This is a genomic window from Geminicoccaceae bacterium (genome assembly GCA_020638465.1).
In the GTDB taxonomy this organism is placed as follows: Bacteria; Pseudomonadota; Alphaproteobacteria; order Geminicoccales; family Geminicoccaceae; genus JAGREO01.
In genome coordinates, this window is sequence record JACKIM010000001.1 from 1,913,187 (window position 1) to 1,970,857 (window position 57,671).

Here is a 57,671-nt window from a genome sequence, read left to right on the forward strand (position 1 = left end):
CAGCAGAAGCTGCTGGCGGAACGCGCGGTCGATCTCGAACGGGCCCTGCGCGATCGCAATTTCGGTGTCACCGACACGCAAAACAGCGTTCAGTCGATGTTTGACGCCTTGCCGATGGCACTTGACATCGTGGACCGGCACGGTCGGCTGGTGGCGGTCAACTCGGCTCACGAGAAGCTGTTCGAAATCAGCCGTGATGCAGCCGTCGGGCGCCATATCTCCAGGATCTACGGCGAAAGCCATGCGACCCGCCATTCGGTTCACAATGAAAAGGTGTTCGAAAGTGGCCGTGCCCTCGCGGCACCTGTTCGCGATATTGTCGATAATGGCGATAGCCACCGTGACCTGATTGCGGTCAAGGGGCCGTTCATTCACGGTAATGGTCATGAGGAAGGTGTGATGACACTTTCCGTGGATGTCACCGATCTGGTTGCGGAGACTTTCGTCAACAAGACATCGCCGAGTGTCGATCTCCTGACTCAATTGCCGAGCTTCGAATCGTTCAACGATCGTGCGGAAATGGAGCTGGCGCGGGCGCGCCGCCAGCATGAGATGCTCGCCATCCTGATCATCGACATCGATCGTTTCAAGGGCATCAATGATGCCTTTGGCCGCGATTTTGCAGACGAATTGCTCCGGTCGGTGGCCGGCCGTCTGTCCAAGCGGCTGCGCGAGACCGACTATCTGGCGAGGCTGCGCAGCGACGAGTTCGTCGTCATGCAGATGGGGCTCAAGCGGCCGGATGATGCGGCTGAACTGGCGCGCAGGCTGAGCGAGGCTTTTGCCGAACCATTTTTGATCGACCACCACGAGGTTCACATCAGCGCGTCGACGGGTATCACGCTGTTCCCGGCAGACGGTCGCAACATCGAGACGTTACTGAAGAACGCGGATCTGGCGGTCTATCGTGCCAAGGCATCCGGCCGGGATGGTTACCGCTTCTTTGCGGCCGAGATGAATATCGCCGCAAGGCGTGCTGTCACGCTGGAACGGGAGCTGCGGCAGGCAATCGCCGGTGAACAGTTTCTTGTCTACTATCAGCCTCAGGTGGAGCTTACGACTGGCAGGATCATCGGTATGGAGGCGCTGGTCCGCTGGAATCACCCGCATCGGGGAATTGTACGCCCCGGAGAGTTCATCGGCCTTGCCGAGGACATCGGCATCATCGCTCCCCTGACCGCATGGGTCTTGCGTACGGCCTGTGCCCAGCACCGGGTATGGCGTGACAAGGGCATGCTGGGCATGCAGCTTTCGGTGAACCTGTCGCCCGTGCAGTTCCGCGAGCGGGGCGTAGAACTGATGGTGGAGCGGATACTCAAGGATACGCAACTGGATGCGTCATCGCTCGATATCGAGCTTACCGAGAACGCGGTCATCGAGAACAGCCAGACGGCTTCGGCCAGTCTGCGCTATCTCAACCAACTGGGCGTCAGCCTGTCGATCGACGACTTTGGCACGGGCTACTCCTCGTTGGCCTATGTCAAGCGGTTGCCGGTACAGCGGCTGAAGATCGATCAGAGTTTCGTCCAGAACATCGACCAGTCCACCAATGACGAGGTTATCGTCCGCGCGATCATCAATCTCGGCCACAGTCTCGGACTACGGGTCATTGCCGAGGGGGTCGAGACGGCAGCGCAGCTCGAGAGCCTGAAGGAACTGGGCTGTGATGAGGTGCAGGGCGATTACATGTCACCGCCGGTCGATGCCGTGACATTCGAGCGACAGATGTGCCGAGATGGAGACATTCTCACTCTCGCGAAACCCGAACGCGCCATCTAACGAAATTGTCGCACCTTATCCTGAAGGTTTAACGGTGAGGGTGATAATCGCGGGTTGATGGCGGAAATGGACTGGACTTGGCGAGACGCCCCGAACTGACGCCTGCACTTGATCACACCATATCCGGGACGGTGATGGCCAGGCTCGGTCAGTTGATGAAATTCGCAAGCAGGCGCCTGCGCGGTCGCGAGGACAGCGAGCACGAGCAGGCGATCATTCGCATCGTCATGATCGTCGGGATGTTCGTCTACATGATATTGTTCCCGCACGATGATGAGAGTGCGGTTGAAATCATCCGCTGGTCGACGATCGTGTTCCTGACCGGGATCATGGTGGCGGCAGGCATTCTGGTGCATATCATCCTCTATCCTGCCAAAAATGTGCTCCGCCGCCTGTTCGGGATGCTGGTTGATCTGATGGGGACCACGGCAGCCATGATCATTGGCGGCAAGGCCGGAATGATCTTCTATACGGTCATGCTGTGGTTCATTTTCGGTCACGGTTTCCGCTTCGGTATTCCCTATCTCTTTGCGGCCGCGTTTTCATCGGTCATCCTTTTTTCGGTCGTCACCATTGTCAGTCCGGAATGGCAGATTCATCCGGCCCTCAACATTGTTCTCGTGCTGGCCCTCATCATTCTTCCGACCTATGTCTCATTCCTGCTTGCCAAGCTGCAGTCCGCCATTGAACGGGCCGAAGAGGCCAACATGGCCAAGAGCCGCTTCCTCGCGACCATGAGTCACGAATTCCGAACGCCGCTCAACGTTGTCATCGGCCTGTCGGATCTTCTGCGCACGACACAACTTGACAGCGACCAGAGAGACATGACGGCGACCATTCGCAGTGCCGCCGACAGTTTGCTCGTCCTGGTCAACGATGTGCTGGATCTGGCCAAGGCCGAAGCGCATCAGCTCGAGATCGAACGGGTTTCCTTCCGCCTCGATCAGCGGCTGGCCAAGCTGCGCGGGATGCTGATGCAGCAGGCCCGGACAAGGAGTATCTATCTGCGGTTGCGGGTCGATCCCGAATTGCCGCTCGGTGTCATGGGCAGCGAACGCTCGCTGCATCAGGTACTCACCAATCTCGTTGCCAATGCCATCAAGTTTACCGACGAGGGGGGGGTGGTCATTGATGTTCGCCGGATCGCTGGTGGCGACGACGACACGTTCAAGGTGCGGTTCGACGTCCATGACAGCGGCATCGGCATTTCGCTGGTGGAACAGGATCTCATCTTCGAGAGGTTCAGCCAGAGTGAATCGACCCGGCGATTGCAGCGTGGCGGCACCGGCCTCGGCCTCAGCATCGCACGCGAACTGGTCGAGCTCATGGGCGGACATATCGGCGTCGTCTCAAGTCCCGGACGCGGTTCGAGCTTCTGGTTCGAGTTGCCACTCGAACCGGCCGAGGTTCCAGCGATGCTCGCACCTCAATTGCCGAGGACGGCGACGCTTCTCGTCCTTGGCGATGAGCATGCGGCACCGCCGGCACTGCGCTCGCTTTCCGGACATGTGCGATCGATCATCTATCACGACACCATCGAAGGTGTGCGCAGGAGCCTTGGCAGCAGGGTACTGCCGTGCGTCGTGATCGCGCTCGGTGCGGATGCGGTGCTGCATGTCGAGCGACTGGTGGACGAGATTGAACTGATGGGTCTGTCGGAAACGGTCGACGTGATCTCCCTGTCGCATCCCCGCGCCCATCGGGTGAACCAGACGCTGGCTGATCTGGACATCGATTGTCCGGCAGATCTACTGGAAAAATGCCTTAGTCATGCCTTGGCTGCGGGGATGGTCGATGCCCAGGCCTCGGAGCTGGTCGATGATGCGCAGTTCACGGGGCGGGCCGCCGCGGTGCTGCTGGTCGAGGATAATGTCACCAATCAGAAAGTCCTGGGCAGGATTCTCGAACATGCGGGGCATCACGTGACTATTGCCGGTTCGGGGGATGATGCGCTTGCCCTCTACGAAACCGGCCGTTTCGATATCATTCTCATGGATCTCAACATGCCGGGACTGAACGGTTTCGACACGATCAAGCTGCTTCGCTTTTCCGATTCTGTCGAAAGCCTGCCGCCCGTGGTGGCACTCACTGCCGATGCCACATCCGAAACCCGTTCGCGGGCGATGGAACTGGGGTTCAGCGAATATGTCACCAAGCCCGTCGACAGCCCGACCCTGATGGCCGTCATCGATCGTTTGGCGGGTGACAAGGCACGGTTGCGGGACTGGACGGCGATTCAGCCCGCGTCCGAATCAAGCGGGGGTGCTGTCGTCGAACCGTCGGAACCGTTGCCTTCCGGCAACTCTTTGCAGGTGATACCACAGCTGCCCGTTACGGAAGGCGCAACTCTCGATGGGGCGAAGATCCGGAGCCTTATTGCACTTGACGCTGGCGACGGCTTTTTCGCGCAGGTGGTTGACGATTATCTTGCCGATGCTGCCTCGTTGATCGAGGAACTGGAGATGGATGCCGACGAAGGCCGGGCTTCAGATTTCCGCGATCACGCCCATGCGCTCAAAAGCAGTTCGGCTCATCTGGGAGCAACGGTCCTGTTCGAGCGTTGCCTGGGCTGGCGCGATCTTGACGATCATGCGTTGCTCATGAGGGCGAAGGCTGAATTGTCCGGTCTGCGACGGGATTTTACCCGGGTCCGCGAGGACCTGATCCGGCACAAGCATCTGCAGCAGGCAGCGTCGCCCATGGCCAGGCAGACCCGTTTTTCCTGAAGGGAAAGTATCGCCAGTGACGAGGCCGGTGGTGAGGGGTGCCAGCCATCCCTGCAGTGCCGGTCCGGGGCAGGGGCCGGAACCAGGCACCATCGCTTCACTGTGTTGCTGCGGTCCCGTCATGCGAGGGTTGCCTGGATGGCGAAAGGGGGAGATGATCATTGTCTCTCATGCCTTCAGGCGACGGTGGCCCGCTTCTTTTGCTGATGCCGGGCAAGGCAGTCCATGCGGCGCAGGTCGTCGGTGCTCAGTTGCAGCGCCAGTTCGACCCACATGTCGACGATGTCCTTGAGCTCCTGATAGCTCACGGGATCGACGCGCTTCATTGCCTTCTTGAGCGTGCGGGCGGTATGGAAGCGTGCGCCGTTTTCCTCGATGTAGCGCGCCAGCGCCTGTTCGGACTCACCCGTTTCGCAGACGATATCGACCAGTCCGAGTTCCTTCATTTCCTCGGCCGAGCGGGTCTTGCCGTCTTCGATCAGCATGCGGGCGGTAACCTTGCCGACCTTGCGGGCGAGGAATGCGTGCGCGCCCATGCCAGGGAACAGGTTGAAGAGAATTTCCGGCAGACCGAACTTGGCGTGCCGTTCGGCGATGACGATGTCGCTTGTCAGCATCGCCTCGAAGCCGCCACCGATGGCGTCGCCATTGATCAGGGCAACGGTCATCACCGGCAGCCCGAGATTCGTGTAGTTCTCGTAGAGGACGTCGATCGAGCGATAGGCATAGTCACGCAGGCCGGCTTCATCCTGTTCGCGGATCAGCGAGGTGAATGTGGAGAGGTCTCCACCGAGGCTCCACGCTCCCTTGGACTGCGATGACCAGACGAGATAGCGGAAGGGGATGTCTTCGGCACTGGCACCGGCATACGCTTCCTTGAGCATGTGGAGCAGGTCCTGGCCATCATGCATGAGCTCGGGCGTGAAGCAGGCGCGGTCGCGGTGCTTCATGTGGGCCCAGAGGACGCCGCTGGCGGATTCGAGCCGGGTTTCGAGGTTCGGCATGTCGATATCGAGGCTGCGGGGCCTGCTGCGCAGCGGGAAGACCGGCGCGCTGGCCCGGCGCAACTCCGAGGGAAGGGGGAGATTGTCGTTGTCCACGCGGCCGAGCAGGTGAACCAGCTCCAGAGTCGAAACAGCCATGATACCCTCCTGAATTTTTTGCCGGGGATGGGCCCCGGACGGCGACTACAATCACTAGTGTATTAATCAAAACTTTCACGGCAACATTTATCGTTTCGTATTTCTTCAAGTTTACTTTAGAATTCATGGCGTCTTTGCATTGAATTTTCTGACGATTTCCAAAAAATTTTAGCTAAACTAAAATAGGAGATCCCCCGGCTATGCCGGGGCGGCAGCCCGAGTTTGACGTTTCCGGCAGTCCATCGCCGGGTTTCTTTCGTTTGCCACCACGCATACGGAAGGAACGTCAGCGATGGACACGTATCAGAGCCTAAGTCACAGCGTTTGGGACTGCAAATATCATGTCGTCTTTATCCCGAAATGCCGACGCAAGACGCTGTATACAGGCCTGCGCCCACATCTCGGCGCGGTTTTTCGACAGCTAGCCAAACAAAAGGAGAGCAAGGTCATAGAAGGTCATCTGCTACCGGATCACGTCCACATGATGCTCGCCATTCCCCCCAAATATGCTGTCTCCAATGTCGTCGGCTTCATCAAAGGGAAGAGCGCCATTCACTTAGCCCGTGTTTATGGCGAACGCCGACGCAATTTCGTTGGCCAACATTTCTGGGCAAGAGGATATTTTGTCAGCACGGTCGGGCGAGACGAAACGGTCATCCGCGACTACATTCGCAATCAGGAGAAGGAAGATCGCCGGCTCGATCAACTCGCGCTGTTACCCTGAACATGCCGCCTTCAGGCGGCGAACAGATTGCGGCCGCGCAGCGCCGCAAACCGCCGCTTTGAGCGGCTCTCAACCAAAGCCCCCGGCTCTGCCGGGGGATATTTACTCACATGGAGAACCCCACGAAAATAGGATCATGATAGCATCCCGATCGGCCAACAGTGCCTCCTGGTCCATCGTGCATGACAAATTTCTGCTCTTTTTCACGATGTTGCCCGTAAGGTTCTTGCACGGATGGACCTCCTCCCGAGGATTGAAGGATGCGGGATGACTTGTTAAGTAATTCTGCTGTCTATTCATGTTTGATTTGCAAATGAATGGGCATAATAAATGTAGTGGTGATTTTATCTCAATGTAGATTGCCGCCGACCGGCGGCAACGTGTCATTCGAGGCTTTGCCGGCATGGCAAAAGAATGAGTGATGGCTGTGGATATCGATGTGTCATCTCGCGAGATGCATCCTCGGCGTTCATGTGGATGGACAAGGTGCAGCCGATTTGCGGAACAGCCCTCAGTGCGTGTCTGCGGCGGTGATCCGGTCGAAGGTCAGTTCGAAGCGGGCCAGATATTTGCGCAGCCGGTCGGCGTCATTGGGGGTCGAGCGGCGGGTGCGGGATACGGCGAACAGCTGGCGGCCGGCTTCCGAGAGTGAGCGGCTGTTGCGGCAGGTGGCGACGACATGGGCGAGCTGGACCCGGTCGAAGGGATCCAGGCCGGAGATGGCCTTTTCATCCAGAACCGTTTCGAGGCCATCTCCGGCCGAACGACCGGCGGACCACAGATGCCGCATCCGGGTGATTTCCGTCTCGACATGTTCGACCCCGATCCGGCCCTGCGGCGCGAATGTCGCCATGCGGGTCACGCTGGCGGCGAGATCGCGAAAGTTTCCGGACCAGACGGCAGGCGGCGAGACAGCGAAAGCGAGATAGCGCTCGCGGGCTTCCCTGTTGAAGGTGATCCTTTGTCCCTCGCGCTCGGCGTGGCGTTCGAGTTCATAGTCGAGATTCGGCTCGATATCCTCGCGACGCCCGACAAGGCCCGGCAGGGTGAAGGTCCAGAGATTGAGCCGCGCGAACAGATCCTCACGAAACCGGCGTTCGGCGACGGCTCTCGCCAGATCGAGATTGGTACCGGCAATCAACTGGAAGTCGCTCGACACCTCCTGATCGGAGCCCACCGGCATGAACCGTTTTTCCTCGATGGCCCTGAGCATCACGGCCTGCTCGTCCAGCCCCAGCTCGCCGATCTCGTCGAGAAACAGCAGACCGCCATCGGCGCGGCGCAGCAGGCCCGGACGATCACTGACAGCACCGGTGAATGCTCCCTTCGTGTGGCCGAACAGCGCCGACATCGCCGCATCACCACGCAGGGTCGCGCAATTCACTTCGACGAAAGGGCCGGCGAGCTGGCGCCGCAGGCGCTTGAGCTCATAGATCCGGCTGGCCAGCTGGCTCTTGCCGGCGCCTGTCGGGCCCATCAGGAGGACAGGCAGACGGCTACGCACCGCGACCTGCTCGATTTCATCGATCATCCGGTTGAATCCGGTGTTGCGGGTGGCGATGCCGGATTTGAGAAAGCTCGTGTCCTGTTCGCGCGACACGGCGAAACGGGTGGCGATACTGTCATAGCGTGACAGGTCGAGATCGATGCTCGTCCAGCCGCCGGCCGCATCGGACTTGCCGCGCGTGGGCCGGGTCTGCAGCAACCGTCCCGGCAGATAGTTGGCCTCGGTCAGAAGGAACAGGCAGATCTGCGCCACATGGGTGCCGGTCGAGATATGGATCAGATAGTCCTCGGTTTCGGGATCGAAGACTGACGCACGGGAGAAATCCAGAAGCTTGCCATAGACCTCCTCGAAATCCCAGGGATCGTCGAGTTCGATCAGCCGGGGTTCGACCGTGGTTTCCGGCGAGACAGACCGGATGTCGTTCGTCACCTGATCGGCGAGACGCTGGTGCAGCGAGCCGTGCAGGAGCACGAAGCGGTCGACCCGCAAATCCTCCTGCATGCAGATGCTGACCGATGGCCGCCACCTCATCCAGCGGCCCGGACCGGAGCTGGAGGCGTCCAGCGTCGATCCGAGAAATCCGATAACGATCGTAGGCTTCATGCGCCGATTATATAAATTTCTAGATATTATTCTATATTTTTTACTCCATCTCATTCGCACCGATTCTGTTTCAAGAAAAATTAATTCATTTTTTGCAATGGTTTGAAAAGATTTTCGGCGCATGGTCGGACATCTGGCACGCTCGCTGCAATGAACAGGGCGTCAGGACATCGCCTGACTGCAGTGTGGAAGGGGCAGCCGGAATGGGCCGGCTGCCCCGGGAAGCGCAAGGATGGTTCGAGGGTTTTCGATCATGGCCAACAAGACGCTCTTCGCTTCGCCGTCGGCCCCGGCCCTGCCGCGTGCTGACAGCGTCAATCGCGCCGGTGGCGTGGCCTATGACCATGACGCCGAGGCCCGGCTCGCCCAGATCGCGGCGACCGGTTCGCTCGCCGACAATTTCTACACCGGTGCCAGCGCCCAGCTGGGCGATGTGCTCGATGCCGCCCGCGCCTGCACGCCGCACTTCGTGGCACAGGCAGCGATCCATGCGCGCAGGTCGGGAGCGATGAAGGACATGCCGGCATTGCTGGCGGCCTGGCTGACGATCGCGGGACCCGAACTGGCCGTTCCGGTCTTCGAGCGGGTGGTCGACAATGGCCGGATGCTCAGGAGCTATGTGCAGATCCTGCGCTCGGGTCAGGTCGGACGCAAATCGCTCGGCACGCGCCCCAAGCGTTTGGTGAAGGAGTGGCTGGAGCATGCCTCCATGCGCGATCTGATGCAGACCGCCACCGGCAGGGATCCGAGCCTCGCCGATATCGTCCGCATGGTGCACCCCGCACCGAAGACGGCCGAACGCCGCGCCTTTTATGGCTGGCTGATCGGCAAGCCCTACGATGTGGCGGCATTGCCTGCGGAAATCACTGCCTTCGAGGCCTGGAAACGGGATCGCGAGGGAGATCTGCCGCCGGTACCGTTCGAGTGGCTGACGACCTTCCCGCTTTCGCCCTCGCAATGGGCCGAACTGGGCTCGCGCATGGGCTGGCAGGCGCTGCGGATGAACCTGAACACGCTCGCCCGGCACGGTGCGTTCACGGTTGCGGGTTGCACCGAACGGGTTGCCGAAAGGCTTGGCGATGTCACGGTCATGGAGAAGGTCAGGGTCATGCCCTACCAGCTCATGATCGCCCTGAGCCGGGCCGGTGACGCGGTGCCGTTGAAGGTGCAGGCAGCGCTCGAGACGGCACTCGAGGCGTCGCTCGCGCGGATCCCCGCCCTGCCCGGCAGGATCGTGGTCTGCCCGGACGTTTCCGGTTCCATGCACTGGCCGGTCACGGGCCATCGCAAGGGTGCGAGCTCGAGCGGGCGCTGCGTGGATGTGGCGGCCCTCGTCTCTGCAGCCATGTTGCGGACCAATCGCCGGACACGGGTGCTGCCGTTCGAGAACGACGTCGTCGATGTCGAACTCGATCCCAACGCCCGGATCGCCGTCAATACGGCGGCACTGGCGGCGGTCTGCGGTGGCGGGACGAATGTTTCCGCTCCCCTGCGACGGCTCAACGACGAGGCTGCGCGTGTCGATCTCGTGGTGATCGTCTCGGACAACCAGTCCTGGATCGATCCCGCCCGCTACGGTGCCACGGCGACGATGGCCGAGTGGTCCGGACTCAAGGCCCGCAATCCGGGTGCGAAGCTGGTCTGCATCGACATCCAGTCCTATGGCACCACTCAGGCGCGGAACGGGCCGGAGGTCATGAATGTCGGTGGTTTCACCGACGCGGTATTCGACGCGATGGCACGCTTTGTCAGCGGCGAGACGCGCGATTGGGTCGAAATCGTCAAGGAAGTGGAGGTATAGGAAACAAGGTCACGGCGAATGCCGGAAGGACTACATTCGTAATCCGGAGGTCGCAGGTTCGAATCCTGCCCGTTCTTCTGGACGGTAGCTCAACCCAGGTGAAGAGCGTCGGCGCCGCAAGGCGGTTGTCTTTCCAACACTCGTCGCCGTGACCGCAAATACAGATTCGAAGGCCGTGGCGAATGCCGGCGGGACTACATGTCTCCTGCCTGAGGTCCAAAGAGCAAAGCGCCTTGCGTGCAGCAATGCTCGACAAGGAGATGCGGGTTCGAATCCCGCCGCAGACACGTAGCTTAAGGACCGCCGTCTCGCCGATCCTCGTCGCCACGGCCCATTCGATTCGACTGCTCGATGTGCACGGCGAATGCCGGTCCGGACTACATGGTCGCGGGTTCGAATCCCGCACCGGCCACTTCTCGTGGCCTGATAGCTCAATGGCAGAGCAGGTCGTCCGGCCAACCGACTCGTCGCCAGTGTTTTCAACGATCGGCCGGCGAATGCCGATGGGACTACGTTGCTTTAAACTGCGTATAGACCTTTGGGTCAGGTGGTTCGACGCCGCCGGTTGTCTCATCGAACCTCGTCGCCGGCACCTTGATAACGGAGGTCGAACATGACCGGAAATTTCGATGTCGAGACCGTTGCGGGTGGCGTGCCCATCAAGATGTGGACGCGCGGCGTGCCCGTCGACGACAAGGCCCGCGCGCAACTCGCCGAGGCCGCGAAGATGCCGTTCATCTTCCGTCATATCGCCGTGATGCCGGATGTCCATGTCGGCATCGGTGCGACCGTGGGTTCGGTGATCCCGACCAAGGGCGCGATCATCCCGGCCGCTGTCGGCGTCGATATCGGTTGCGGCATGATGGCGGCGCGCACCTCGCTCATGGCGCATGATCTGCCGGACAATCTCGAGGGCGTGCGCAGTTCCATCGAGCAGGCCGTGCCGCATGGCCGCAGTGTCGGCCGCAACAAGCGCGACAAGGGCTCGTGGGGTGATCCACCCGAGCCCATCGTCACCGCCTGGACATCGTTGGCCGAGCGCTTTACACGCATCGTGGAAAAGCACAAAAAGCTGGCCAGGGCCAACAGCCTCGTCCATCTGGGCACGCTCGGCACCGGCAACCACTTCATCGAGATCTGCCTCGACGGCGAGCAGCGGGTCTGGGTGATGCTGCATTCCGGCAGCCGTGGCATCGGCAATGCGATCGGCAACTATTTCATCGAGCTGGCGCGCGAGGACATGCGCAGGTGGTATATCAACCTGCCGGAGCGCGACCTCGCCTACTTTCCCGAGGGAACCCAGCATTTCAACGACTATGTCCAGGCCGTCAGCTGGGCGCAGGACTTCGCCGCGGTCAACCGCCGGATGATGATGACCAACGTCATCGCCGCCATGCGCGACAGCATCGCCAAACCGTTCGAGGCCGAACTCGAGGCCGTCAACTGCCACCACAACTATGTCACGCACGAGCAGCATTTCGGCGAGAACATCCTCGTCACCCGCAAGGGAGCGGTGCGCGCGGCCAAAGGTGTCATGGGCATCATTCCGGGTTCGATGGGAGCGAAAAGCTTCATCGTGCGCGGGCTCGGCAACAGCATGTCGTTCGACAGCTGCAGCCACGGTGCCGGGCGGGTGATGTCGCGCACCGAGGCGAAGCGGACGGTGACGCTCGAGGAGCATATCCGCGACACCACCGGCGTCGAATGCCGCAAGGATGCGGATGTGATCGACGAGACCCCGAGGGCCTACAAGCCGATCGAGGCCGTCATGGCCGCCCAGTCCGATCTGGTCGAGATCGTCCACACGCTCAAGCAGGTGGTCTGCGTCAAGGGTTGATCGTGTCATGATCGAGATCGACGGTGCTGCCGGCGAAGGGGGCGGGCAGGTGCTGCGCAACGCACTCGCCCTCTCGCTGATCACGGGCGAAGCGTTCCATATCACCGACATACGCGGGCGGCGTCCGAAGCCGGGGATGATGCGCCAGCATGTCACGGCGCTCGAAGCCGCCTGCGAAATCGGCTCGGCAACGGCCAATGGCACCGCCATCGGTGGCCGCGAACTGACCTTCAGGCCGGGACGCGTACGCGCCGGCGACTATCATTTCGCCGTCGGTTCGGCCGGAAGCGCCACACTGATCCTGCAAACCGTGCTCCTGCCCCTGGCCCTCGTCACCGGCTCGTCGCGTCTGGTCCTCGAAGGCGGTACCCATAACACCATGGCACCGCCGTTCGAGTTCCTCAGGGACACCTTCCTGCCGCTCATCAACCGGATGGGGCCGCAGGTCACCGCCCGGCTCGTTCGCCATGGCTTCTACCCGCGCGGCGGAGGCCGGATCGAGGTCATGATCGAACCGGCACCGTTGCGTCCGTTCACCGGCATGGAGCGTGGCGAGCTTCGCACGCGCGCCGCACGCATTCTTTTCACCGGCATCCCTTTCTCCATTGCCGAGCGCATGCGCGTGCAGGCACGGCAATGCCTGCCGGAATGGCCGCAAAACGGCTTTGCCATCCATCGGTTACCGGACGAGCAAGGCCCCGGCATCATCCTGCTCCTGACCGTCGAGCATGCCCATGTCGCCGAAGTCGTCAGCGCCTGTGGCCGGCTTGGCGTATCCGCGGAAAAGCTGGCGTCGAATGCGGCAACGCACATGCTCGGCTATCTGCGCAAGGACGTGTTCGCCGGCCCTCATCTCGCGGACCAGCTGGTCATGCCGCTGGCCCTCGCCGGCGGCTGCTTCACCACGGTCAAACCCGGCAGCCACAGCCTGACGGCCGCCAGGATCGCAAGAATGTTCACCGGCCGCCGCCTCGCCTTCCGGCAAACCGATGGTCACCTGCATCAATTCGTCGCTGATTGAAATCACCAGCCAGAGGAACACATTGCCGGCAACCGGCCCCTCGATGCGGGTTGGAATACTCATGTTTCTTTCGTGCAACCAACCTGCTCTCATGATAGGATATGTCTACCGGTGGAGTAGCGTTGCGTCATGATAAGTTGTTAAGGTAAATGAATTTTCTGGTTCGACTTGCAATCGGTGTCGGCATTGTCGCAAGCGTTCTGCCATCACTGCGGGAAGCCGTCGGAGGCGAGGTTGATTGCCTTGCGGCCATTGCCGTGCTCGAAGCGGGGAGTGAAGGTAGTGCTGGTATGGACGCCGTCATTCAGGTCGTGCGGAACCGCGTTCGTGACGGTCGCTTTCCCGCTGATGCCTGCGCCGTGATCGCCCAGCCTCGCCAGTTTCAGCCCGTAAGCGAATGGCCGGCGCTGGCCAAAGCATTGCGCAAGCCGGCAAGCTTCGATCCTGACCGGATGCTTGGGAAATCTTCCAGTCTGGAGCATGCGCGTCAGCTTGCGCGATCAACCGGGGCGCCGGATCTTACGGGCGGTGCACTGTATTTCGTCAACCCGGCTTTCATGGATCCATCCTATTGTCCGTGGTTCGCGCGGTTGAAACGCACCCGCACCATCGGGAACCACGAGTTCATGACGCACTATCGCAGGGGCGAGAAGCGCGGAGAACCGGCACTCGATTGTTCAAGTCCGACTATCGGCAGCAGACGCGGCGGCAGCCTTGCCAGCAAGTATGCCAACGGGCTGTTCCATCCCAGGGGTGCGCGAGTCGCTTCCAGGACACCGACGCGCAAGCAGCTCGATGCATGGCGGCGCACAGGTCGTCTCGAACAGCGGCAACGGGAATTGAAGAAGCTGTTCAGGCCGGGCTGGATCAAGCTCGACTGACATGTTGCATCCTGTCATCCTTGCCATGTGGTATTCCTGCCTGCATTGATGGTATATGCCCTTCCCGTCGGCATTCGAGGCAGTCCGGGCGGTGGTGCAAGGCCATGTCAGGACAAGAACTGTGTCGACATGGGAAAGGGGATCGTCCTTGCGAACGATCCCCCCAGGGTCCCATCTCATCAGTCAAGCACGTGGAGCAATTGCTCGCTCAACGCGAAAGTGAATGTGCCCGTGAAGCGATTGCGTGTCAATCGATAAGCGTTATGGTTGATTTAAATATTCCGTAGATGAGGAGTTAGAGTGCGGCGCGCGGGGAACGATCAACGAGCTCTTGTTGCCAGCGCCCGCGGCCGTCCCTGGCCGGAACTGGTGCGGATTTGCCTGTCCCGGCTGGATGGTCTGGCCGGACATGCCAATGCGGGCATCGTTTTCATGGCCGATCCCGCAGGCGAAATGGCCGATGACCTGCTCCATTACCTCAAGGCGGAAACAGGCATTTGCGCATGGTTCGGTGCAGCCGGGGAAGGGGTGATCGCCGGCGGCACCGAGATCAGCGGCGAGTCGGGCCTTGCCCTGATGTTGCTGGACTGGCCGCAGGCCCATGTCCGTTTGATCCATGATTCGAGCGATTTCGCTTCGATTGATGGCGGGCTGGCGCTGCTCAATCTGGCCGGTGACGCCCCCTTCGATGCAAGGGCTCTGGGGCCGGCGGTACGGACCCTGGGAGGACGCAGTTCGAGCGCTTTTGACGGATGTGAGATCGCGGGAGTGACATCCGCGGGCGGTTGCAGCGGATTATGGCTGGGCGCGGAGATTCCCGTAGCGCTCGATATCCTGCACGGACTGCGTGATCCGGGGCCATGGCGACGTATCACTTCCGCTGTCGGTCGCACCGTGCTCGAACTCGACGGAAGGGCGGCGACCGATGCCATCGCCGAAGATGCCGGTGAATTGCTGGTTCGGGCACCGGATCGGTTGGTCCGGTGCCTGATGGTGGAAACCCGTGCCGATGAAGACCCGTTCATCGCTCCGGGCCAGGTGGCGATGATCGAGTGCTTTGACCGCCAGCGCCGGACATTGCGGATCAGCAACGATCGGCCCGGCGGCTGGCTGCGGGTTACTTATCGCAACGCTTCGGCCGCACTGGCCGAGATCGACAGGCTGACGTCGGGTCTGCGCAGGGATTTCCCGACGGAATGCTGGCCACGTGCGGCCATACTCTACAGTTCGGTAGATCGCGGCCATGCGCTGTTCGGGCCTGCCGAGAGCGAAGCCGCGCGGTTTCAGGCGGCCCTCGGACCGATACCGCTCATCGGCATGCGCAGCCGCGAGGAACTGTTCGATGGTGCCTTGACCTGCGGGGCGGCCGTGTTGGCCCTTCTCGGCTGATCAGGCAGTAGCTCTTGATCGCCAATGACCATATAGTCGTCATCGTTTCGTTCAGGTGAATTCATCCGAACGGGGAAAATTCCGGGCAAGGGTACACATTGAGCCGCAGTTATCCTCAAAGACCGATTGTCGGAGTCGGTGTCGTTGTTGTCCATGACAACAAGGTACTTCTCATTCGTCGCGGGAAGCCGCCGCGGCAGGGGCAGTGGTCATTGCCCGGCGGGGCACAGAAGCTTGGTGAAACGGTATTCGACGCCGGACAACGCGAGGTATTCGAGGAGACCGGTCTGCTGGTTGACACGATCGAACATCTGGCGGTTGTCGACCTTATCGAACGTGATGCCGACGGTGCAATCCGCTACCACTATACATTGGTTGACCTTCTCGCAACCAGTCCGACAGGCGAGGCGGTAGCCGACAGTGACGCCACTGAAGTCGCATGGTTCACTGTCGGGGAAATCGACACCATGCCGTTGTGGAATGAAACGCGCCGTATCATCATGCTGGCGCTCAAGCCCCCGAAATAAGCCCACGGACCCGGGTTCAAGGGGGCAGGACCCGGATCCGGCCGAATGGGACAGTCAAAAACGTGACAGTCAGGTCATCCCATGCACGCGGATCCCGGAGCGTGGCGGCGAGGGTGCTTGTCGAACAATCCGCTCATTCGGCGTCACGTTCGGCGGACGCCAGTACCTTGGCCAGATGGCAGATCGCATCCTGATGCTTGCGATGCTGGATGGCCGCGAAGTTGCGGGCCAGTTCAAGCAGCATACGCTGCTGAGGCATCATTTCGGACTGCTTGGTCTTCTGTTCGCGCTCGGGATCGACGTCCTCGAAAAAATAACCGATGTCGACTCCGAGGGTCTGGGCAATCTGATAGAGACGGCCGGCAGAAATGCGATTGATACCGGTCTCGTACTTATGCGCCTGCTGATAGGTGACGCCGATGAGTTCCGCCATCTGTTGCTGGGTATAGCCAAGCATGATGCGGCGCTGGCGGATGCGCAGGCTGACGAAATGATCGACGTCAAGCGCCCGGCTGCGTCCTCCATTGTTCCTGGTGGCAACCTTGTTGGCGAATTGGGTCATGGATCGCGATCCCCTTGAGTTCTGCTCATACCCGAAGACTCGAGGTATAACTAAACCGTATTTCGTTAAAATACGCGGGATTTTCTAAACTACCAGATAAAAGAGAATTTATCATCAATCGCAAGAATGAAACTATTATGACATTCCCGGTCCGGAGAATGCCTCCATGGCGAGGACGCCAAGAACGGGGCGTACGGAAATGATGGTTGCGGCCGCTATGGTCGATCCATCCAAAGCCGCGAGATCGAAGTGTTCGCGATCCCGTGACGGTAGCAATTTTCGCAGGAAAGTCCGGCCATCCTGCAGGGTTGCAAGGACAATCCGGCCGAGATGCAGTTCCGTCTGATCGTCGCTCAATGTCGAGACGACGGCCATCGATCCGCGCGGAAATGCTGGAGCCATTCCATCGTCGTCGATGTGAAAAAGGACGATCTGTCCTTCCTTCAGGTTGAGAAGACGTGTTTTTTGACCCTGAGTTTCTTCGTTGACCACGATTCCGGAGCGAATTGCCCCGACAACCGGCAGTTCTGTACGGTGCGGCGATCGTCCGAAAATCAGATATTCGGGTGTGGTATCGAGAATGCCCGCAAGTCGTGCGATGATATCCCGGGCAGGCATGTATTCATCGCGTTCATAGGGCCCGATGGCGGTCTGATGGCGCCCGATGAGCCGTGCCAGTTCCGCTTGGCTCAAATCCTTTGCGCGGCGCAATGCCCGCAGCCGATTGCCGAAGGAATTGAGTGTGAATTGAGGCATCCGATTTATCCCGCGTGACGTAAACTTGGTGATAAACTCGTATACTGGAAGAGTTGTTCAGGGTAGTTTTTCGTGAATGATGTTCATCTTCCAGCCTCCTCTTTCTTAACCTAGCGCGAGATCGCCAACTGTAGATGTCTACCCTTCGAAGACGGGGTATGGGGGAAATCGAGGGTCACAAGGCGACCGTTCCGCCAGAAATCCGTCATGTCGTGATGGTGCCCTGAAAGCGGATGCCCTGACTGGCCGGTGGCGCTGATCATCCGCATTTGTGCGGGTTTCGACCAGTCGACCAACATGCGCATGGAAGCTGCTGCGGTGATGGTGAACGGCTCGTTCACGCGGTAGTGGGCGACATCCGGAGAGCTACTGTCACCGCTTTTCGTGGTCTCGATGGAAAACAACCTGCGGATGAGTGCTATTTGGCTGAATGGGATGTGTTCCATGACCACGGGTTGTGCGGCGCCCCAGCTCCAGCTGTCGACATTCCCTCCGAAGCGCAGGGTGAGGGAATGGTATGCCCGCTCAAGTGCGACTGTTGCGCTGTCGGCACAGGTTTCCACTCGCTCGGTCGTTCCGATGTCATCGCACCATTGCGGAGACAGATGGACGATGCGGTACATCGTATTCGGGCGAATTCCGTCAAAGGCAGGAAAGTCGCCCGCAAGCTCGTCGGCGAGGATGGCCCTGACCAGTTCATGGTACCAGGCGGCAAAGATGAGCCCCTCGGGGCGCAAGCGGTCCATGTCGCGGTCCCACTGGCGCAGGCGCTCGACGAGATCAACAAGTTCCGGCGATTGCAGCTCGATGTTGAAGAGTAGCGGCAGGAAGTCATCGGCCAGTGTGGAATGAATGTCGTCCTGCGCTGCCACCAGGTCGCTGGCGCTGAGGGGGTGTCGGTTGAGCAGGTCCTCCAGTCGGCGCGCCCGCAGGGCCGGATCCCAGTCGGAGGTCAGGTGGTAGGGATAGCGGGGTGTGGTAAAGCGATTGTTGGCGTTCATGACCCACGCTGAAGGTGGATCGAAAATCCGGGGTAATTCACTGTACGGTATGTAACTTGTCCACGCCCCGTCGGCCTTCGTGCCGCTTGTGGGAAATTTGCCATCGCCAGAGCTGCGTATGGGAATGCGTCCGGCAAGGGTAATGCCGACATGTCCCCACCTGTCGGCAAATGCGGCATTCTGCGGCGGTGACTGGAAATCTTCGAGTGCCGCCAGAAACTCCCGCCAGTTTCGGGCGGTTGCGAGGCGGGCGCCTGCCTCGATGGTCGCGTCGTCGTCGCTCAGGCCGGTCCAGCGCAAGGCGATGGCAGCCCCCTTCGGCCGATCTGCAAACGATGTCACATCCGAAATGATCGGGCCGTTACGGCTCTCGCGAACGTCGAGGGAAACCGTTTCTCCACCCCGGACACGGATATTCTCATGGATGACCCTGAATGGTTCGCTGCCCTCCGCGGTGAGATAACGTTCCGGATCGCCAGGATCGACAGTCTCGATGACGAGATCTTCCACATCTGCGCCGGAGTTGGTGAAACCCCAGGCGATATCGGCATTGCGACCGATGACGACGAACGGCATCGATGGCATGGTTGCTCCGGCGACGGTCAACCCCGGAGCCGTGATGCTGACCAGGTACCAGATGGATGGTGTCTGCAGTCGCAGGTGCGGGTCGCTGGCGAGCATGGCTGCCCCGCTGGCACTGCCCGCCGAACCGACCGCGAAGACGTTCGAGCCGAGACCGGTCGTGCTGTAGCCGGCGGAGAGTGCAAGGACCCGGTCCAGTGCCGACCCCGCATCTTTCATGACGGTACGAACGCTGACCGGGTCATCGATTCCGCCACCCGGCATCAGATCGGCAAGAGCCGCATCATCGAACCTGCGGGCCAGCCGCGAGCGCATCGCCTCGTCCCGCCAGTTCTTCGACAGATCCAGCGCCATGAGGCGCGGCCACACCAGGCTGTCGGCCAGCGTCCATGGCTCCGGTTCGTGCCAAAGCAGCTGGAACTCGGGCGGGAGGGGCCATCGACGCCATTCGAGAAAGGCGTTGATGCCTGCAGCGTAGGCTTCGAGTTGGCGGCGAATACCGGGATCGAGGCGGTCGATGGATGCCTGCGCGTGCCGATAGAGCCCCAGCGTTCGCATGAAGCGGTCCATGCCGAGACCCTCTTTGCCGAGGATTTCCGACAGGCGCCCCGCACCGATACGCCGGTTCATCTCCATCTGCCACAGCCGGTCCTGCGCATGGACGAAGCCGACGGCAAACCAGGCATCATGCACCGATTGCGCAGCGACATGCGGAATACCGTTTTCGTCACGGTCGATGGTAACGGAAGCCTCAAGGCCAGTGAGGCGGATGGTGCCCGTAGTCTGTGGCAGCGAGGCATAGAACAGCCCTGCGAGGCTGGCGGCGATGCCAGCCACCGCAACCAGCACGAGCAGGACGATGCGCGCCAGCCAACGCATCAATCAATCGAGCAGTCCACGCCTGCGCAGATCGTCTTCAAGGCGATCGGCTGACGTGAAATGATGAGTCTGGAAGCCGAGACGGTCGGCGGTATCGATGTTGGCGGCTGAATCGTCAATGAAGAAGCAGTCGCCCGCAGCGCGATCGCATTCTTCGAGCAGATGAAGGAAAATATCGTCGTTCGGCTTGACCATGCGTAACTCTCCCGAAACGAAGATTTTCTCGAATCGGTCGAGGAAGCTGTAGGCCCGGGCATGGCGGACCAGAGGAAACGTCTCGGCGGACCAGTTGGTCAGGGCAACGAGGTGGCGACCATCGTCGTGCAGACGTTCGAGAAGATCGACTGTCGGCGTTATCGGACCGCCGATCGTCTCGATCCAGCGATCATGCCATGCGCGCACCAGATGGGCCTTGTCCGGCTGCGCTGCCGAGAGTTCGGCAACGGCTTCGGCGAATGGCTTGCCCCTGTCCATCTGGGCGTTCCAGGGGCCGGTGCAGACCGTGTCGAGGAAATGCTCGATATCGGCTTCGTTATCGAACAGCTTGCGATAGAGATAGCGCGGATTCCAGTCGATCAGGACGTTACCCAGATCGAAGACAATGGTGCGGATCATGGTTCCTCCCGGTTAACAGCGTGTTGACGAAATGCCGACAGCCGCGACGACCGTCGATTTTTGCCGCTGGGAAGGAGCCTGGCGTGCAGCGATGCCGGGGCATCGTCAGCGCCGGGCGACGCACGCAGCGGCAAAAAGCGCGCCGTCCCAAAGGGATGCGAGGCAAAAGGACCGGCGGGCTTCGTCGGTGTTCGGGCGCGCAGCGCCACTGCGCTGGTCCTCTCACCTCCTCGCCTCCGGCCCTTTTGCCTCGCATCGCGGCTATCGGCATTTCGTCAACACGCTGGTAAGGCCGGGCGAGCTTAGCGCCGCAGAAGTGTTCTGGCGATGCCGCCGTGATCGTTCACCCGGTCATGCCAGCCTGGCTTCCGCTTTCATCGCCAGCGTTCCATCGCGTTTGGCGATCCACAGATCGAGATGGTCAGAACTGTTTCCTGCCGCATTGGCGGAAAAACCGTCGCCCACGAACACGGGCTGCACGGCCCTGAAACTGAAGCTGCAAACCCGATGTTGCCGGTATCGGCTGCGAAGGAGTTCGAAAAGGTAGGTGGCGAGCAGCGGTCCGTGGACGATGAGGCCGGGATAGCCCTCGACGTTGCGAACGTAGTCCTTGTCATAATGGATACGGTGACCATTGTAGGTCAGTGCCGAATAGCGGAACAGCAACACCTCGTCGGGATCGGCATCGATGCTTTCATCCGCAGCAGACGGTGCCGTGGGCCATGCGGGGGTCTCTTCGCCGCCGGCCTCTTCGCGATAGACGATGTCGTGTTCCTCGGTGACGCGACCATGGGCGCCTTCGAGACGATGTTCCACGAGCACGAACACGAGATTGCCGGTGCGTCCGGCCTTGGAAGTGATCCCGCGGACAGCCGAACGGCGGGTGACCTCCTCGCCGACGAGAAGATCTCCCTCGAACTGCAATCGCCCACCCGCCCACATGCGTCTCGGCAACGGAACCGGCGGCAGGAAACTGCCGCGCTTGCGGTGACCATCGCGATTGGTGTCGCGGGCATGGACGGCTTCCAGGCCGTAGAGGTGATGCCAGAACAACGGCAGCGGAGCGCCTTCGAGCGGCGGTTCGTCCTGCCCCAGTGCAGCGGCCATGGCGGCAGCGGGCCACGGATCCAGCCGGTAGCGGTCGACGCGCTCCTTGTTCAGCCAGTCGGAGAAATCTTCCATCATGCACCCAGTGCCCGATCGATGTCCTTCATGAGATCTTCCACATTTTCGAGACCGACCGACAATCGCAGGAAATCGTCGCGAATGCGCAGTTCGGCGCGCTCCCCGTCCGACAGCTTGGAATGGGTGGTGGTGGCCGGGTGGGTGACCAGACTCTTGGAGTCCCCGAGATTGTTGGAAATTTCGATGATTTCGAGCGAGTTCATGAAGCGGAAGGTTCGCTCCTTGGGGCCGCCCAGATAAAAGCCCAGCAGCGAACTTCCCCCTTTCATCTGTCTGCGCGCCAGTTCGTATTGCGGAAAACTTTCCAGTCCCGGATAGATCACCTGTTCGATGGCGGGATGATCCTCAAGGAACCTTGCCAGCTTGCCGGCATTCTCGACATGCTGGCGGACTCGCAGGTCGAGTGTCTCCAGTCCTTTGAGCAATACCCATGCGTTGAATGGCGACAGGCTGGGGCCGGTATGCTTGAGATAGGGATGCAGTAGCTTGTCGTGGAATTCCTGCGAACCCAGGACAATGCCGCCGAGGCAACGGCCCTGGCCGTCGATGTGCTTGGTTGCCGAATAGGCGACGATATCGGCCCCCAACTCCAGCGGCCGCTGGAGCATCGGCGTGGCGAAGACATTGTCGACGATGACCTTCGCTCCCGCTGCGTGGGCCATCGTGCACACAGCCTCGATGTCGACCAGTTCGAGCGTCGGATTGCCCGGGGTTTCGAAGAAGACGAGGTCGGTGGGTTTGTCCAGCGCGCGTTCCCAGGCATCGAGATCGGTGCCATCCACCAGTTCGACCTCGACCCCGAAGCGGGTGAGAATGTCCGTGAGGATGTAGCGGCAGGAGCCGAACAGCAGCCTCGCGCCGACAACCCGCATTCCCGAACGCGCCTGGCACATGATCGCGGCGTGGACGGCGGCCATTCCCGAGCTGGTGGCGCAGGCGTCCTCCGCGCCCTCAAGGGCGATCATTCGTTCCTCGAAGGTCCGCACGGTGGGGTTGCCGTAACGGCTGTACATGAAACCGTGGTCGCGGTCCTTGAATCGGTCCTCGGCCTGTTCGGCATGTTCGTAGATGAACCCGGATGTGAGAAAGATCGCCTCGGCGGTCTCGCCATGCTGGGAGCGCTGGATGCCCCCGTGGATCATTGTCGTCTGCAGACCCCGACCGTCGCTCATGTCACTGCTCCCAATGCGAAACGCCCCGACCGAAGGGTCAGGGCGCCTCACACAGTCCCCGACCTTTTAGCGTGTTTTTTAACGTGGCACGCAAGCCGGCCGGCCCAAATCACCACGATAAAGCTGCATAGAGGCGGTGTCCGCGAGCGTCAAGTCAAAGGTCGATACCCACAGCCTCGCGGATCGACGACAGCCCGTCACGTTGAAGAAGGGTATCGAGATCTTCCAGCAGGCTGCGGATCAGGAAGGGGCCATGATAGACAAACGCTGTATACAGCTGGATGCAGCAGGCCCCGGCCCGAATCCGCTCGTAGACATCCGCAGCTGTGGAGATTCCGCCGACACCCACCAGATCCAGCCGGCCTTCGGTTCGCTGCGCGACCCGGCGCAGAGCGGCAAGTGCGAGGTCGTGCAAAGGCTTGCCGCTCAGGCCACCGGCCTCCTGCCGCTGGGGAGCGGCAAGGCACGACGGGCGGCTGATCGTGGTATTCGAGACGATCATGCCGTCAAGGCGGTATTGAAGGGCCAGGTCGGTTATGGCGTCGAGCTCATCGCCGTCAAGATCGGGTGCGATTTTCAGGAGGACGGGTGTGGTTCGTATTCGCTCCTCGCAGATCCGCTCGAGCAACGGCCGCAATGCTTCTGCGGCCTGTAACGCGCGCAAGCCCGGGGTATTGGGCGAGGAGATGTTGATGGTGACATAATCGGCCAGCGGAGCAACCTTGCGCAGACCTGCCGCATAGTCGGCCAGTGGGTTGCTGCTATCCTTGTTGATGCCGATGTTGGCGCCAACGGAACCTCGGGGCTCCCGGGTGCGGGAGCGGAAGCCTGAGAGCCTTTCGCAGTAGCGCTCCAGCCCATCGTTGTTGAACCCCATGCGGTTGATGATCGCGCCGTCCTCGTCGAGTCGGAACAGCCTCGGCTTCGGGTTCCCTGGCTGGGGTCGCGGCGTCACGGTGCCGGTCTCGACAAAGGCGAAGCCCGCACACAGCAAACCGTCGACAATGCGTGCGTTCTTGTCGAACCCGGCAGCAAGGCCGACGGGGTGGGCGAGATCGAGGCCGCACAACTGCGTTCTCAGGCGATCCGGCGCGACGGCCGACAGATCCGGTGCGAATGCCAGTACCCTCAGCGCAAGATCATGTGCCGTTTCGGCGGGGAGCTGCCGGAGGACGTGACGGACGGCTGCCTCTGCGCGCTTCAGGATCATCGACCGTAGGCAATGAAACCCGTGTTGCGAAAGTCGGGCTTCGCGTAATGGAAGGGCCTGCCGTCAAGATCGGTCATTCGTCCACCGGCGGCGGACAGGACCGCGTGACCGGCGCCGACATCCCACTCCATGGTCGGACCGAAGCGCGGATAGACATCGGCGCGAGCCTCCGCAACGAGACAGAACTTGAGGGAACTGCCGGCTGCTACCGTTTCCCCGATGCGGTTCTTCTCCAGCCAGTCATTGGTTGCCTGGTCCCGGTGCGAGCGGCTTGCGACCGCGACCGCGCCCGAGGAGGGCCGTTCGCGCACGGTGATGGCGCGCACGCCATCCTTGTCCCGCTTGGTGGCGCCATGGCCCGCCGCCCCCCACCACATGCTTTCGACAGCTGGTGCGTAAACCACACCCAGAATCGGCTGGTTGGCGGAAACGAGCGCGATGTTGATGGTGAATTCGCCGTTCTTCGAGATGAACTCCTTGGTGCCGTCGACCGGATCGACCAGCCAGAATTCTTTGCCCGACACGTCGGGAAGATCGCCGGCGGATGCACTTTCCTCCGCGACAATGGGAATATTCGGGGTGAGTTCCCGCAGGCGCGCGAGGATCACCTTTTCGGCAGCGCCGTCGGCGGCTGTCACCGGCGAACGGTCGTTCTTCATCTCGACCGCGATCTCGCCCGAATAATAGCTCATCACCACCTTGCCGGCTTCCTCGGCGAGTTTCACGAGTTCGGGTATCAGCAGGGCGGGAGGCATCATGGCTTTTCTCGCATCAACAATGACAGGTCGGATGTCCGCATAGACGACGGGCACCGCTCAAGGCAAGGCCCGTACCGTGAATGTGAAAACCGAGGCAGGTGGCGATACCCGCCCGTGGCACCGCCCGTCGATTGTCGTTGAACGAGGGGCGCCGGCCCATGTCGCGGAGACCGCTGCGCTGTCACGGACGCAGGTGGATCGTACCCAGGGCCTTTTGCACGGCGGAATCGTCGAGTGTTCCGCCGGGCAAGCAGAACTGGCCGAACAGGGCGGAATCGAAACCTGCCACGATCGCGTTGTCGTATCCCGAAGCGCGTTCCAGGGGGGTGATGAAGCGTGCACAGCTCACTCCCTTGTCATTGGGAGCGTAGATCCAGCCCTCGGTCCTGTATCCGGCGACCTGCCAGTCGGAAGATTCTCTTTGAAGGTGCCCGACTTCGGTCGGCATCGCCCTGTCGACCTGCCCCTTGGCGCTGGTCAGGTTCATCAGCACGCCGGGTCCGGTATTGACATGGTAGACCAGCAGATTCCCCTTGTTCTCGCGATCATTGACGAATGCTACAAAGGTTTCCGTACCTCTCCTACGGTCATAGATCCTCTTGCTGGTGAGCATGTCGACCGATCCGGATGAAGGTTCGACGGAAAATGGCAGGGCGTCGGCTTGCACGGTGCTGGTTGTGACACTTTCACCGCCGGCGCAGGCAGCCAGCAGAAGTGGTGCCAAGAGGGCAAGTCGTTTCATCGACATTTATGGATGTCCTTCTTTTTGAGGCGTTTCGCAACACGGGTCCTGGTGCGATTGGAAAAATGCTGCCGCCGATCGCGGCCAGGCGGTCAATCCCGCAGATCGATATCGAGGTCGAGCAGGAGAAAACTCCAGCTCTTCCCGTGTCCATCAAGGTTGAGGGAACGATTGACACCTCCCTCAAGCGCTTCATGCATGACAATGTTGATGCCATGAAGACCGGGAAGGAGGTGGATTACAATATCGCCGAGCAGTAATTCGGGAAACTCCGTTTTCAGGCGTTCGACTGTCATTGCCTTGCAAAGCGCAGGATAATGCAACGGATCATTAACCCAGATACAGACATTGGACGTATTGCCCTTGTCGCCCGCCCGCGCATGCGCGATCTCGCCGATCCTGGTCATGCTGTCACCATGATGCATTCCGGACGAACGAGATCCCGATCGATACTGGCGCTTCGCGTGGTCACCGAAGGCGTGACCGTGCCTCGAAAGCCTCCACCTCCGGCCGGTCCGCAGCACAGGAGCGCTTCGACCTCCCATAGCACGGTGTCGGCCGTTTCCCTGTCGGCGGTGCGCATGGCCGCGCGCAGGCGCACATCCCGCGCGGGCGGATCGTTGCGGACGATTGCGGAGCTTGCCGTGCCGTGCAGCGAATCGACACCGATCAGATCGAGGCGCAGTTCGCCATTCAGCGAAGACAGGCGTTCGCGCAGGATCGAGCGGGCCAGTTCGCCGCGTGCGGCGGCATTGCCGCCAGCGTAGGAAATACCTGCTTCGGCAACAAAGCCGCCGTCGAAACCAAGCGTGACCTTCAGCCGTTCCGGCCGCGGCCGGCCCGTCGCTCCTTCCACGCGCACCCTGTCCCGACCCGTTTGCTCCAGCCTGGCCTGGCTGAAGTCTGCGGTGACATCCGGCGTGAGATAGCAAGCCGGATCATGCACTTCATAGAGAAGTTGCTCCTTGACGGTCGCAAGGGTGACCATGCCTCCGGTACCATCGAGCTTGGTGATGGTGAATGTTCCATCCTCGTCGATTTCAGCCAGCGGAAAACCGCAATGCGCGAGGTCGGGCACGTCCTTGTAGCCGGGATCGGCGAAATAGCCGCCCGTCACCTGCATGCCGCATTCGAGCAGATGACCGGCAAGTGTTCCCGCCCCGAGCCTTTGCCAGTCATCCGGCGCCCAGTCGAAATGGTGTACGATCCCCGCCAGGAAAAGCGACGGGTCGGCAACCCTGCCCGAGATGACGACATCGGCTTCTGCCATCAGTGCCGGGATGAGCGCATCGATGCCGAGATAGGCGTTTGCGCAGATGTAGCGCACTGCCATTGTCCCGGTCTGGCTGCCTTCCCCGGGTTGCGTATCGGCCGGAAAGTGCCGGGTGATATCGTCGCCAGTGATACAGGCGATGCGCATGCCCTTGAGGCCGAGTTCGCGGGCAAGGGTGAGGGTGCGTTCGACTGCGGCTGCAGGATTGGCGGCGCCCATGTTGGTGATCAGGCGGGTGCCATGCCGGTGGCAGAGCGGCAGAAGCGTCCGCATTCGTCGTTCAAGCCAGGGATTGCAGCCCTTCGACGGATCGCGCATCCGATTGCGGTGACCGGAGGCCAGGGTACGCTCGGCGAGACATTCGAGCACGATGGCATCCAGCCGGCCACGAGCGACAAGGTCTGCAGCCGGTTCGAGGCGGTCGGAGGAGAAGCCGGCGCCGCAACCGATGCGAAAGGGGCGTTTCACGTTCCGCACAGCCTCCATGGACCGATGTCGATATGAACATGATCATGATGGTCCCGATCATGGGAAGGGGTCAAGACGACGCCGAATCGCTCGCAGGCAGCGTTGGCGAAGGCATGGAGAAAGCGGCCGGCCGCACCAGCGTTCCAGTCGCGTTTCACCGAGATTTCACGGCCATCGGCAAGGACGAAACCCGCGATGTCGATGGCACGGGCGCTGGCATGCAGACTCATGCGCCTGCGATTTCCGCTCATGGGCCGACAGTTGTAGGAACCGTAGTGCTGGACAACCGTCACGCGGGAATCCAGATGGCGGAGGGCCAGAGCCTCGATGGTGGGCTCGAAGTCGAGCCACGCAAGGGCCAGGGCGCAGGACGTCGTGAGTGCCGGCGACATGCGCAGGATCTGGCTGCGGCTGAAGCGTACAGGTTGGTCGACCTTGCAGTGCGCATCATTCCCCAGCTTCGCAGGCTGGTAGTCGAGCGTATGCGCCTGCATGCCCGCCTCGCATGTCGCTGGCAATGGCGGTTCCTGGCGGAGTCCCGAATGGACTGCGCGCTTGCTGCCGCATGCGGCCAGCAGAAAGAGACAAAGGATGGAGACGATCATCTTGGGCACGACGATGATCTAGGGCGATTTGCGGCGTCTGGCCAGCCTTCAGCCCGGTATCGGCCCCCGGAACGCCCCGTCGACGTGCGGCCTGCATGCCCGGGATTGCATGCCCGGGTTGGGTTGCCGCCCTGTTCTGCCAGCGTGTTCAGCTGCCGATGCGATGGGACCCCTGATGCGAGGGGCCGAAGGACTTTTTCAGCGTTCGGGTACTGTCCTGGGCGAGTTCGATGCACCGGGTCAAATGATCGAGGATCCGGATGTCATTGTCCAGCACATGCCTGGCCTCGGGCCTGCTGTCATCGGCGATGGCCTGCATGCGATGGATCAGGTCGCGCCGCAGCAGTTCCAGCAGGGTCTCCAGCTTGTGTCCATTGGGGTGCTCGTCGGTGACGAGGAAGTGGGACATGATATTGACCGTTCATTTTGACACCGGGTGAGCCATGATAGGAGCAACGGGTTAACGAGGGGTTGATGACTGTCCGTGGACCAGCGGGAAGGGGCAGCGTCACGTGATGGCCGGTTCGTCGGCATGATCGGCCAGCCTGTGGAGAGTCTCCGCGACGAGCGAATCGACGCGGTCATGCGATTGCCCGATATGTTCATCCATGGCCAGCATGGCTTTCCATGCCTTGCCCTCGGCGATGGCTTCGGCGATGGCCCGGTGACCGGCGGCACAGGATCGCGCATCGCTGGCGAGGTCCGTTGCACGTACACAGCGGATTTGTGCCCGGATGTCGTCGAGCATTGCGGCGAGTGCGGGATTGCGCGCCATCCGCGCGATGTTTTCATGGAAGGTCTCGTCCCCGTCGACGTCCGGATGATCGGATATCGAGGACGCGAGGGCCTGCGCTTCGTCGTCGGTGCGGCGCAGGGCGGCGAGGCGTGCCGTCTCGCGTTCGATGGCGGCCCGTGCCTCGTAGAGCTGGCGGATTTCGCCGGCATCGAGGTCGCGACCGAAGAAGCCCTTGCCGGCAATGGCTCGCACCAGCCCCTCGCCGACCAGCCGGTTTAGGACTTCGCGCACCGGCGTGCGGCTGGCGTTCAACCTCCTGGCGAGCGCGCTTTCGTTGATCCGCTCGCCCGGACGGAGTTCGAACGCGATCGCCATGGACTTGATCTCGTCGTGGATTCGGTGGACATGTCCGGGATCGGGCTCATCCATGTCTTGTCCCCTGGTGTAACGCGAGGCAGTCTTCGGTGGGCTCGCCCCCGGGTTTCGTTCCGGCCGCGTGCCGGGCCGGTTCGATACCGCAGACCCGGATGCGGCAGGAAACGGGATGGAGGGCTTCATGAGTCACGACGGCAGGACCAACGAGATGAACGGCGCCGAGGCCATGGTGCGCATGCTCCAGGAGCACGGTGTGCGCCATGTCTTCGGATTGTGCGGCGATACGAGCCTGCCATTCTATGACGCCCTCTATCGGCTCGACCACGGGATCGAGCATGTTCTCACGCGCGATGAACGGTCCGCATCCTACATGGCCGACGGTTACTCAAGGGTTACCGGCAGGGTCGGCGTCTGCGAGGGTCCTTCGGGCGGCGGGGCGACCTACATCCTGCCCGGCCTCGTCGAGGCGAACGAGTCGTCGGTGCCGGTACTGGCCATCACCTCTGACGTGTCGGTCACCTCGCGGGGGCACTATCCGCTTACCGAACTCGACCAGGAAGGGTTGATGCGACCTTTGACCAAGTGGAACCTCACCATTCCGCGCTCGGAGATGGTCCCCGATGCGGTGAGGACGGCGTTTCGCAAGATGACCACCGGCAGGCCCGGCTCGGCGCACCTGGGTTTCCCCATCGATGTCCAGCGCGGTGCGGTCGATCCCGGGCAGATCTGGGCCGATCCGGCGCACGCCACCTGGCCCGCCTATCCGGCCGGTCCCGACGAGGGCAGGCTGGATGCGCTGCTCGACGTGCTGGCGAGTGCTTCCTTCCCGGTGATCATCTGCGGCGGCGGTGTGGTGCTTGCCGGTGGCGAGTGCGAACTGGAGACCTTCGCTGAAAGGTTGCAGATCGTGGTGGCCACGACGATCTCCGGGCAGGGCAGCCTTGCCGAAACCCACCCGCTTTGCCTTGGAGTAGTCGGTTCCAACGGCGGTGTCCCGGCGACGCGCGAGGTCGTCGAGCGGGCCGATCTGGTGCTGTTCATCGGCTGCCGCGCCGGATCGGTCACCACCGAGCGCTGGCGCGTGCCGGCAAAATCGACGCGGATCCTGCATGTCGACAGCGACCCCGAGGTGATCGGTGCTTCCTATCGTACCGAAGTGGGGATCGTCGGCGATGCGCGGCTGGTGCTTGGTGCATTGAACCGTCGGCTCGATACCCGCGGTGACGGGGAGCGCAGTGGCGATGCGCAAGCTGTCGTCGCGGCGGCGAAGGAGAAGAAGTGGTCGGCCTTTCGTGCCATCGCCGAGAACCGGGCAACGCCGATCCGCCCCGAGCGCACGATTGCCACCCTGCGCCGGGTGCTGGATGATGATGCGGTCATCGTCGCCGATCCCGGAACGCCATGCCCCTACGTCTCGGCCTTCTACGAACTGCGCCGGACCGGCCGGACCCTGTTCTCCAACCGCGCCCACGGTGCTCTCGGCTACGCCTTGTCGGCGTCCGTTGGCGCAGCGGTCGGTCGGCCGGGCAGCAAGGTCGTCGCGCTCATGGGCGATGGCAGTTTCGGTTTCACCTGCGGCGAACTGGAAACCGTCGTGCGCCATCGCCTGCCCATCACCTTCATCACCTTCTCCAACTCGGTCTATGGCTGGATCAAGGCCGGCCAGCGGGCAGGCTTCGGCGAGCGCTATTTCTCGGTCGATTTCGACCGGACCGATCACGCGGCCGTGGCTTCCGCCTACGGGGTGAAGTCCTGGCGCGTCGAGGATCCCGACAAACTGGAGGGTGTTCTGCGCGAGGCCATCGACCATGGCGGGCCGACCCTTGTCGACATCATAAGCCAGCCGCTCAACGAAGCCGCCGCTCCCGTCAGCGAATGGATCGCCTGAACACCCCCCCGGAAACGACCGCTACCACCGGGTGTCGTGGCGGTCGTCGTTCCGTTCCTTTCCCGGATCAGCCGACGTAGAAATGAAGGCCAGTTCGTGTTAGCTGTTGATGGTCAACCGCAGCCATTCACGATGGTCCGGAACATCTGGCTTTTTGTCGAGAACATGGTGCCAGGCGAGATAGTTGGGCAGGTAGCGTGTGGCGACGCCGTTGAAGGCGGCGATCCAGCTCTTGAGGCGGCTGTTGACGGGCTCGTGATGAATGGCGTGACGATCGGCAACCAGGCGGAAGGCCGCGTGGCTGTCGGTGCAAAGGACGCCGTCGGCGGGCAGGCTGGCGCCGATGGCGACATCGATGGCATCGGCACTGCGGTCGGCCAGAACTGCCGCGCGTGTCGATCCGGTGCGATCCCGGGTGACCAGCACAGGTACCTGCTCGTCGCTCAAGCCGCGCTTGCGGGCCGGTGTGGCGCGTCTTTTGGGCGGTCGCGGCGGCGGGTCAGCCTGCTTTCGCCAGCACCGCGACCCCTTGAACGAACGCCGGAAGAAGGTCTCGTCGGCTTCGACGATACCCGAAAGCGCCTCGGCATCGGCCACTCCCGCCCGAAGAAAGCGATGCCGCCAGCGAAAGCTCGTCGCCACCACCACCCGGCAGATCTTCGCTGCCTTGCGAACAGTGTCACTTCGGGAAAGACAGGCGGTGAAGCTCAACCATTGCGCCTTCCTGCGCAGGCGCGCCAGCGGTGTGCCGGTCAGCGCGTTGAACGTCCGGCCGCAGGTCGCACACCGAAAACGCCGCAACCCGTGACTCCTGCCCCACGGCTTCGAACCTTCCGCCCGGCAATGCGGGCAGGCCGGTTCCGGGCGAAGGCGAGCTTCCAGAAGCCCGATCACCACCGCCTCGTCCCCGCCACCGGCAAGCGCCGCTTCGAGCCGTTGTTTCTGCTCAACGTCAAGGCGAGCAACCATCGAAAGAAACAGTTCGAATTCCTCGTTGCGCATCAGTCGGTTCTCCCAAATCCATAGAGAACATAACACGAACAACAGCTAACGGGAACTGAGCCAATCGTTTCCCCAAGCCCAGGGGCGCATCACCTTCACCGACGATCTCGCCGCCTACGCGGCCGTGCTGCCGAAAGGCGCCCATTTCACCGGCAAGATGCACACGCAACGGCTCGAAAGCCTCAACGCCAACGTCCGTCATCATCTCGCCCGATTCCGCCGCAAAACACGATGCACCACCAAATGCCCGCGCATGGCCTACCTCTCCGCGCTGCTCTTCATGCAGGCGCATAATAAAAAGCTATTTAGTTAGCAAATCCCGGCTATCTGCGGTTGGGCAGCATGAGTCCTGGCGAATGGATGGAACCCCGCTGGGTCGAACTCCACCGGGTCGAGTCCTGCCGCGACCGCGTTCGGATTCGGCAATTTCCCGATATGTCGATGTCTGCGTTGGCGGCAGCAGTCGCGTTGACAGATACGGCTGTCAGCTACCGGATGGCAGATGGCTTCGCAATGCCTTGACGATGTCGGGATCATCCCATTCCGCATAGCCATCGTGCCGGGCGATGATCCGGCCTTCATCGTCGACGACGAGCGTGGTGGGCAGGCCCTTCAATGCGAAGCCCTTCATGGTCGCCATCTTCGGGTCGCGATAGACGGGCAGGTCGGCAGCCTGCGCCTCATCCATGAAGGTCCTGATCTTTTCCGGTGCCGAGCGGTCGACGGCGATCGTCACAACCTTGAGTGCCTTCGGGTCGAATTCGGCCTGGAGGCGAGCGAGCGAGGGCATTTCGCGCTTGCAGGGAGCGCACCATGTGGCCCAGAAGTTCACTACGACAAGCTCGCCCGCATGGGCTTCGAGCCGTGCTTCGTCGCCCTCCATGGTCAGCAGGGGCACATCCGGAAGTGCCTGCGGTGTCTCGAATTCGAGGGCGGCCGCGGGTCCCGTCCGAACGAGGACCATGAAGGATACGACCAGCGCGACGAGGATCGGCAGGGGCGAGGAAACGGTGACAGGCATCGGGAGCGACCTCGGGCAATGACGAGCAAGACAGGCAGCGGACGCGATCTCTGGGGTGGACATTTCTCCACCGGTCCGGCCCCGCTGATGGAACAGATTAACGCATCCATCGGCTTCGACAAGCGGCTCTACGCTCACGATGTCGCGGGTTCGAAGGCACATGCCCGCATGCTGGCCCGCTGCGGCATCATCTCGGATGCCGATCGCGATGCGATCATCGGCGGCCTCGACACGATATTGGGCGAGATCGAGCGCGGTGAATTCGTCTTCAGGACCGAACTGGAGGATATTCACCTCAATGTCGAGGCCCGGCTGACCGAACTGGTTGGGGAGCCGGGCCGTCGGCTGCATACCGGCCGCTCGCGCAATGACCAGGTGGCCACCGACTTCAAGCTGTGGACCCGGGATGCCTATGACCGTGCGGAGGTCCTCATCGAGGAGCTCATGCGCGCGCTGGTGGACAAGGCTGACGCTCATTCCGGTCAGGTCATGCCGGGCTTCACCCATCTTCAGGCAGCCCAGCCGGTGACGTTCGGCCATCATCTGCTGGCCTATGTCGAGATGCTGGCGCGCGACCGCTCCCGCTTCGCCGATGGCCGCAGGCGGATGAATGTTTCTCCCCTGGGGGCGGCGGCACTGGCCGGAACCAGTTTCCCCGTCGATCGCGAGATGACCGCCAGCGATCTCGGTTTCGACATGCCGGCGGCCAATTCACTCGATGCGGTTTCCGATCGCGATTTCGCGCTCGAATATCTCGCGGCGGCGAGCATCCTTGCGGTGCACCTTTCGCGGCTGGCTGAAGAACTCGTGCTGTGGTCGACGCCGCAGTTCGGCTTCGTGCGGATGGGCGAGGAGTTCACCTCGGGCAGTTCGATCATGCCGCAGAAGCGCAATCCGGACGCTGCCGAACTGCTGCGCGGCAAGAGCGGTCGGGTGATCGGACATCTGCAGGCGCTGCTGGTGATGCTCAAGGGATTGCCGCTGACCTACAGCAAGGACATGCAGGAGGACAAGGAAGGGCTGTTCGACGCGGTCGACACCGTCGAATTGTGCCTTGCGGCGGCAGCAGAAATGATCGGTGGCATGCAGGTGTTCGGCAAGCGCATGGAAGCGGCGGCCGGTGTCGGCTTCACGACCGCCACCGATCTGGCCGACTGGCTTGTTCGGGCGAAGGGCGCACCGTTCCGCGACGCCCATTCCCTCGCGGCCCGGGCCGTCAAGCGCGCCGAGGAGAAAGGGTGTGGTCTCGAGGGCTTGTCCCTCGACGACCTGCAGGCCATCGACGATCGTATCGACGACGGGGTGTTCGAGGTGCTGGGCGTGCATCGCTCAGTGGCCAGCCGCACGAGTTTCGGCGGCACGGCGCCGGAGCGCGTACGCGAGCAGATCGCACGCTGGAGGGCGGAGCTGTGAGGCGTCGCGAACTGGCCATGTTTGCCGCTGGTGTCCTGCTGCTCGCCGGCTGCGGTCGCAAGGGCGATCTCAGGCTCCCGAAGTCTGCAACGGACGACGGGCCCGCACCCGATGCTCAACCGGGGTCGCCGGTCGAACGGAAGCCCGAAGGGAACACGGATAACGGCTCCTAGGAACCGGACCCGGAATACAAGGAAAATGACCTCATGACCGCAGCCTTTCGTCATGTGGATGGCACACTCCACTGTGAGGGTGTCAGTCTCACGGAACTGGCCGACCGTGTTGGCACGCCGCTCTATGTCTATTCGAAGGCATGGATGCAGGGGCGACTTCGGGAGTTCCAGCAGGCTTTCTCCCGGCTGGATGCGCTCTTCTGCTACGCGCTCAAGGCCAACAGCAATCTGGCCGTGATCCGTACGCTGGCACGGGCCGGGGCGGGCGCGGACACGGTTTCCATGGGCGAGATCAGGCGGGCGCTGGCTGCCGGGGTGGAGCCCGAAAAGATCGTCTTCGCCGGTGTCGCCAAGACGGATGACGAGATTCGCTTCGCGCTGCAACACGAGATCCTGCAACTCAATGCCGAATCGGTGCCCGAGCTCAGGCGCATCTCGGCAATCGCAGCGAGCCTCGGCGTCACCGCACCCGTGGCGCTTCGCGTCAACCCGGACATCGCGGCGGGAACCCACGAGAAGATCAGCACCGGCAGGCGGCAGGACAAGTTCGGGATCGTGCATGACGAGGTGCCGGCGGTGCTCGATCTCATCGGGGATCTTGGCAATCTCCGGGCGGTCGGGCTGCATCTGCATATCGGCTCGCAGATCACCAGTGTCGATCCGTTCGAGGCGGCCTATGCGCGCAGCATCGATCTGTTCGTGCAGATGCGGGCGGCGGGGCATCCACTGTCGACCCTGGATCTGGGCGGTGGTTTCGGAGTCACCTATCGTGACGAACGGCCACTCGATGCGGAGGCCTATGCCGGACTGGTCCGGCGGCTGACCAGGGGGCTCGATTGCCGCCTGATGTTCGAGCCCGGCCGGGCGCTGGTCGCCGAGGCCGGTGTGCTGGTCAGCCGGGTCATTTACCGGAAAGTAACGTCCGACAGGCAGTTTCTCATTCTCGACGCCGGCATGAACACGCTGATCCGACCCGCCATGTATGATGCCTATCACGAGATCGTGCCTGTTGTTGAACATGGAGACAACCGCCTGCCGATGGATGTGGTGGGGCCGATATGCGAGAGTAGCGATGTTTTCGGGCGGGGGCGGCTGCTGCCGCCGCTCGATTCGGGCGATCTCGTTGCTTTCCGCTCTGCCGGCGCCTATGGTGCTGTCATGGCGTCCGACTACAACAGTCGGCCGAGCCCGGCAGAAGTTCTGGTCGACGGTGAGCGGTGGGCCCTGGTCAAGCCCCATCGACATGCTGAGGAGCAGTTCGCTGATGAAAGCATTCCCGGCTGGCTCGAAGAGGATCGAGGTATCGCCACGGCATGAGAGGCTGACCGGGCCGGTCCTGCAGGCAGTACGGTGGTGAGCCGGTCGGTGGGGGCAGGGGTGCGCAGGCTGGGCCTGCGTCTCTTCGGAGCGCGCCTGTTCGAGACCGTCGAGCGACTGTGGCCGGCTGTCTTCCCTGCCGTTGTCGTTCTGGTCCTTTTTGCCATTCTGGCGTTCGTCGATTTCTGGGGACATGTTCCTGTATGGGTTCACTGGATCGGGCTCGGGATATTCGGTCTGGTCCTCGTGGGCGCGCTCGGTTCCGGTTTGCGCAGGCTGCGGCCGGTGACGCGGGGCGAAGCCATAAGGCGTCTTGAACGCGACAGTGAATTGTCCCACGAACCGTTGGGCTCGCTTGAGGACAGGCTGGGTACGGGCGAACACGATCCCCTGACGCGACGTCTGTGGGAGCGACAGCGGGAGCGGGCACTGCGGCAAGCTGGACGGTTGCGCCTTGGTCCGCCACGGTCGCCCATGCCACGACTCGATCCCTGGGCCCTGCGGGCTATTCTGGGGCTCGTACTGCTGGTTTCCCTGGTCGAAGCTCGTGGTGAATGGTGGCCGAGGCTGGTGCAGGCGGTGGTGCCGGGCGAGCGGGTGAACGTCGTGCCGGCGGAAGTTGCCATCCGTCTGTGGATCACGCCTCCGGCCTACACCGGAACGGCACCATTCGGCGAGGAGAGAACGGCCCGTTCGGATACGCTGTCGGTTCCAGCCGGAAGCGAGTTGCTGTTGCAGGTCCACGGCCTGCCGGATCGACAGGAAGCCACTCCGTCGATCAGTCTCGCCGGCCAGCCGGTCGACGTGGAGTGGCTTGGAGCCGATCGCAGCGGGGCGGCCAGTGCACAGGTGCGGACCGTACTCGATGCAGGCGGTGAACTGGCGGTGCATGTCGGCCATGGCGAGGACGCCCTGTTGCGCTCCTGGAACATCGAGGTCGTCCCGGACGAGCCGCCGGCGGTGAGCTTTGCCGAAGAACTGGTGGCATCGCAGCGTGCCACTCTCGAAATCCGTTTCGACGCCAGCGACGATTACGGCCTGATGAGGCTGGAACTGGCTTTCGCGCCGGCCGACCGTCCCGATGCGATGGAGGTGCGAGAATTGCTGGCACCGTCGGGAGCGCCACGCGAGCTGGCAACGGGTGTCCATGTCGATCTGAGTGCACATCCTCTGGCCGGACTGCCGGTGAGGATGCGTCTTCGCGCAGTCGATGCAATCGACCAGGTGGGGGAAAGTCGTGAAATCGAGATGGTCCTGCCCGAGCGGAAATTCGTTCATCCTCTTGCAAGGGCGATTATCGCCATCCGCAAGGAAATCGTCCGCGAGCCGGAGAATGTCTCGATGTCCGCAGCCAAACTCGACGCGCTGGCGCGAACCGGGCCTGCGGAGGATTTTGGGGTCGCGGTGCCGCTGACCCTGCTGGCCGCGTCAAGCCGGCTGACACGGCCCGGTCCCGATGGCGAAAGGGTCCAGTCCGTTGTCGCGATGTTGTGGGACCTGGCCCTGTTCATCGAGGACGGGCGGTTGTCGCTGGCGGAAAAGGAGCTGCGCGCGCTGCAGGAGGAATTGCAGCGTGCCTTGCTCGAAGGTGCCGACAGCGCCGAACTTGAACAGTTGATGGACCGGCTGCAGGAAGCCATGGAGCGCTACATGCAGGAGATGATGCGCAATTCCGTGGAGCAGGCGCAGCGCATGCCTGAAGGGATGCCGGTTCAGCCGATCGATCCCTCGCAGATGATCACGCCGCAGGATCTGCAGTCGATGATGGACCGTGCGCGCGAACTGATGCGCAACGGCGCGCGGGAACAGGCGCAGGAGTTGCTGTCGCAGTTGCAGCGGATGATGGAAAACATGCAGACGGCACTGCAGCCGATGCAGCCCGGCCCCGGCGAACAGGCCATGGGTGACCTGCAGCGGATGATCGAATTGCAGCAGGAGTTGCTCGACCGTTCCTTCCAGATGCAAAATCGTCAGGACGGCCAACCGCAAGCTGGTGAGAGCGAAACGCGGCCGGGGCAGCAGGGCCAGCCGGGCGAGCAGGACGCGGGTCGGTCGGCTGGCGAACAGGAGGCGCTGCGGCGTGCCCTGGGAGAGCTGATGCGGCGCATGGGTGAAATGGGTATGGATATCCCGCGGTCGCTTGGTCAGGCCGAAATGCAGATGCGCGGCGCTCGCGATGCCCTGCAGCGGGGAGAGGCCGGGCAGGCGATCGGGCCGCAGGGGCAGGCCGTCGACCTGATGCAGCAGGGCGGTCAGGCGATGATGCAGCAGTTGCGCGAGATGATGGCGCAGCAGGGCATGCAGCCGGGACGGGCCCAGCAGCAGGGTCGTGACCCGTTGGGGCGTTCGACGCGCAATGATGGAGGTTTCAGCCCCGAGGGCACGAAGCTGCCGGCAGAAAATGACCTCGGCAGGGCGCGTGGGGTGCTCGAGGAACTGTACCGCCGCTCGCGCGACCGCCAGCGGCCACCGGTGGAGCTCGATTATTACGACCGCCTGCTCGATCGTTTCTGAACGTCACCTGTCGCCCAGTCATGGCAATCGTCCGCCCGGGGCGGTCATTGACATGATCATCCTTCACTATACCGGCATGCTGGATGGACGGGCCGCGCTGGATCGCCTTTGCGATCCGGAGGCCGAAGTTAGTGCGCACTATCTGGTCGAGGAGGATGGTCGCATTCTGGCACTTGTCGACGAGGAGCGGCAGGCCTGGCATGCGGGTGTGAGCGGATGGGGCGGTCGCCGCCGCCTCAATGACGTCTCGATCGGCATCGAGATTGTCAATCCCGGTCACGAATGGGGCTACAGGCCGTTTCCCGAACAACAGATGCAGGCTGTGGAAAGGCTGGTCGCCGACATCGTGCGCCGACGGGCGATCCGTCCGGCGCTGGTTCTGGGGCACAGTGATGTCGCGCCGGCACGCAAGGACGATCCGGGCGAGCTGTTCGAATGGTCGCGGCTGGCACGGCAGGGGCTGGCGGTTGCCCTCGCCGGAGCTCCCGAGGGCATGCCCGACCGGGAGCTGGCGGTCGCCGCACTCCGTCGCATCGGTTACGACTTCGAGCTGCCGGCCACCGAGCCATGGCATGTGATCCGGGCATTCCAGCGGCGATTTCGTCCGTCGCGGGTGGACGGCGTGCTCGATGCGCAAACGATGGGGCTCATAATGACCCTTGAACGCGAATATCCCAGCGCCTAGACCGGGACCCGATGCGAGGTGGCCGGGTGACCGCTCCCGCGGCGGCCTGGCCGTGCGCGGGGGAGGAAAGTCCGGGCTCCGCGAAGACACGGTGCCGGGTAATGCCCGGCGGGGGCAATCCCAGGGAAAGTGCCACAGAGAGGAGACCGCCCACCGGGGATGTTTCGATCCCGTGGGCAAGGGTGAAAGGGTGCGGTAAGAGCGCACCGCGGTGGCGGCAACGTCGCCGGCATGGCAAACCCCACCGGGAGCAAGACCAAGTAGGGACGACAGCCCTTCAATGGGCAATCCTGTCTTCGGGATGGTCGTCCGGGTAGGTCGCGCGAGGTGTCCGGCAACGGGCATCCCAGATGAATGGTCACCGCCCGGCTGTTGCCGGGAACAGAACCCGGCTTACAGGCCACCCCGCATCGGCAAGTTCTGGAGGATTTTCAAGCTGTACTCCTTTCATCCACATGTTCTTTGTGAGTTATCCACAGAAATATTCTTTTTAGCATAAAATTTATCTATTACAATAGGTTGCCGGTAAGTTCTGGAGTTAATTCTGCATTCAGAAAGCTTGACCACAGGTGGTGTCGAGGCTAGGTTGTAGCAACCTTGCAACTTAGTTGAATCCTTTTTTCCTTTGCAGAATGACTCGCTGGACAGAAGTCAAGCGTTAGTAAGGCAAAATATAAAGGAGAAGTGCGAGATCGCGTTTGGAAAAGTCAGACACCATTAGGTTGAAAGAAGAATGTTCAAGCCGAGGTGGTGCGGTTTGTCTTTGCGGTCTTTAGCGGTTACTTCGTCGTTTTTCCTTGATTCAACTGGAGTGGGTCTCTCAAGCATGTTGTGCGGCGAAGTATTGTGCGGTAGTGTGCGGGAATCGAATCAACTTGTGGTCGAATTCGGGTTGGCAATGGCGGCTTGGAGGCTGCCTGTGGGTAAGTTCTGGATAACCTGATGACGCATGAGCCCGTGATGCTTGCCGAGATGGTGAACGCGCTGGCGCCGCGTGACGGTGGCGTCTATCTCGACGCTACTTTCGGCGGTGGTGGCTATACGCGTGCCATTTTGCGGGCAGCCGAATGCCGGGTCATTGCCATCGACCGCGATCCCGATGCCATGGCTCGCGCGCGCGAGCTGGCTGCGGGCGAGCCTCGGCTGGCCGTGGTGCAGGGGTGTTTCTCCGGGATGGCGTCGATGATCGTCAACGCGGGATATTCCCGTGTCGATGGAATTGTTCTCGATGTCGGTGTGTCGTCCTTCCAGCTCGACGACGCTTCGCGCGGCTTCTCGTTCCGGAATGACGGTCCCTTGGACATGCGCATGGCGGCGGAGGGTGAGAGTGCTGCCGATCTCGTGGCCACGCGTACTCCGGAGGAGCTTGCGAGGATCTTTCGGCAGTTCGGTGATGAGCCGGAAGCGGGGCGTGTGGCGCGGGCCATTGTTTCTCGCCGGGTGGAGAGGCCATTCGTCACCACGCGCGACCTGGCCGGTGTCATCGCCGATGTCAAGCGCAAGGTCCGTCCCGGGCGTGACCCGGCGACCCAAGTGTTCCAGGCGCTGCGCATGGCGGTCAATGACGAACTGGGCGAACTCGAAACGGCACTGGCTGCCGCCATGGAAATTCTGGCGCCCGGTGGAAGGCTTGTCGTGGTGGCCTTTCACTCGGCGGAGGATCGGTTGGTCAAGCGCTTCATCGATGCCGAAAGCGGCCATGGCCGCTCGGTCTCGCGCCACATGCCGGTTGCGGACGGGCCGGTGCCGCGGTTGCGCTGGCTGCAGCGCAAGGCCGCGCAGCCTTCGGCCGGCGAGGTTCAGCGCAACCCCCGGGCTCGCTCGGCGCGCCTGCGTGCGGCCGAACGCATGGCCGGGGACGATGCGGAGCCCGACTGGAGTGCGGCCGCATGATGACCCGCCAGATTGCGTCCCTCCTCATGCTGACGCTCCTTGTCGCGGCCGGCGTTTTCCATCTGAAATATTCGGTCGTGCGACTGAACTCCGAGCTCACCTTGCTCGATGCCGATATCGAAGAGGCGCGTTGGCAGATTTCGACGCTCGAAGCCGACTGGGCCTACCTGACGCGCCCCGAGCGGCTCAGCATGCTGGCCGGCCAGATCGGCATGCATCCGGCATCGGTGGGACGCATCATTCAGGTCGAGCAGATCGGGCGGATGAAGCAGCTTGAACTCGCCCGTCGACCGATCCCGATCATCCTGCCGTCGGGCGGGGAAGCGGCCTTGCGCTTCAAGCCCGTGGCAACGTTCAATCTCGACGCTGACGGTGACGAGTAATGACTGGTTATGACGTTCGTCCCGCGCGCAAGGATCCGATCCGCCTGCGCATCGGCCTGGTCGGGCTGTTCTTTGTCATCGCCTTCAGTTCACTGGCCATTAGGCTCGTCGATCTGGCGTCGCGCGATGACGAGTCGGGCGGGCGCCCGACAGCGATGGGCAATGATGCACCCGACCCGCATCGTGCCGAGATTCTTGACCGTAACGGGCTTCTGCTGGCCAGCAACATTGTCACTTTGTCGATCATGTCTGATCCGCTGAGGATGATCGACAAGCGCGGTGCAGCCCATGCCCTTGCCGGCGTGCTGAACGATGTCGATGAAGCCGAGTTGCTGCGGCGCTTCGAGCGAGGCGGGCGGTTTGCGTGGATCAAGCGTCACATTTCTCCGCGTGAACAGAAAATGGTGCAGGATCTGGGCCTGCCAGGCGTTTCGTTCATCAACAGCGAAATGCGTGTCTATCCGCGGGGGCGGTTGGCCAGCCATGTGCTGGGCTTTGTCGACGTCGACAATCAGGGGCTGGCAGGCGTCGAGTTCGGCCTGCAGCAGGAGCTGGTGGGCGGTGCGGAGGCGGGCAAGCCGGATATCCGGCTGTCGGTCGATGTGCGTGCGCAGCTGGCGGTGCATGAGGCCTTGTCGAAGGCGATGACGGATTATTCTGCACTGGGGGGATGTGCCCTGGTGCTGGATGTCAAGACTCGTGAACTGATAGCGATGACCAGCCTTCCCGATTTCGATCCGAATCATCCCGAGCGCGCGCCCGCGGATGCGCGGCTGAACCGTTGTTCCGGCAGCGTGTTCGAGCTGGGGTCGATGTTCAAGATCGTGAACACCGCCATGGCGCTCGAGACCGGCAAGGTGACCATGCGTTCGCATTTCGACGCCAGCGAGCCTCTGGTCGTCAACGGCCACCGCATCCGTGACGATCATGGCAAGTACCGTGTGCTCAGCGTTCCCGAGATCTTCGCGTTCTCGTCCAATATCGGCTCGGCACAGATGGCATTCGCCGCGGGCGGTCACGAAGCGCAGATCCCGTTCCTGACGTCGCTGGGGCTGATGGAGCGTCCGCAGATGGTCTTCCCGGAGACCCGGGAGCCGCTCGTCCCGGCCAAATGGCCTGACATCACCACGGCCACCGTGTCCTACGGACATGGCATTGCCGTCGCTCCGCTGCAGTTTGCCGAAGCCGTTGCAGCTCTGGTCGGCGATGGTGTGTTCCATCGTTCGAAGATCCGTCATTTCGATTCGCCGATGCCATCGGATGTCATTCACGATGTGTCGAATGTTGACGATGGTGTGCGGGTTGTCTCCGAGCAGACCGCACGCGACCTGCGCTGGCTCATGTGGCTCACGGTGGAGCGCGGTAGCGGCACGCAGGCGATCGTGCCGGGCTACCTGGTCGGCGGCAAGACCGGTACCGCCGACAAGCCATCGGCGACCCGTCGCGGCTACAAGAAGGGTGCCGTGGTCGCGTCGTTCGTCGCTGCCTTTCCCGTCGAGGATCCGCGCTATGTTGTTCTCGTGACACTCGATGAACCGCAGGGCAACAAGGAGACGTTGGGTTTCCGCTATGGAGGCTGGACCGCGGCGCCTGTCGTGCGGGAGATCATCGAACGTGTCGGTCCGCTGATGAAGGTGGAACCGACACGTCCCGAAGTCGCGATGCAACTGGAGCGGCGACTGCAGGTCGGGCCTGCCATCAACGGGCGCACCCATCGCGAGGAGGACGGCTTTGAAGCTATCAGCCTTGCTCCCTGACGGTGTGCTTTTGCTGGGTTCGGGCGATACCGAGATCAACGGGATCTGCTTCGATACCCGCAAGTTGAGGCCGGGCAATCTCTATGCCGCCATCAGCGGTAGCAGGGTGGATGGGCATGTCTTCATCCCGGACGCGCTGGCTGCCGGTGCTGCGGCGATTCTCGGCAGTGATTCGGCGCGCAATTACGCGACCGCCGTGCCGGTGGTTGTTGACGGCAATCCGCGCCTGCGCCTGTCGCAGATGGCCGCACGTCTCACACCCGGTCAGCCCGGGACGACGGTGGCGGTCACGGGGACCAACGGCAAGACCTCGGTAGCGAGCTTCACCCGCCAGATCTGGGATCGCGTCGGTATGCGAGCGGCCAGCCTGGGAACGCTCGGCGTGGAGAGCGAGGGGCGCTGGCCCGCAACCCAGCTGACCACACCCGACCCGGTGCTGCTGCACAGGCTCTGCTCGGACCTGGCCCGGGCAGGGATCGACCACCTGGCGCTCGAAGCGTCAAGCCACGGGCTGGACCAGTTCCGGCTCGACGCGTTGAACTTCCGGGCGGCGGCCTTCACCAATATCAGTCGCGACCATTACGATTACCACGGTAGCTACGAAGCCTATTATACGGCCAAGAAGCGTCTTTTTTCCGAGTTGCTGATGCCGGGCGGGTTGGCGGTGATCAATGCCGACGTTCCCGAGGCCGGCGATCTCGCGGCGCTTCTCGACCGGCGCGGCATCGAGATGGTCGATTACGGCTTCAAGGCCCGGCGCTATCGCATCGTCGCCATCGAGGTGGGGACGGTCGGGCAACTCGTCAGGTTGTCGATCGACGGTACAGCCTGTGAGGTCGATTCGCCGCTGGTCGGGCAATTCCAGGCATCCAACATGGTGGCGGCCCTCGGTCTGGCCGTCGCCGGCGGCGCACCGCTGGACAAGGCCATGGCCCAGCTTTCCTGCCTGCGACCGGCACCCGGGCGGATGGAGCATGTCGTGACTCACCCGTCCGGTGCACCGGCTTTCGTCGATTTCTCCCATACACCGGATTCGCTGGAAAAGGCGCTCGTGGCACTGCGGCCGCACACCGATGGCCGGCTGGTGGTGGTGTTCGGTTGCGGTGGGGATCGTGATCCCGGCAAGCGACCGATCATGGGCGAGGTTGCCGGCAGGCTGGCCGATCACGTGATCGTGACCGATGATAATCCGCGAAGCGAGGAACCCGGTCGCATCCGAAGCGAGATCCTTGCCGCAACGCCGAAGGACCGGACCGAGGAAATCGGTGATCGGGCAAGGGCGATCCGGGCTGCGTTCGCCGGATTGAACGGGGGAGACGTGCTGCTCGTCGCCGGAAAGGGCCACGAATCGGGCCAACTGGTCGGCACGACGCTGCTTCCGTTCAACGATGCCGAGGAACTGCGCAAGGTCCTTGCGGAAACGGAGGGCGGACGATGAGCAAACCCCTCTGGACCGCCGTCGATGCCGCCTCGGCCACGACCGGCCGGAGCCGCCGCTACTGGGAAGCCGAGCGCGTCGGTATCGACAGCCGCACCGTCGGTCCGGGCGATCTGTTCGTCGCCTTGCAGGCCGCGCGCGACGGCCATGCGTTTGTCGGCAATGCTCTGGACAGGGGAGCTACCGCGGCCGTCGTCACCGCCCGTCCCGATGATGTTCCCGAAGACGCACCGCTTTTGCTGGTCGAGGACAGCATGCGGGCTTTGGAAGGGCTGGCGGCCTTCGCTCGCAGGCGCAGTGCGGCAAAGATCATCGGTGTCACGGGCAGTGTCGGAAAGACCGGTTTCAAGACCGCTCTCGCCCGGATCTGCAGCCATTTCGCGCCGACCCATGCCAGCGAACGGAGCTACAACAACCACTGGGGCGTTCCGCTCAGCCTCGCCAACCTGCCGCCCGCCGCCCGCTACGGCATCTTCGAGATGGGCATGAACCATCCGGGCGAGATTCGTGCGCTCACCGCCCAGGTTCGGCCCGATATCGCCGTGGTCACTGCCATAGCACCGGCCCACATGGAGTTCTTCACTTCGCTCGATGCCATCGCCGAGGCCAAGGCGGAGATATTCTACGGGCTGGAGCCGGATGGCGTGGCGGTCATCAACAATGACGCGCCGTCCTCCGACCTGCTGCTGGACCATGCACGGGCGGCGAGGGCGGCCATCATCACCTATGGCGGTGCGGATGGCGCCCGCGTCCGGCTGGTCGACAGCGAGCTGAGGGCAGATCGCAGCCTCGTGCATGCTCGCCTGGACAGTCGCAAGATCGATTTCGAGGTGGGCATTCCCGGCTATCACTGGGTCATCAACAGTCTGGGGCTCGTCGCCGTCGCCCATGCGCTCGAACTGCCGCTCGATGGCGTATTCGAACAACTGGCCGTTCTCGAAGCCGTTGCCGGACGCGGCCTGCGCGAACATGTGCAACTCGCGGGAGGCGGTGAGATCCTGCTGCTGGACGAGAGCTACAATGCCAATCCGGTGTCGACCCGGGCCGCCATCGAGGTGCTCGGCAACCAGTCGGGCCGCAAGGTTGCCATCCTCGGTGACATGCTCGAACTCGGTGCCCACAGTGCCCGGATGCATGCAGAGCTCGGTGATGCCCTCGACGATGCCGATGTCGACCTGCTGCTGCTCGCCGGACCGATGATGGCACATCTGGGCGAGGCGGTGGGGACGAAGCGGGAATGGCACCACGCCGCCGGATCGCGGGAGCTCGCGGCCGGCCTTGGTTCCTGGCTGCGCGCCGGCGACGTCGTTCTGGTCAAGGGTTCGCTCGGCAGTGGCATGCAGTGTGTCGTCGATGCCATTCATGGCATGGGCGTCGGTATCGTCCAGAACGCGCACGAGGAGGTCTGAGAGGGCATGCTCTATAACCTCCTTTTCCCGCTCGCCGCCGAAATCAGCGTTTTCAACGTCTTTCGCTACATCACCTTCCGGACGGGAGGGGCGGTCATGACCGCCCTGTTCATCAGTTTTCTCATCGGTCCCTACGTGATTCGCCGCTTGCGGGCGAGGCAGCGCGAGGGGCAGCCGATCCGCGAGGACGGGCCGGAAACGCATCTCCTGACCAAGAAGGGTACGCCGACCATGGGCGGTGTGCTCATTCTGCTGGCGCTGGGCATCGCCACGCTGCTGTGGGCGGACCTCGCCAACGGCTATGTCTGGATCGTGCTGCTGGTGACGCTGGGGTATGGTGGTATCGGCTTTGTCGACGACTACTACAAGCTCACCCGGCGTTCGTCGAAGGGGCTCTCGGGGCGCAGGAAGCTGCTGTTTCAGGCTGCTATCGGCATTGTCGCCGCGACTGCGGCCATGCTGCTCACCGAGCCGCCGCTTTCCGGTGCTCTCGCTGTACCGATCTTCAAGGGGGTGCTGATTCCGCTCGGTGTGTTGTTTCCACTCATGGCGGCTTTCGTCATGGTGGGAGCATCAAACGCGGTCAACCTGACCGACGGACTCGACGGGTTAGCGATCGTTCCGGTGATGATTGCCGCCGGGTGCTTTGCCCTGATCGCCTATCTTACCGGTAATGTGATTTTTTCTGGTTACCTGGGTATTCCCTATGTCGCCGGTACCGGTGAGCTTGCCGTGTTTTGCGGGGCCATGGTCGGGGCGTCGCTCGGTTTTCTCTGGTTCAACGCACCGCCAGCCATGGTATTCATGGGCGATACCGGCTCGCTTGGAATGGGTGGCGCTCTGGGATCGGTGGCCGTGGTCACCAAACACGAACTGGTACTGGCCATCATCGGTGGACTGTTCGTGCTCGAAGCCGTTTCGGTCATCGTTCAGGTCGCCTCGTTCAAGCTTACCGGCAAGCGCGTGTTCCGCATGGCGCCCTTGCACCACCATTTCGAGAAGAAGGGCTGGAAGGAACCGACCATCGTCATCCGCTTCTGGATCATCGCCTCCATCCTGGCGTTGATCGGCCTCTCGACGCTGAAGCTGCGCTGATGGACGGGATCATGCACGCGATTGCCCCCCTGCGCGGCAAGACGGTCGGAGTGCTCGGTCTGGCACGAAGCGGTATTGCCGTTGCCCGTGTCCTTGCGCGAAACGGCATCGGCGTCGTCGTGTACGATGACAATCCGCAGGCGATCGAGCCTCTTCTGGCCGAAGGTATGCGGCCTGGCAGGATCGAGGACGTGGCCCGGCTCGATGTCCTCGTCGTCAGTCCTGGCGTGCCGCTCACCCACCCGCGGCCTCATCCTGTGGTGGCCGCCGCGCGGGAAGCCGGTATTTTGCTCACCTGCGATATCGACCTGTTCGCCCGGCCGCTGCGTGAACTCGGACACACCCTGGTGGTGGTGACCGGTACCAACGGCAAATCGACAACAACGGCATTAATTCACCATTTGGCACTGGTTGCCGGAAAGCGAGTGCTGATCGGAGGCAATATCGGACTGCCAGTGTTCGAGTTGAAGCCCGGCTCCAAGCCGACGATCGTCGTCCTCGAACTTTCGTCCTTCCAGCTCGATCTCTGCAACGACCTGCGGCCCGATATTGCCGTTTGGATGAACCTCACGCCGGATCACCTCGACCGTCACGGCGATCTCGACGGCTACATCCGGGCAAAATCGCGTGTCTTTGCCCGAATGGGGACGAGTGACGAAGCGGTCATATGCATTGATGACGAGCCGAGTCGGGCGGTGGCGCAATCGCTTGCCGGTCGGGTGGCGGTCACTACCTTTGGTCGCAGCGGCGAGGCGGTGGTGTCCATCGTTGGCGGCGATCTGCGTCGCGGCAGCCGGCCGTTGATGGATCTCCGGGATCTGCCGTCCCTGCGCGGCGATCACAATATCGACAATGCTGCGGCAGCCACCCTGGCGCTGCTGCGTCTCGGCGTCGACGGGACGACCATCCGCAACGGACTGGCGACCTTCCGCAGCCTGCCTCACCGGGCGGAGCAGGTCGCCGTCATCGACCATGTGCGCTTCATCAACGACAGCAAGGCGACCAATCCGTCGTCGGCCGCCCGCAGCCTGCGCACCTTTCCCAATATCTACTGGATCGCCGGTGGCAAACCCAAGCCCGGCGGATTTTCGGAGCTTTTGTCACTGATGCGTCCGGTGCGGCACCTCTACCTGATCGGCGAGGCCGCTGACGAGATGGTGGCCACGTTCGAAGGCGTGGTGCCATGCACCCGCCATGCCGGACTGGCGGAGGCAATGCGTGCTGCCCATGACGCGGCACTGGCCGACCGGACCGGCGAGGCCACCGTGCTTCTCGCACCCGCCTGCGCCTCCTACGACCAGTTCAGGAGCTATGAGGAGCGCGGCGACCGGTTTCGCGAGATCGCCATGTCGATGGCTTCCGGCGAGCGGTTGCAACCGCTCGGAGGTGCGGCATGACCCCCTTTGCCCGCCACGATCGCAGTTTTGTCGGCCGCTGGTGGTGGACGGTCGACCATTTCGTGCTCGGCGGGATCATCGTGCTGGCGATACTGGGGTTGTTCATGGTGTTCGCCGCCAGTCCGCCCGTTGCCCGCAAGCTGGGATATCCCGAAACCCATTTCATCTTCAAGCATCTGATTTCTCTGGGTATTTCCCTGGGACTCCTGTTCCTGGTCTCGTTGATGGCGCCGCGCGGCGTCCTGCGTCTGGCTGTCGTGTGCTTTGCGGTGTTTGGACTTCTGACCATCGCCACGCTGTTCCTGGCGCCCGAGGTGAAGGGGTCTCACCGCTGGCTGCGCATGTTCGGGCAGCAGATCCAGCCCACCGAGTTTCTCAAACCTTGCGTGACGGTGATCGGTGCATGGCTGCTTGCCCGCAGCGAGGGAATTCGCGGGCTCGTGCCGGCGACACTGCTGGTCGGCGGGGTGGTAGGCGTCCTTCTGATGCAACCCGACGTCGGCATGGCAGCGCTGATCACGCTGATCTTCTGTGCCCAGCTGTTCATCGCCGGCCTGAGCTGGCTCTTCGTCGGCATCGCCGTGACCGTCGGCGTGGTCGGGCTCTATGGCGCCTATGCCCTGCACCCGCATGTGCAGGAGCGTGTCGACATCTTCTTCGGGCCGGTGGCGGAGTACGACCAGATCGGCATCGCCATGCGGGCCTTGTCCTCGGGAGGACTGTTCGGCCGTGGGCCGGGCGAGGGCGTGGTGAAATTCTCCCTGCCCGAGGCACATTCCGACTTTGTCTTCGTGACTGCCGCCGAGGAGTTCGGCATCCTCTTCTGCCTTCTGATCGTGCTGGTGTTTGCCGTGGTGGTGCTCAAGGCGCTGCACCGCACCCAGGACAGCAATGACCGTTTCGTTCGCCTGGCGGCCTTCGGTCTTGCCGCGGAGCTGGGGCTTCAGGCACTGATCAACATGGCCGTGAACCTGAACCTGATGCCGACAAAAGGTATGACATTGCCACTGATCTCCTATGGTGGATCGTCAATGATGGCGCTCGGCATCGGCCTTGGCATGCTGCTGGCGTTCACCCGGCGAGGTGCGCGTCTTGGAGGTGTACCGTGAGTTCGATGTACATGGTCGCCACCGGCGGTACGGGCGGGCATGTCTTTCCGGCTCTCGCGCTTGCGCGCGAACTGGTGAACCGCGGCGATCGTGTCACGTTCCTCGTCGATCGTCGTGGCCAGCGCTACCTGCCCGAGGATATGCCACATCGCGAGATCGCCGCGGCCAGTCCCAGCGGTACGATGATCCATCGGCTGCGGGCCGTGCTGTCGCTCGCTCGGGGTTTCTTCCAGAGCCTGCGGGCCATCGGCGAACTGCGCCCGCAGGCGATCGCCTGTTTCGGCGGCTATGCCTCGGTGCCGGCGGCTCTCGCCGCGAGGCTCCGTTCGGTGCCGGTAATGGTTCACGAACAGAATGCCGTGTTCGGTCGCGCCAACCGGAACATCGGCGGCTTTGCCGGGGTGATCGCGCTGACCTTCGCGGATACCGACGCCTTGCCGTCGGGCAATGCCCGGCGCGTGGTCACCGGAAATCCGGTGCGTCCGGGTTTTGTCCGTTCGGCAGCAACGAGGACCGGTACCTCCGGTGACAGCCTGAACGTCCTGGTGATCGGAGGCAGCCAGGGTGCGCGCATTCTCTCCGACATCGTGCCGGCGGCGATGCTGGCCCTGCCGGATACCATCCGCCAGCGGCTCAAGGTCGTCCAGCAGTGTCGCCCGGAAGACATCGCAAGGGTGAGGGAGGCTTATGCCGATTGTGGCTTCGAGGTCGAACTTGCCTCTTTCTTTGACGATATGGTCCGGCGTATGAGCGACGCCTCGTTGGTCATCAGTCGTTCGGGAGCTTCTTCCATCAGCGAAATTCTCGCCTTGTCACGCCCGTCTGTCCTCATCCCCTACCTTCACGCCGCCGATGGTCACCAGCAGGCCAATGCGGAGCGGCTGGAACGTGCCGGTGCGGCCATCCTGCACCGTCAGGACGAGGTGACGGCGGAAGCCCTTTCGGCCAGTCTGGCAGCCGTCCTCGGTGATGCGCAAAGGCGCGAGGCCATGAGCCGGGCGGCGGAGTCGCTGGATTGCCCGGACGCGGCTGCGACCCTGGCCGATGCCATGGTGTCGATCTCCACCGGAGGGCGGCCATGAAGATCCGTCCGCTCGACATCGGCCCCATCCATTTCGTTGGCATCGGCGGCATCGGTATGAGTGGCATCGCCGAGATCCTGTGCAACATGGGCTACAGGGTGCAGGGATCGGACATCGCCGAGAACGCCAATACGAAGCGCCTGCAGGGGCTCGGCGCGACTGTCATGCTTGGCCATGCCACGGAAAACGTCGAGGGCGCGGACGTTCTGGTGGTCTCGTCGGCCATCGCCTCGGGCAATCCCGAGCTCATCGAGGCCCGCCGCCGCCGTATTCCGGTTGTGCGTCGGGCGGACATGCTGGGCGAACTGATGCGCCTCCATCGCTCGGTGGCCGTTGCCGGCACGCACGGCAAGACCACCACGACAGCTATCGTCGCCGCCCTGTTCGATGCCGCGGGGCTCGATCCGACGGTCATCAACGGCGGCATCATCAACGCCTATGGCACCAATGCGCGGCTGGGGCAGGGCGAGTGGATGGTGGTCGAGGCCGACGAGAGCGACGGCAGCTTTCTCAGGCTTCCGGCGACCATCGGGGTGGTGACCAACATCGATCCCGAGCACATGGAACATTACGGCAGTTTCGATGGAGTTCGCGACGCGTTTCACAGCTTCGTCGAACATCTGCCGTTCTACGGCTTCGCCGTCCTGTGCACCGATCATCCCGAGGTTCAGGCCCTGCTGGCACGGGTGACCGACCGGCGCATCGTCACCTATGGTCTCAACGCCCAGGCCGACATCCGCGCGACCCATATCAGCCTCGATATCGAGGGGTCGCGCTTCGACGTCGATATTCGCGACCGTGGCAGCGATGAGGTGCGCCGGATCGAGGGATTGCGGCTTACCCTGCGCGGCGAGCACAATCTTACCAATGCCCTGGCCGCGATCGCGATTGCAAGCGAACTCGGGATCGGCGATGAGGCGATCCGCCAGGCTTTCGGCAATCTGCGCGGAGTCAGACGGCGCTTCACCGTCACCGGCGAGGTCGACGGCACGCTGATCGTCGATGACTACGCCCATCACCCGGTCGAAATCCGCGCCGTTCTGGCGACCGCCCGGGCGTCTGCGGAGGGGCGGGTGATAGCCGTGATGCAACCGCACCGCTACACGCGCCTGCATGAGCTGTTCGATGGCTTCTGTACCGCGTTTGCCGACGCCGATGTGACCATCGTCGCTCCGGTCTATGCTGCCGGCGAGGAACCGATCGACGGGGCGGACCAGGTTCATCTGGTCGAGGGGCTGCGCCGCCACGGACAACGCGACGTGATGGCACTCGACGATCCCGCCGACCTTGCCGGGCTCGTGGACGGGCTGGCCGGTCCCGGCGACATCATTCTGTGCATGGGAGCGGGCAGCATCACCTACTGGGCCGCGAGCCTGCCCGATGAATTGCGGCGAAGGCGTTCGGCATGAGTGAGCGCAACGCCTTTCATGTCCTGGGCGATCGCGTTCGCGACAATGTGCCGCTCAAGCCGATCACCTGGTTCCGGGTGGGGGGACCCGCGCGCAGGCTGATGCAGGCACGCAGCGAGCAGGATGTGCGCGATGCACTGGTTGCAGCCGGGGAAAGTCTCATCCTGCCAATGGGTGTCGCTTCGAATATGCTGGTGCGCGATGGCGGCATCGATGGCCTTGTCCTGCGCTTTGGCGGCGAGCTGTCGAAGGTCGAGGCGGATGGCGGGACTGTGATCGCCGGTGCCGGCGCGCTCGACCAGCGGGTTGCCCAGGTGGCGCAAAGGGCGGGCCTTTCCGGGCTCGAATTCTTCATCGGCATTCCGGGTACCATCGGAGGCGCCGTGCGCATGAATGCCGGTGCTTTCGGTGGGGAAACCGCCGACCGTTTCCGCTTTGCCGACTGCATGGACACGTCGGGCAGGGTGCATCGCCTGACCGCTGCCGATCTCGGCTTCGGCTATCGCCACAGCGAGCTTCCGGCCGGGTTCATTGTGCTGCGCGCAGCCTTTGACTGCGAGCCGGGGGATGGCGAGGCGATCGCCCGGCGCATGGCGGGGATCCGGGCCGAGCGCGAGGCGGCGCAGCCGTTGCGGGCGGCCACCGGTGGCAGCACCTTCAGGAATCCACCGGGCGCCAAGGCGTGGAAGCTCATCGACGACGCTGGCTGTCGCGGCCTGCGCATCGGGCAGGCCATGGTCTCCGAGGTGCACTGCAATTTCCTCATCAATACGGGCGATGCCACGGCAGCGGAGATCGAGGCGCTGGGCGAGGAAGTCCGGCGAAGGGTAAAAGATAAAAGTGGTGTAGATCTTCATTGGGAGATCATCCGCATCGGGGAAGCGCTTCCGGCAACCGCAACCGGAGGTGTGGCATGAACAGGCATGTGGCTGTCCTGATGGGCGGACTCAGTGTGGAACGTGAGGTTTCACTGGTTTCCGGCGAGGAATGTGCAAGGGCTCTGGAGAGCAAGGGATATCGCGTTACCCGCATCGATGTCGGCCGCGATCTTGCTCGACAACTGGAGACAATTGCTCCCGACTGCGTATTCAACGCCCTGCACGGACGTCTGGGCGAGGACGGGCGGGTGCAGGGCCTGCTCGACCTGATGCAGATCCCCTACACCCATTCGGGTGTAATGGCCTCGGCCATCGCCATGGACAAGCCGATGGCGATCCGGTTGTTCCGGAGTGCGGGAATCCGTGCACCCGAGGGCAGGTTGTGCAGCCTTGCAACCGTGCTGGAAGACCCGCCTTTTGCCCCCCCCTATGTGGTCAAGCCCGCGGCGGAGGGGTCGAGTATCGGCGTAAGCATCGTCAGGGACGATGACCGGACGGCCCTCACCGGGCGCAACGATCTGGATCCGAAATCTAAAGTACTGGTTGAAAGATATATTGCCGGATGCGAGCTGACCTGTGCCGTTCTGGGTGATCGGGCTCTGGCTGTGACCGAACTTTCACCCAATAGGGGGTTTTACGACTATTGTGCAAAATACACTGCGGGTTATGCTAAACACCTCCTCCCCGCACCACTAGAGGAGGCGGTGTACCGGCAGGTCATGGATTGGGCCTTGTTGGCGCACCGCCTTCTCGGCTGCCGTGGTGTTTCCCGTTCCGACTTCCGTTACGATCCGCAGCTCGGCAAGGATGGCCTTTTCATCCTGGAGATCAACACTCAGCCGGGAATGACGCCATTGTCGCTCGTTCCCGAGCAGGCGCTGCATTGCGGCATTGAATTTCCTGAACTGGTGGCAGGACTTGTGGAGGCGGCACAATGCGATCCGTGAAGGGCAGGTCGTCCACTGGACCAAGACTCCGTGGTGCAAGGGCGCGTGGCCGCCGGACGCCTCCGCCGCCGCGTTGGCGGCGTCCGGTCCTTGTCGCCGGGTCCCTGTTGCTGGCCTGTTCGACCGCGACGCTGGCCGGCTGGTGGGCGGTGTCCAACAACCTTGCCGGACAGGCGGGATCGGTGGTGCTTGCGAAGGCCGCAGATTGGACCCGTTCGATGGGGCTGGAAGTCAAGGAAGTGATGGCCATTGGCCGGGCGCGCACAAAATCTGGGGATATCCGTGACAAAATAGCGAACATATATGGACAAAATATACTTTTGGTTGATATTTCCGAGGTCAGAACCCAACTTGAATCGTTGCCGTGGGTTCGTTCGGCCTCGGTGAGGCGGATGTTACCGGACACGCTTTATCTGGAGCTTGACGAGCGACGGCCGACGGCGATCTGGGAAGATGAAAATGGTGTTGCGCGCTTGATTGACGAGCATGGTGAAATCATACCTGTCAGCGATGTGGGGATCTTCGCTCACTTGCCCGTGGTCAGTGGCAAGGGGGCGCGCACCGAGGTGACTGCGCTGTTCCGCAGCCTGCTCGACGAACCGGCGCTGGTAAGCCGCATCAGCGGTGCGCAGCTGGTGGATGAACGCCGGTGGAACGTGTTCCTGGATGGGCGTATCGCTGTCAAGCTGCCGGCTCACGAGGTCGGGAAGGCATGGGGGGTGCTCGCCCGGGCCGAGCGTGAGACTTCCCTGCTTGAACGTGCGATAGAGGCGGTCGATTTGCGCAATCCCGACTGGCTGGTTGTTCGGCTGGTCGACGAGGCGACAGGTTCGGCCGCAGTGGGACGTCAGGCATGACCGAAACCATAACCCGAGCTTCCGACATGGCCTGGCGCGGCATTCTGGGCGGGGTTCACCGGAACATCCGCCAGGGACCGCAGGCGCTGATCGACATCGGTTCCAGCAAGCTGTGTTGCTACATCGCCCATCCGCGTATCGGCAGCGGTTTCGAGCTGGCTGGTCGCGGCTATCAGGCGGCCGCCGGATTTCGTGCCGGCAATGTCATCGATATCGACGAAGCCAGTCGCTCGATCGGTGCAGTCCTGCAGGAGGCCGAGAAGGCTGCCGGTATCGAGCTTCGCGAAATCGCTGTCACCTGGAGCGGAGGTGCGCCCCGCTCGCATCTGGTCAGCGTCAGCCGTCGTCTGGGCGGACACGAACTTCTTGCCGATGACGCGGATATCATGCTCCAGCATGCTTTCCGCGAAGGGGAGAGTGCGGATCGGGTGGTGGTCGACGCGATACCTGTCGAGATGACGCTGGACGACGGCCGCGTGCTGCGCGACGCATGCGGGCTGGCAGCCGACTCGGTGAGCCTGATGGCTTGCGTCACTACGGTCGATCGCAGTGCCCTGGACGGGCTCATCGCCTGTCTTGAAGACTGTCACATCGAACCGTCGGCGTTGGTGTCGACGGGGTACGCTGCCGGTATCGCCTGCATTACCCAGGAAGAGATCGATCGCGGCTGCCTTGTCATCGAGCTGGGGGGCGGGACGACCAATGTCGCCCATTTTCACGGTGGCCGGCTGGTCTATCTGAACCAGATCGCCTATGGCGGAGATAACGTCAGCCGTGATATCGCCTATGGCCTGAACACAGGGGCGGGCTATGCGGAGCGGTTGAAGACGCTCTATGGCAGTGTGCAGTGGCGCAGCTGCGACGACAACATGCGCATCGATGTGCCGCTGATCGGCGATCATGTCGATGCGCCGACCGGAGAAATTCCCCGGACGCGGCTCACCATGATCGTGCGTGCGCGGGTCGAGGAGATCCTCAACCTTGTTCAGGAGGGGCTGCGCGAGGCCTGGGGACTGTTCGAGGAGCGGCCGCCGCGCAGCGTCGTCGTCACCGGCGGTGGCGGTCAGGTCGAGGGGATCGTGGAACTGGTCGAGGAGATGTTCGGTTTGCCCGCCCGTCTGGGCAGGCCGGATCTGGTGCAGGGTCGAAACGGTGTTGAAGATCAGCCCTGCTGCAGTGCGGCTTCCGGTGCACTTGCACTCATTTCGGGAGATGACGAGGGATTGCACTGGCGGCCGCCAAGCGAAACGCCGGCCCTTGCCCAGGGGCTGGCCAAGATCAATCGCTGGTGGAAACAGAATTTTACAGGTTGAGGAGATTCCGTGCTGGCTGGTCTGCCCGACTGCCTGACGGTGAATGAAGCGGAACCGAATGGTCCGCTTTCAACGAAGGAGGAGAAGAAGTGACCATTAACCTGAGTATGCCCGTGACCCACGAGCTCAAGCCCAAGATCACCGTGATCGGTGTCGGCGGTGCGGGTGGCAATGCGGTTAACAACATGATCACCTCGCATCTGGAGGGGGTCGAGTTCGTGGCCTGCAATACCGACGCGCAGGCGCTCGCCAACTGCCTGACGGATCGCAAGATCCAGCTGGGGCACACCATCACCCACGGTCTGGGTGCGGGTGCCCGACCCGAGGTGGGGTCGGCTTCCGCCGAAGAGGCCCTGGACGAAATTCTCGATCAGCTTCAGGGCTCCAACATGGTGTTCATCACCGCCGGCATGGGCGGTGGCACCGGCACGGGCGCGGCGCCCGTCATTGCCCGCGCGGTGCGCGAGCAGGGTATCCTCACGGTCGGCGTGGTGACCAAGCCCTTCCATTTCGAGGGCGCTCATCGCATGCGTCTGGCGGAAGGCGGTCTTGCCGAGTTGCAGGAATATGTCGATACCCTCATCGTCATCCCCAACCAGAATCTGTTCCGTCTGGCCAACGAGCGCACGACCTTCGGCGAGGCGTTCAAGATGGCCGATCAGGTGCTGCACATGGGTGTGCGTGGCGTCACTGATCTCATGGTCATGCCCGGTATCGTTAATCTCGACTTCGCCGACATCCGCACCGTGATGAGCGAGATGGGCAAGGCGATGATGGGCACCGGCGAAGCCGATGGCGAGAAGCGTGCCATCGAGGCTGCCGAGGCTGCCATTTCCAATCCGCTTCTCGACGAGGTGTCGATGCGCGGTGCCCGTGGTGTGCTTATCAATATCACCGGTGGCAAGGACATGACCCTGTTCGAGGTCGATGCCGCCGCCAATCGTATCCGCGAGGAAGTCGACGGCGACGCCAACATCATCTTCGGCTCGACCTTCGACGAATCGATGGAAGGCTGCATGCGTGTTTCTGTCGTGGCCACCGGTATTGAAAATGCCGAACTGCGTCAGGCGTCCGAGGCAAGGCATGCCCAGAGCATCGACGAGCCGGCCGCTGCCGAAGGGCAGGCAAGGCCGGTGGCAGCCCAGGCCAGCGGCTGGTTCCCCAAGGCGGTGCACAAGCAGCAGCCCTATCCGACGGTGATGCGGAACACGGCCGGTGCCCCCTCGTCGCGCCAGCAGAGCCCGACAGCCAATCTGCGTGCCGCCACCCGCAGCGATGGTGGCGAGGTTTCGAGTCGGCAACCCGGATTCGTGCCGCCTCCCGCCCAGACACCGTCGTTTTCCCGGGACAACCAGCCTGCAGGTCAGGATGATCGGGGCCCGAGCATCTTCGATCGTGTCCGGGGCCTGGCCTTCTCACGTCCCGCAACGGCACCGGTTCGCGAACCCGTGACCCAGGCCCGTCGCGTGGTCCAGACCCGCTCCGAAAACCAGGAGGCCGACGAAAAGCCACGCAAGGACGAGATTGGCGATATCCCGGCGTTCATGCGCCGTGAGCGTGAGAATGCCTGACAACAAACGGAACTGATTGTCAGCTTCTCCTCCTGAAGGCTTTGAATCAAATTGCCTTTGCTCTCTCCACCATCTGCCCGAGTGCGGGTGGTGGAGGCTCTTTTGCGGTTTTGGGCACAATCGTGCAGGATCAAGCGCGAATGAAACCGTCAGGGCCGGGTAGAGCACACCGTCGATAATCAAGGAGCGGTGCTTTGCAGGATAATCATGTCGTCCGGGCGCAACGGACGTTGCGGCATTCCATCGGCTGTGTGGGGGTTGGCC

General features: G+C 62.5%; 50 protein-coding genes, 1 other RNA gene and 1 riboswitch (2 of these 52 cut by a window edge). Of the genes, 33 read left to right on the forward strand and 18 right to left on the reverse strand.

Features of this window, described 5'->3' with window-relative positions:
* On the forward strand, nt 1-1,779 hold the 3' portion of the coding sequence (locus tag H6851_09130) for an EAL domain-containing protein (protein MCB9943766.1). Its footprint begins 378 nt before the window's first position; only the last 1,779 of its 2,157 coding nucleotides appear in the window; the start codon falls outside the window, past its left edge; the stop codon is at nt 1,777-1,779.
* 77 nt (nt 1,780-1,856) lie between these two features.
* Nucleotides 1,857-4,505: a response regulator gene (locus tag H6851_09135; GenBank protein MCB9943767.1), complete on the forward strand. Its 2,649-nt coding sequence runs from the start codon at nt 1,857-1,859 to the stop codon at nt 4,503-4,505.
* Between the two features lie 176 nt (nt 4,506-4,681).
* On the opposite strand, the gene H6851_09140 is transcribed toward H6851_09135, so the two are convergent.
* Nucleotides 4,682-5,647, reverse strand: coding sequence for an enoyl-CoA hydratase/isomerase family protein (locus H6851_09140; GenBank protein ID MCB9943768.1), 966 nt, complete (start codon nt 5,645-5,647; stop codon nt 4,682-4,684).
* 292 nt (nt 5,648-5,939) lie between these two features.
* Here H6851_09140 and tnpA point away from each other — a divergent pair, with 292 nt between their 5' ends.
* Nucleotides 5,940-6,371: an IS200/IS605 family transposase gene (gene tnpA, locus H6851_09145; protein ID MCB9943769.1), complete on the forward strand. Its 432-nt coding sequence runs from the start codon at nt 5,940-5,942 to the stop codon at nt 6,369-6,371.
* 511 nt (nt 6,372-6,882) lie between these two features.
* Here the strand turns inward: tnpA and H6851_09150 are convergent.
* Nucleotides 6,883-8,481, reverse strand: a complete 1,599-nt coding sequence (locus tag H6851_09150) for a sigma 54-interacting transcriptional regulator (GenBank protein ID MCB9943770.1) — start codon at nt 8,479-8,481, stop codon at nt 6,883-6,885.
* Nucleotides 8,482-8,734: 253 nt separating this feature from the next.
* Between H6851_09150 and H6851_09155 the strand changes: the two genes are divergently transcribed.
* The 6 genes from H6851_09155 (at nt 8,735) to H6851_09180 (ending at nt 15,937) form a co-directional block, all read left to right on the forward strand.
* Nucleotides 8,735-10,282 carry a VWA domain-containing protein gene (locus H6851_09155; protein MCB9943771.1) on the forward strand — a complete coding sequence of 516 codons (1,548 nt, stop codon included), beginning with the start codon at nt 8,735-8,737 and terminating at the stop codon, nt 10,280-10,282.
* A 613-nt stretch (nt 10,283-10,895) separates the two neighbouring features.
* Nucleotides 10,896-12,119, forward strand: coding sequence for an RtcB family protein (locus H6851_09160; protein ID MCB9943772.1), 1,224 nt, complete (start codon nt 10,896-10,898; stop codon nt 12,117-12,119).
* A 7-nt stretch (nt 12,120-12,126) separates the two neighbouring features.
* The gene (locus H6851_09165; GenBank protein MCB9943773.1) at nt 12,127-13,140 is read left to right on the forward strand and encodes an RNA 3'-terminal phosphate cyclase; all 1,014 of its coding nucleotides are present in this window, start codon (nt 12,127-12,129) and stop codon (nt 13,138-13,140) included.
* A 149-nt stretch (nt 13,141-13,289) separates the two neighbouring features.
* On the forward strand, nt 13,290-14,021 hold the full coding sequence (locus H6851_09170) for a cell wall hydrolase (protein ID MCB9943774.1): 732 nt from the start codon (nt 13,290-13,292) through the stop codon (nt 14,019-14,021).
* Between the two features lie 300 nt (nt 14,022-14,321).
* Nucleotides 14,322-15,410, forward strand: a complete 1,089-nt coding sequence (locus tag H6851_09175) for a hypothetical protein (protein ID MCB9943775.1) — start codon at nt 14,322-14,324, stop codon at nt 15,408-15,410.
* A gap of 98 nt (nt 15,411-15,508) precedes the next feature.
* Complete coding sequence (locus H6851_09180; protein MCB9943776.1) at nt 15,509-15,937, forward strand: NUDIX hydrolase; 429 nt, start codon at nt 15,509-15,511, stop codon at nt 15,935-15,937.
* 133 nt (nt 15,938-16,070) lie between these two features.
* Here H6851_09180 and H6851_09185 read toward each other — a convergent pair whose 3' ends face one another.
* The 14 genes from H6851_09185 to H6851_09250 form a co-directional block, all read right to left on the reverse strand.
* A complete protein-coding gene (locus tag H6851_09185) occupies nt 16,071-16,499 on the reverse strand; it encodes a helix-turn-helix transcriptional regulator (GenBank protein MCB9943777.1) in 429 nt (142 codons plus the stop codon).
* A gap of 135 nt (nt 16,500-16,634) precedes the next feature.
* Entirely contained in the window at nt 16,635-17,255 is a 621-nt protein-coding gene (locus H6851_09190; protein MCB9943778.1) for a helix-turn-helix transcriptional regulator, read from the reverse strand.
* A gap of 110 nt (nt 17,256-17,365) precedes the next feature.
* Nucleotides 17,366-19,720, reverse strand: coding sequence for a penicillin acylase family protein (locus H6851_09195; protein MCB9943779.1), 2,355 nt, complete (start codon nt 19,718-19,720; stop codon nt 17,366-17,368).
* Nucleotides 19,721-20,332, reverse strand: coding sequence for an HAD family phosphatase (locus tag H6851_09200; protein MCB9943780.1), 612 nt, complete (start codon nt 20,330-20,332; stop codon nt 19,721-19,723). It lies immediately after the preceding gene.
* Between the two features lie 351 nt (nt 20,333-20,683).
* A complete protein-coding gene (locus tag H6851_09205; protein ID MCB9943781.1) occupies nt 20,684-21,517 on the reverse strand; it encodes a MaoC family dehydratase N-terminal domain-containing protein in 834 nt (277 codons plus the stop codon).
* Complete coding sequence (metZ, locus tag H6851_09210) at nt 21,514-22,689, reverse strand: O-succinylhomoserine sulfhydrylase (protein MCB9943782.1); 1,176 nt, start codon at nt 22,687-22,689, stop codon at nt 21,514-21,516. The genes H6851_09205 and metZ overlap by 4 nt, the downstream gene beginning before the upstream one ends.
* Before the next feature lie 46 nt (nt 22,690-22,735).
* Nucleotides 22,736-22,815: riboswitch (SAM riboswitch) on the reverse strand.
* 28 nt (nt 22,816-22,843) lie between these two features.
* On the reverse strand, nt 22,844-23,899 hold the full coding sequence (locus H6851_09215) for a quinone-dependent dihydroorotate dehydrogenase (GenBank protein ID MCB9943783.1): 1,056 nt from the start codon (nt 23,897-23,899) through the stop codon (nt 22,844-22,846).
* Entirely contained in the window at nt 23,896-24,657 is a 762-nt protein-coding gene (cysQ, locus tag H6851_09220; GenBank protein ID MCB9943784.1) for a 3'(2'),5'-bisphosphate nucleotidase CysQ, read from the reverse strand. The genes H6851_09215 and cysQ overlap by 4 nt, the downstream gene beginning before the upstream one ends.
* Nucleotides 24,658-24,838: 181 nt before the next feature.
* A complete protein-coding gene (locus H6851_09225) occupies nt 24,839-25,405 on the reverse strand; it encodes a hypothetical protein (GenBank protein MCB9943785.1) in 567 nt (188 codons plus the stop codon).
* Nucleotides 25,406-25,491: 86 nt separating this feature from the next.
* Nucleotides 25,492-25,806 (reverse strand): hypothetical protein, encoded by a 315-nt coding sequence (locus H6851_09230; protein MCB9943786.1) that lies wholly within the window; start codon nt 25,804-25,806, stop codon nt 25,492-25,494.
* The gene (locus H6851_09235; GenBank protein ID MCB9943787.1) at nt 25,803-27,158 is read right to left on the reverse strand and encodes a DUF1446 domain-containing protein; all 1,356 of its coding nucleotides are present in this window, start codon (nt 27,156-27,158) and stop codon (nt 25,803-25,805) included. The genes H6851_09230 and H6851_09235 overlap by 4 nt, the downstream gene beginning before the upstream one ends.
* Nucleotides 27,137-27,754: an extensin family protein gene (locus tag H6851_09240; GenBank protein MCB9943788.1), complete on the reverse strand. Its 618-nt coding sequence runs from the start codon at nt 27,752-27,754 to the stop codon at nt 27,137-27,139. The genes H6851_09235 and H6851_09240 overlap by 22 nt, the downstream gene beginning before the upstream one ends.
* Nucleotides 27,755-27,893: 139 nt before the next feature.
* Nucleotides 27,894-28,154 (reverse strand): histidine kinase, encoded by a 261-nt coding sequence (locus H6851_09245; GenBank protein MCB9943789.1) that lies wholly within the window; start codon nt 28,152-28,154, stop codon nt 27,894-27,896.
* Nucleotides 28,155-28,253: 99 nt separating this feature from the next.
* A complete protein-coding gene (locus H6851_09250) occupies nt 28,254-28,910 on the reverse strand; it encodes a GntR family transcriptional regulator (GenBank protein MCB9943790.1) in 657 nt (218 codons plus the stop codon).
* A gap of 127 nt (nt 28,911-29,037) precedes the next feature.
* On the opposite strand from H6851_09250, the gene H6851_09255 reads away from it, so the two are divergent.
* Nucleotides 29,038-30,744 carry a thiamine pyrophosphate-binding protein gene (locus tag H6851_09255; protein ID MCB9943791.1) on the forward strand — a complete coding sequence of 569 codons (1,707 nt, stop codon included), beginning with the start codon at nt 29,038-29,040 and terminating at the stop codon, nt 30,742-30,744.
* 99 nt (nt 30,745-30,843) lie between these two features.
* Here the strand turns inward: H6851_09255 and H6851_09260 are convergent, their stop codons facing one another.
* A complete protein-coding gene (locus H6851_09260) occupies nt 30,844-31,746 on the reverse strand; it encodes an IS1595 family transposase (protein ID MCB9943792.1) in 903 nt (300 codons plus the stop codon).
* 124 nt (nt 31,747-31,870) lie between these two features.
* On the opposite strand from H6851_09260, the gene H6851_09265 reads away from it, so the two are divergent.
* A complete protein-coding gene (locus H6851_09265; GenBank protein ID MCB9943793.1) occupies nt 31,871-32,059 on the forward strand; it encodes an IS1 family transposase in 189 nt (62 codons plus the stop codon).
* Nucleotides 32,060-32,230: 171 nt separating this feature from the next.
* On the opposite strand, the gene H6851_09270 is transcribed toward H6851_09265, so the two are convergent.
* Nucleotides 32,231-32,767, reverse strand: coding sequence for a TlpA family protein disulfide reductase (locus H6851_09270; protein MCB9943794.1), 537 nt, complete (start codon nt 32,765-32,767; stop codon nt 32,231-32,233).
* Nucleotides 32,768-32,785: 18 nt separating this feature from the next.
* On the opposite strand from H6851_09270, the gene argH reads away from it, so the two are divergent.
* The 22 genes from argH to lpxC form a co-directional block, all read left to right on the forward strand.
* A complete protein-coding gene (gene argH / locus H6851_09275; GenBank protein MCB9943795.1) occupies nt 32,786-34,180 on the forward strand; it encodes an argininosuccinate lyase in 1,395 nt (464 codons plus the stop codon).
* On the forward strand, nt 34,177-34,353 hold the full coding sequence (locus H6851_09280; protein MCB9943796.1) for a lipoprotein: 177 nt from the start codon (nt 34,177-34,179) through the stop codon (nt 34,351-34,353). The genes argH and H6851_09280 overlap by 4 nt, the downstream gene beginning before the upstream one ends.
* A gap of 33 nt (nt 34,354-34,386) precedes the next feature.
* A complete protein-coding gene (gene lysA, locus H6851_09285; GenBank protein ID MCB9943797.1) occupies nt 34,387-35,670 on the forward strand; it encodes a diaminopimelate decarboxylase in 1,284 nt (427 codons plus the stop codon).
* Between the two features lie 36 nt (nt 35,671-35,706).
* Entirely contained in the window at nt 35,707-38,184 is a 2,478-nt protein-coding gene (locus H6851_09290) for a TIGR02302 family protein (protein MCB9943798.1), read from the forward strand.
* A complete protein-coding gene (locus H6851_09295) occupies nt 38,072-38,869 on the forward strand; it encodes an N-acetylmuramoyl-L-alanine amidase (GenBank protein MCB9943799.1) in 798 nt (265 codons plus the stop codon). The genes H6851_09290 and H6851_09295 overlap by 113 nt, the downstream gene beginning before the upstream one ends.
* A gap of 14 nt (nt 38,870-38,883) precedes the next feature.
* Nucleotides 38,884-39,281: RNase P RNA component class A (gene rnpB / locus H6851_09300), an RNA gene on the forward strand.
* Between the two features lie 518 nt (nt 39,282-39,799).
* On the forward strand, nt 39,800-40,762 hold the full coding sequence (gene rsmH / locus H6851_09305) for a 16S rRNA (cytosine(1402)-N(4))-methyltransferase RsmH (GenBank protein MCB9943800.1): 963 nt from the start codon (nt 39,800-39,802) through the stop codon (nt 40,760-40,762).
* The gene (locus H6851_09310) at nt 40,759-41,145 is read left to right on the forward strand and encodes a hypothetical protein (protein MCB9943801.1); all 387 of its coding nucleotides are present in this window, start codon (nt 40,759-40,761) and stop codon (nt 41,143-41,145) included. Before rsmH ends, H6851_09310 begins: the two co-directional genes overlap by 4 nt.
* A complete protein-coding gene (locus tag H6851_09315; protein ID MCB9943802.1) occupies nt 41,145-42,902 on the forward strand; it encodes a penicillin-binding protein 2 in 1,758 nt (585 codons plus the stop codon). Before H6851_09310 ends, H6851_09315 begins: the two co-directional genes overlap by 1 nt.
* Before the next feature lie 34 nt (nt 42,903-42,936).
* Nucleotides 42,937-44,340, forward strand: a complete 1,404-nt coding sequence (locus H6851_09320; GenBank protein MCB9943803.1) for a UDP-N-acetylmuramoyl-L-alanyl-D-glutamate--2,6-diaminopimelate ligase — start codon at nt 42,937-42,939, stop codon at nt 44,338-44,340.
* On the forward strand, nt 44,337-45,749 hold the full coding sequence (gene murF, locus H6851_09325; GenBank protein ID MCB9943804.1) for a UDP-N-acetylmuramoyl-tripeptide--D-alanyl-D-alanine ligase: 1,413 nt from the start codon (nt 44,337-44,339) through the stop codon (nt 45,747-45,749). Before H6851_09320 ends, murF begins: the two co-directional genes overlap by 4 nt.
* Nucleotides 45,750-45,755: 6 nt before the next feature.
* Nucleotides 45,756-46,844 carry a phospho-N-acetylmuramoyl-pentapeptide-transferase gene (locus H6851_09330; protein MCB9943805.1) on the forward strand — a complete coding sequence of 363 codons (1,089 nt, stop codon included), beginning with the start codon at nt 45,756-45,758 and terminating at the stop codon, nt 46,842-46,844.
* An 11-nt stretch (nt 46,845-46,855) separates the two neighbouring features.
* Complete coding sequence (murD, locus tag H6851_09335; GenBank protein ID MCB9943806.1) at nt 46,856-48,241, forward strand: UDP-N-acetylmuramoyl-L-alanine--D-glutamate ligase; 1,386 nt, start codon at nt 46,856-46,858, stop codon at nt 48,239-48,241.
* The gene (locus H6851_09340) at nt 48,238-49,350 is read left to right on the forward strand and encodes a cell division protein FtsW (GenBank protein MCB9943807.1); all 1,113 of its coding nucleotides are present in this window, start codon (nt 48,238-48,240) and stop codon (nt 49,348-49,350) included. The genes murD and H6851_09340 overlap by 4 nt, the downstream gene beginning before the upstream one ends.
* A complete protein-coding gene (murG, locus tag H6851_09345; protein MCB9943808.1) occupies nt 49,347-50,432 on the forward strand; it encodes an undecaprenyldiphospho-muramoylpentapeptide beta-N-acetylglucosaminyltransferase in 1,086 nt (361 codons plus the stop codon). Before H6851_09340 ends, murG begins: the two co-directional genes overlap by 4 nt.
* A complete protein-coding gene (locus tag H6851_09350) occupies nt 50,429-51,841 on the forward strand; it encodes a UDP-N-acetylmuramate--L-alanine ligase (GenBank protein ID MCB9943809.1) in 1,413 nt (470 codons plus the stop codon). The genes murG and H6851_09350 overlap by 4 nt, the downstream gene beginning before the upstream one ends.
* A complete protein-coding gene (gene murB / locus H6851_09355; GenBank protein MCB9943810.1) occupies nt 51,838-52,758 on the forward strand; it encodes a UDP-N-acetylmuramate dehydrogenase in 921 nt (306 codons plus the stop codon). The genes H6851_09350 and murB overlap by 4 nt, the downstream gene beginning before the upstream one ends.
* Complete coding sequence (locus H6851_09360) at nt 52,755-53,666, forward strand: D-alanine--D-alanine ligase (protein ID MCB9943811.1); 912 nt, start codon at nt 52,755-52,757, stop codon at nt 53,664-53,666. The genes murB and H6851_09360 overlap by 4 nt, the downstream gene beginning before the upstream one ends.
* Nucleotides 53,667-53,773: 107 nt before the next feature.
* On the forward strand, nt 53,774-54,523 hold the full coding sequence (locus tag H6851_09365) for an FtsQ-type POTRA domain-containing protein (GenBank protein ID MCB9943812.1): 750 nt from the start codon (nt 53,774-53,776) through the stop codon (nt 54,521-54,523).
* Complete coding sequence (gene ftsA, locus H6851_09370) at nt 54,520-55,836, forward strand: cell division protein FtsA (GenBank protein ID MCB9943813.1); 1,317 nt, start codon at nt 54,520-54,522, stop codon at nt 55,834-55,836. The genes H6851_09365 and ftsA overlap by 4 nt, the downstream gene beginning before the upstream one ends.
* Nucleotides 55,837-55,943: 107 nt before the next feature.
* Nucleotides 55,944-57,407: a cell division protein FtsZ gene (ftsZ, locus tag H6851_09375; protein MCB9943814.1), complete on the forward strand. Its 1,464-nt coding sequence runs from the start codon at nt 55,944-55,946 to the stop codon at nt 57,405-57,407.
* Between the two features lie 194 nt (nt 57,408-57,601).
* A protein-coding gene (gene lpxC / locus H6851_09380; protein ID MCB9943815.1) for a UDP-3-O-[3-hydroxymyristoyl] N-acetylglucosamine deacetylase crosses the window boundary here: on the forward strand, nt 57,602-57,671 show its 5' portion. Its footprint extends 866 nt past the window's final position; 70 of the gene's 936 nt are visible here — the first part of the coding sequence; its start codon is at nt 57,602-57,604; its stop codon lies off the right edge, out of view.

Excerpts from the sequence above, each read along its gene's own strand:
- H6851_09140 (MCB9943768.1), bottom strand. The coding sequence starts at position 5,647 with ATGGCTGTTTCGACTCTGGAGCTGGTTCACCTGCTCGGCCGCGTGGAC.
- tnpA (MCB9943769.1), top strand. The coding sequence starts at position 5,940 with ATGGACACGTATCAGAGCCTAAGTCACAGCGTTTGGGACTGCAAATAT.
- H6851_09150 (MCB9943770.1), bottom strand. The coding sequence starts at position 8,481 with ATGAAGCCTACGATCGTTATCGGATTTCTCGGATCGACGCTGGACGCC.
- H6851_09155 (MCB9943771.1), top strand. The coding sequence starts at position 8,735 with ATGGCCAACAAGACGCTCTTCGCTTCGCCGTCGGCCCCGGCCCTGCCG.
- H6851_09160 (MCB9943772.1), top strand. The coding sequence starts at position 10,896 with ATGACCGGAAATTTCGATGTCGAGACCGTTGCGGGTGGCGTGCCCATC.
- H6851_09165 (MCB9943773.1), top strand. The coding sequence starts at position 12,127 with ATGATCGAGATCGACGGTGCTGCCGGCGAAGGGGGCGGGCAGGTGCTG.
- H6851_09170 (MCB9943774.1), top strand. The coding sequence starts at position 13,290 with ATGAATTTTCTGGTTCGACTTGCAATCGGTGTCGGCATTGTCGCAAGC.
- H6851_09185 (MCB9943777.1), bottom strand. The coding sequence starts at position 16,499 with ATGACCCAATTCGCCAACAAGGTTGCCACCAGGAACAATGGAGGACGC.
- H6851_09190 (MCB9943778.1), bottom strand. The coding sequence starts at position 17,255 with ATGCCTCAATTCACACTCAATTCCTTCGGCAATCGGCTGCGGGCATTG.
- H6851_09200 (MCB9943780.1), bottom strand. The coding sequence starts at position 20,332 with ATGATCCGCACCATTGTCTTCGATCTGGGTAACGTCCTGATCGACTGG.
- H6851_09205 (MCB9943781.1), bottom strand. The coding sequence starts at position 21,517 with ATGATGGAAGATTTCTCCGACTGGCTGAACAAGGAGCGCGTCGACCGC.
- metZ (MCB9943782.1), bottom strand. The coding sequence starts at position 22,689 with ATGAGCGACGGTCGGGGTCTGCAGACGACAATGATCCACGGGGGCATC.
- H6851_09215 (MCB9943783.1), bottom strand. The coding sequence starts at position 23,899 with ATGATCCTGAAGCGCGCAGAGGCAGCCGTCCGTCACGTCCTCCGGCAG.
- cysQ (MCB9943784.1), bottom strand. The coding sequence starts at position 24,657 with ATGATGCCTCCCGCCCTGCTGATACCCGAACTCGTGAAACTCGCCGAG.
- H6851_09225 (MCB9943785.1), bottom strand. The coding sequence starts at position 25,405 with ATGTCGATGAAACGACTTGCCCTCTTGGCACCACTTCTGCTGGCTGCC.
- H6851_09230 (MCB9943786.1), bottom strand. The coding sequence starts at position 25,806 with ATGACCAGGATCGGCGAGATCGCGCATGCGCGGGCGGGCGACAAGGGC.
- H6851_09235 (MCB9943787.1), bottom strand. The coding sequence starts at position 27,158 with ATGGAGGCTGTGCGGAACGTGAAACGCCCCTTTCGCATCGGTTGCGGC.
- H6851_09245 (MCB9943789.1), bottom strand. The coding sequence starts at position 28,154 with ATGTCCCACTTCCTCGTCACCGACGAGCACCCCAATGGACACAAGCTG.
- H6851_09250 (MCB9943790.1), bottom strand. The coding sequence starts at position 28,910 with ATGGATGAGCCCGATCCCGGACATGTCCACCGAATCCACGACGAGATC.
- H6851_09255 (MCB9943791.1), top strand. The coding sequence starts at position 29,038 with ATGAGTCACGACGGCAGGACCAACGAGATGAACGGCGCCGAGGCCATG.
- H6851_09260 (MCB9943792.1), bottom strand. The coding sequence starts at position 31,746 with ATGCGCAACGAGGAATTCGAACTGTTTCTTTCGATGGTTGCTCGCCTT.
- H6851_09270 (MCB9943794.1), bottom strand. The coding sequence starts at position 32,767 with ATGCCTGTCACCGTTTCCTCGCCCCTGCCGATCCTCGTCGCGCTGGTC.
- argH (MCB9943795.1), top strand. The coding sequence starts at position 32,786 with ATGACGAGCAAGACAGGCAGCGGACGCGATCTCTGGGGTGGACATTTC.
- lysA (MCB9943797.1), top strand. The coding sequence starts at position 34,387 with ATGACCGCAGCCTTTCGTCATGTGGATGGCACACTCCACTGTGAGGGT.
- H6851_09295 (MCB9943799.1), top strand. The coding sequence starts at position 38,072 with ATGACCTCGGCAGGGCGCGTGGGGTGCTCGAGGAACTGTACCGCCGCT.
- H6851_09310 (MCB9943801.1), top strand. The coding sequence starts at position 40,759 with ATGATGACCCGCCAGATTGCGTCCCTCCTCATGCTGACGCTCCTTGTC.
- H6851_09315 (MCB9943802.1), top strand. The coding sequence starts at position 41,145 with ATGACTGGTTATGACGTTCGTCCCGCGCGCAAGGATCCGATCCGCCTG.
- murF (MCB9943804.1), top strand. The coding sequence starts at position 44,337 with ATGAGCAAACCCCTCTGGACCGCCGTCGATGCCGCCTCGGCCACGACC.
- H6851_09330 (MCB9943805.1), top strand. The coding sequence starts at position 45,756 with ATGCTCTATAACCTCCTTTTCCCGCTCGCCGCCGAAATCAGCGTTTTC.
- murD (MCB9943806.1), top strand. The coding sequence starts at position 46,856 with ATGCACGCGATTGCCCCCCTGCGCGGCAAGACGGTCGGAGTGCTCGGT.
- H6851_09340 (MCB9943807.1), top strand. The coding sequence starts at position 48,238 with ATGACCCCCTTTGCCCGCCACGATCGCAGTTTTGTCGGCCGCTGGTGG.
- H6851_09350 (MCB9943809.1), top strand. The coding sequence starts at position 50,429 with ATGAAGATCCGTCCGCTCGACATCGGCCCCATCCATTTCGTTGGCATC.
- murB (MCB9943810.1), top strand. The coding sequence starts at position 51,838 with ATGAGTGAGCGCAACGCCTTTCATGTCCTGGGCGATCGCGTTCGCGAC.
- H6851_09360 (MCB9943811.1), top strand. The coding sequence starts at position 52,755 with ATGAACAGGCATGTGGCTGTCCTGATGGGCGGACTCAGTGTGGAACGT.
- ftsA (MCB9943813.1), top strand. The coding sequence starts at position 54,520 with ATGACCGAAACCATAACCCGAGCTTCCGACATGGCCTGGCGCGGCATT.
- ftsZ (MCB9943814.1), top strand. The coding sequence starts at position 55,944 with ATGCCCGTGACCCACGAGCTCAAGCCCAAGATCACCGTGATCGGTGTC.